Origin of the sequence: Micromonospora sp. NPDC048839 (assembly GCF_040649915.1) — a bacterium.
Taxonomy (GTDB): domain Bacteria; phylum Actinomycetota; class Actinomycetes; order Mycobacteriales; family Micromonosporaceae; genus Micromonospora.
The window spans coordinates 56,642-111,256 of record NZ_JBEZGL010000009.1 but is presented as its reverse complement, the minus strand read 5'-3'; the positions used below and the strand labels follow the sequence as shown (position 1 = coordinate 111,256).

General features: G+C 72.3%; 59 protein-coding genes and 2 pseudogenes (1 of these 61 running past the window's edge). 24 read left to right on the top strand and 37 right to left on the bottom strand.

Going from position 1 to position 54,615, the window contains the following annotated elements; all coding sequences use genetic code 11:
• Nucleotides 1-1,714, bottom strand: partial view of a PP2C family protein-serine/threonine phosphatase gene (locus AB0C25_RS18810; RefSeq protein ID WP_357374709.1) — the 5' portion only. The gene continues 77 nt to the left of window position 1, outside the view; 1,714 of the gene's 1,791 nt are visible here — the first part of the coding sequence; its start codon is at nt 1,712-1,714; its stop codon lies beyond the left edge, outside the window.
• Between the two features lie 210 nt (nt 1,715-1,924).
• Between AB0C25_RS18810 and AB0C25_RS18805 the strand changes: the two genes are divergently transcribed.
• A complete protein-coding gene (locus tag AB0C25_RS18805; RefSeq protein ID WP_357374706.1) occupies nt 1,925-2,257 on the top strand; it encodes an STAS domain-containing protein in 333 nt (110 codons plus the stop codon).
• A gap of 73 nt (nt 2,258-2,330) precedes the next feature.
• Here the strand turns inward: AB0C25_RS18805 and AB0C25_RS18800 are convergent, their stop codons facing one another.
• The gene (locus tag AB0C25_RS18800; protein ID WP_357374704.1) at nt 2,331-2,645 is read right to left on the bottom strand and encodes a hypothetical protein; all 315 of its coding nucleotides are present in this window, start codon (nt 2,643-2,645) and stop codon (nt 2,331-2,333) included.
• A 201-nt stretch (nt 2,646-2,846) separates the two neighbouring features.
• Here AB0C25_RS18800 and AB0C25_RS18795 point away from each other — a divergent pair, with 201 nt between their 5' ends.
• From AB0C25_RS18795 to AB0C25_RS18785, 3 genes are all read left to right on the top strand, one after another.
• On the top strand, nt 2,847-3,824 hold the full coding sequence (locus tag AB0C25_RS18795; protein ID WP_357374701.1) for a DUF2267 domain-containing protein: 978 nt from the start codon (nt 2,847-2,849) through the stop codon (nt 3,822-3,824).
• A gap of 115 nt (nt 3,825-3,939) precedes the next feature.
• Nucleotides 3,940-4,728, top strand: coding sequence for a fused MFS/spermidine synthase (locus AB0C25_RS18790; RefSeq protein ID WP_357374699.1), 789 nt, complete (start codon nt 3,940-3,942; stop codon nt 4,726-4,728).
• An 86-nt stretch (nt 4,729-4,814) separates the two neighbouring features.
• Nucleotides 4,815-5,909 (top strand): AI-2E family transporter, encoded by a 1,095-nt coding sequence (locus AB0C25_RS18785; RefSeq protein ID WP_357374697.1) that lies wholly within the window; start codon nt 4,815-4,817, stop codon nt 5,907-5,909.
• A gap of 24 nt (nt 5,910-5,933) precedes the next feature.
• On the opposite strand, the gene AB0C25_RS18780 is transcribed toward AB0C25_RS18785, so the two are convergent.
• From AB0C25_RS18780 to AB0C25_RS18725, 12 genes are all read right to left on the bottom strand, one after another.
• On the bottom strand, nt 5,934-7,235 hold the full coding sequence (locus AB0C25_RS18780) for an NAD(P)/FAD-dependent oxidoreductase (RefSeq protein WP_357239129.1): 1,302 nt from the start codon (nt 7,233-7,235) through the stop codon (nt 5,934-5,936).
• Between the two features lie 73 nt (nt 7,236-7,308).
• Entirely contained in the window at nt 7,309-7,638 is a 330-nt protein-coding gene (locus AB0C25_RS18775) for a CU044_2847 family protein (RefSeq protein WP_357374695.1), read from the bottom strand.
• Between the two features lie 16 nt (nt 7,639-7,654).
• Complete coding sequence (locus AB0C25_RS18770) at nt 7,655-9,097, bottom strand: extracellular solute-binding protein (protein WP_357374693.1); 1,443 nt, start codon at nt 9,095-9,097, stop codon at nt 7,655-7,657.
• A gap of 2 nt (nt 9,098-9,099) precedes the next feature.
• The gene (locus AB0C25_RS18765; protein ID WP_357374691.1) at nt 9,100-10,215 is read right to left on the bottom strand and encodes a hypothetical protein; all 1,116 of its coding nucleotides are present in this window, start codon (nt 10,213-10,215) and stop codon (nt 9,100-9,102) included.
• Entirely contained in the window at nt 10,212-11,639 is a 1,428-nt protein-coding gene (locus AB0C25_RS18760; protein WP_357374689.1) for a vWA domain-containing protein, read from the bottom strand. The genes AB0C25_RS18765 and AB0C25_RS18760 overlap by 4 nt, the downstream gene beginning before the upstream one ends.
• A gap of 26 nt (nt 11,640-11,665) precedes the next feature.
• Nucleotides 11,666-13,939 (bottom strand): tetratricopeptide repeat protein, encoded by a 2,274-nt coding sequence (locus AB0C25_RS18755; protein WP_357374687.1) that lies wholly within the window; start codon nt 13,937-13,939, stop codon nt 11,666-11,668.
• Nucleotides 13,936-15,621 carry a serine protease gene (locus AB0C25_RS18750; RefSeq protein WP_357375032.1) on the bottom strand — a complete coding sequence of 562 codons (1,686 nt, stop codon included), beginning with the start codon at nt 15,619-15,621 and terminating at the stop codon, nt 13,936-13,938. Before AB0C25_RS18750 ends, AB0C25_RS18755 begins: the two co-directional genes overlap by 4 nt.
• 109 nt (nt 15,622-15,730) lie before the next feature.
• Nucleotides 15,731-16,279: a GNAT family protein gene (locus tag AB0C25_RS18745; RefSeq protein ID WP_357374685.1), complete on the bottom strand. Its 549-nt coding sequence runs from the start codon at nt 16,277-16,279 to the stop codon at nt 15,731-15,733.
• Nucleotides 16,276-16,404, bottom strand: coding sequence for a hypothetical protein (locus AB0C25_RS18740; RefSeq protein WP_357375030.1), 129 nt, complete (start codon nt 16,402-16,404; stop codon nt 16,276-16,278). The genes AB0C25_RS18745 and AB0C25_RS18740 overlap by 4 nt, the downstream gene beginning before the upstream one ends.
• 57 nt (nt 16,405-16,461) lie before the next feature.
• A complete protein-coding gene (locus tag AB0C25_RS18735; RefSeq protein WP_357374682.1) occupies nt 16,462-17,187 on the bottom strand; it encodes a VOC family protein in 726 nt (241 codons plus the stop codon).
• Between the two features lie 137 nt (nt 17,188-17,324).
• On the bottom strand, nt 17,325-17,456 hold the full coding sequence (locus tag AB0C25_RS18730; RefSeq protein ID WP_357374680.1) for a hypothetical protein: 132 nt from the start codon (nt 17,454-17,456) through the stop codon (nt 17,325-17,327).
• A gap of 73 nt (nt 17,457-17,529) precedes the next feature.
• Nucleotides 17,530-18,096, bottom strand: a complete 567-nt coding sequence (locus AB0C25_RS18725) for a WHG domain-containing protein (protein ID WP_357374678.1) — start codon at nt 18,094-18,096, stop codon at nt 17,530-17,532.
• A gap of 110 nt (nt 18,097-18,206) precedes the next feature.
• Between AB0C25_RS18725 and AB0C25_RS18720 the strand changes: the two genes are divergently transcribed.
• Nucleotides 18,207-18,923, top strand: coding sequence for an MBL fold metallo-hydrolase (locus AB0C25_RS18720; RefSeq protein WP_357374676.1), 717 nt, complete (start codon nt 18,207-18,209; stop codon nt 18,921-18,923).
• Nucleotides 18,924-19,049: 126 nt separating this feature from the next.
• On the opposite strand, the gene AB0C25_RS18715 is transcribed toward AB0C25_RS18720, so the two are convergent.
• From AB0C25_RS18715 to AB0C25_RS18695, 5 genes are all read right to left on the bottom strand, one after another.
• Entirely contained in the window at nt 19,050-19,343 is a 294-nt protein-coding gene (locus tag AB0C25_RS18715) for a DUF6510 family protein (protein WP_357374673.1), read from the bottom strand.
• Between the two features lie 35 nt (nt 19,344-19,378).
• Nucleotides 19,379-20,143, bottom strand: a complete 765-nt coding sequence (locus AB0C25_RS18710) for a ferredoxin reductase (RefSeq protein ID WP_357375028.1) — start codon at nt 20,141-20,143, stop codon at nt 19,379-19,381.
• Between the two features lie 7 nt (nt 20,144-20,150).
• The gene (locus AB0C25_RS18705; protein ID WP_357374671.1) at nt 20,151-20,750 is read right to left on the bottom strand and encodes a sulfite oxidase-like oxidoreductase; all 600 of its coding nucleotides are present in this window, start codon (nt 20,748-20,750) and stop codon (nt 20,151-20,153) included.
• Nucleotides 20,751-20,826: 76 nt separating this feature from the next.
• The gene (locus AB0C25_RS18700; RefSeq protein WP_357374669.1) at nt 20,827-21,852 is read right to left on the bottom strand and encodes a TerC family protein; all 1,026 of its coding nucleotides are present in this window, start codon (nt 21,850-21,852) and stop codon (nt 20,827-20,829) included.
• 204 nt (nt 21,853-22,056) lie between these two features.
• Complete coding sequence (locus tag AB0C25_RS18695; RefSeq protein WP_357374667.1) at nt 22,057-22,467, bottom strand: DUF2267 domain-containing protein; 411 nt, start codon at nt 22,465-22,467, stop codon at nt 22,057-22,059.
• 157 nt (nt 22,468-22,624) lie between these two features.
• Here AB0C25_RS18695 and AB0C25_RS18690 point away from each other — a divergent pair, with 157 nt between their 5' ends.
• Nucleotides 22,625-22,897 (top strand): DUF2795 domain-containing protein, encoded by a 273-nt coding sequence (locus AB0C25_RS18690; RefSeq protein WP_328654669.1) that lies wholly within the window; start codon nt 22,625-22,627, stop codon nt 22,895-22,897.
• Between the two features lie 42 nt (nt 22,898-22,939).
• A complete protein-coding gene (locus AB0C25_RS18685; RefSeq protein WP_357374665.1) occupies nt 22,940-23,620 on the top strand; it encodes a DUF1345 domain-containing protein in 681 nt (226 codons plus the stop codon).
• Between the two features lie 269 nt (nt 23,621-23,889).
• Here AB0C25_RS18685 and AB0C25_RS18680 read toward each other — a convergent pair.
• The 4 genes and pseudogenes from AB0C25_RS18680 to AB0C25_RS18665 form a co-directional block, all read right to left on the bottom strand.
• Nucleotides 23,890-24,146, bottom strand: a pseudogene (locus tag AB0C25_RS18680) (hypothetical protein); the annotation flags it as partial.
• A gap of 69 nt (nt 24,147-24,215) precedes the next feature.
• Nucleotides 24,216-25,190, bottom strand: coding sequence for a pirin family protein (locus AB0C25_RS18675; RefSeq protein ID WP_357239198.1), 975 nt, complete (start codon nt 25,188-25,190; stop codon nt 24,216-24,218).
• Nucleotides 25,191-25,616: 426 nt separating this feature from the next.
• Nucleotides 25,617-26,177, bottom strand: a complete 561-nt coding sequence (locus AB0C25_RS18670; RefSeq protein ID WP_357374663.1) for a hypothetical protein — start codon at nt 26,175-26,177, stop codon at nt 25,617-25,619.
• Between the two features lie 710 nt (nt 26,178-26,887).
• Nucleotides 26,888-27,199: a MazG-like family protein gene (locus AB0C25_RS18665; protein ID WP_357239204.1), complete on the bottom strand. Its 312-nt coding sequence runs from the start codon at nt 27,197-27,199 to the stop codon at nt 26,888-26,890.
• Nucleotides 27,200-27,414: 215 nt separating this feature from the next.
• Here AB0C25_RS18665 and AB0C25_RS18660 point away from each other — a divergent pair, with 215 nt between their 5' ends.
• Nucleotides 27,415-28,785, top strand: a complete 1,371-nt coding sequence (locus AB0C25_RS18660; RefSeq protein ID WP_357374661.1) for a hypothetical protein — start codon at nt 27,415-27,417, stop codon at nt 28,783-28,785.
• Nucleotides 28,786-28,837: 52 nt separating this feature from the next.
• Here the strand turns inward: AB0C25_RS18660 and AB0C25_RS18655 are convergent, their stop codons facing one another.
• From AB0C25_RS18655 to AB0C25_RS18645, 3 genes are all read right to left on the bottom strand, one after another.
• On the bottom strand, nt 28,838-29,557 hold the full coding sequence (locus AB0C25_RS18655) for a hypothetical protein (RefSeq protein WP_357374659.1): 720 nt from the start codon (nt 29,555-29,557) through the stop codon (nt 28,838-28,840).
• Between the two features lie 292 nt (nt 29,558-29,849).
• Complete coding sequence (locus tag AB0C25_RS18650; protein ID WP_357374657.1) at nt 29,850-30,965, bottom strand: DUF3626 domain-containing protein; 1,116 nt, start codon at nt 30,963-30,965, stop codon at nt 29,850-29,852.
• Nucleotides 30,949-31,404, bottom strand: a complete 456-nt coding sequence (locus tag AB0C25_RS18645; protein WP_357374655.1) for a VOC family protein — start codon at nt 31,402-31,404, stop codon at nt 30,949-30,951. Before AB0C25_RS18645 ends, AB0C25_RS18650 begins: the two co-directional genes overlap by 17 nt.
• 58 nt (nt 31,405-31,462) lie before the next feature.
• Between AB0C25_RS18645 and tsaA the strand changes: the two genes are divergently transcribed.
• Nucleotides 31,463-31,891, top strand: a complete 429-nt coding sequence (gene tsaA / locus AB0C25_RS18640) for a tRNA (N6-threonylcarbamoyladenosine(37)-N6)-methyltransferase TrmO (protein ID WP_357374653.1) — start codon at nt 31,463-31,465, stop codon at nt 31,889-31,891.
• A gap of 27 nt (nt 31,892-31,918) precedes the next feature.
• On the opposite strand, the gene AB0C25_RS18635 is transcribed toward tsaA, so the two are convergent.
• Nucleotides 31,919-32,548, bottom strand: coding sequence for an MBL fold metallo-hydrolase (locus AB0C25_RS18635; RefSeq protein WP_357374651.1), 630 nt, complete (start codon nt 32,546-32,548; stop codon nt 31,919-31,921).
• A complete protein-coding gene (locus AB0C25_RS18630) occupies nt 32,548-33,633 on the bottom strand; it encodes an S-(hydroxymethyl)mycothiol dehydrogenase (RefSeq protein WP_357374649.1) in 1,086 nt (361 codons plus the stop codon). The genes AB0C25_RS18635 and AB0C25_RS18630 overlap by 1 nt, the downstream gene beginning before the upstream one ends.
• A 185-nt stretch (nt 33,634-33,818) precedes the next feature.
• Between AB0C25_RS18630 and AB0C25_RS18625 the strand changes: the two genes are divergently transcribed.
• Nucleotides 33,819-34,238 carry a hypothetical protein gene (locus tag AB0C25_RS18625; protein WP_357374647.1) on the top strand — a complete coding sequence of 140 codons (420 nt, stop codon included), beginning with the start codon at nt 33,819-33,821 and terminating at the stop codon, nt 34,236-34,238.
• A gap of 25 nt (nt 34,239-34,263) precedes the next feature.
• A complete protein-coding gene (locus AB0C25_RS18620; protein ID WP_357374645.1) occupies nt 34,264-35,442 on the top strand; it encodes a low temperature requirement protein A in 1,179 nt (392 codons plus the stop codon).
• A 181-nt stretch (nt 35,443-35,623) separates the two neighbouring features.
• Here AB0C25_RS18620 and AB0C25_RS18615 read toward each other — a convergent pair.
• From AB0C25_RS18615 to AB0C25_RS18600, 4 genes and pseudogenes are all read right to left on the bottom strand, one after another.
• A pseudogene (locus AB0C25_RS18615) lies at nt 35,624-35,833 on the bottom strand (SDR family NAD(P)-dependent oxidoreductase); the annotation flags it as partial.
• Between the two features lie 23 nt (nt 35,834-35,856).
• Nucleotides 35,857-37,359 (bottom strand): NAD(P)/FAD-dependent oxidoreductase, encoded by a 1,503-nt coding sequence (locus tag AB0C25_RS18610; RefSeq protein ID WP_357374643.1) that lies wholly within the window; start codon nt 37,357-37,359, stop codon nt 35,857-35,859.
• A 275-nt stretch (nt 37,360-37,634) separates the two neighbouring features.
• On the bottom strand, nt 37,635-38,096 hold the full coding sequence (locus tag AB0C25_RS18605) for a hypothetical protein (RefSeq protein ID WP_357374641.1): 462 nt from the start codon (nt 38,094-38,096) through the stop codon (nt 37,635-37,637).
• Entirely contained in the window at nt 38,096-38,575 is a 480-nt protein-coding gene (locus AB0C25_RS18600) for a hypothetical protein (protein WP_357374639.1), read from the bottom strand. The genes AB0C25_RS18605 and AB0C25_RS18600 overlap by 1 nt, the downstream gene beginning before the upstream one ends.
• 44 nt (nt 38,576-38,619) lie before the next feature.
• Here AB0C25_RS18600 and AB0C25_RS18595 point away from each other — a divergent pair, with 44 nt between their 5' ends.
• The 3 genes from AB0C25_RS18595 to AB0C25_RS18585 are packed head-to-tail and all read left to right on the top strand — an operon-like array spanning nt 38,620 to nt 41,709.
• Complete coding sequence (locus AB0C25_RS18595) at nt 38,620-39,627, top strand: WYL domain-containing protein (RefSeq protein WP_357374637.1); 1,008 nt, start codon at nt 38,620-38,622, stop codon at nt 39,625-39,627.
• A 46-nt stretch (nt 39,628-39,673) separates the two neighbouring features.
• Nucleotides 39,674-40,291, top strand: coding sequence for an ABC transporter ATP-binding protein (locus AB0C25_RS18590; protein ID WP_357374635.1), 618 nt, complete (start codon nt 39,674-39,676; stop codon nt 40,289-40,291).
• Nucleotides 40,288-41,709, top strand: a complete 1,422-nt coding sequence (locus AB0C25_RS18585) for a DUF6297 family protein (RefSeq protein ID WP_357374633.1) — start codon at nt 40,288-40,290, stop codon at nt 41,707-41,709. Before AB0C25_RS18590 ends, AB0C25_RS18585 begins: the two co-directional genes overlap by 4 nt.
• 24 nt (nt 41,710-41,733) lie before the next feature.
• Here AB0C25_RS18585 and AB0C25_RS18580 read toward each other — a convergent pair whose 3' ends face one another.
• Nucleotides 41,734-43,218, bottom strand: coding sequence for a PLP-dependent aminotransferase family protein (locus AB0C25_RS18580; RefSeq protein WP_357374631.1), 1,485 nt, complete (start codon nt 43,216-43,218; stop codon nt 41,734-41,736).
• Nucleotides 43,219-43,281: 63 nt separating this feature from the next.
• Here AB0C25_RS18580 and AB0C25_RS18575 point away from each other — a divergent pair, with 63 nt between their 5' ends.
• Both AB0C25_RS18575 and AB0C25_RS18570 read left to right on the top strand, forming a co-directional pair.
• A complete protein-coding gene (locus AB0C25_RS18575; RefSeq protein ID WP_357374629.1) occupies nt 43,282-43,893 on the top strand; it encodes a LysE family translocator in 612 nt (203 codons plus the stop codon).
• A gap of 7 nt (nt 43,894-43,900) precedes the next feature.
• Nucleotides 43,901-44,641 (top strand): phenylalanine--tRNA ligase beta subunit-related protein, encoded by a 741-nt coding sequence (locus tag AB0C25_RS18570; RefSeq protein WP_357374626.1) that lies wholly within the window; start codon nt 43,901-43,903, stop codon nt 44,639-44,641.
• Here AB0C25_RS18570 and AB0C25_RS18565 read toward each other — a convergent pair.
• Nucleotides 44,614-45,216 carry an MBL fold metallo-hydrolase gene (locus tag AB0C25_RS18565; RefSeq protein WP_357374624.1) on the bottom strand — a complete coding sequence of 201 codons (603 nt, stop codon included), beginning with the start codon at nt 45,214-45,216 and terminating at the stop codon, nt 44,614-44,616. The two genes, AB0C25_RS18570 and AB0C25_RS18565, sit on opposite strands and share 28 nt — an antisense overlap.
• 81 nt (nt 45,217-45,297) lie before the next feature.
• Nucleotides 45,298-45,906, bottom strand: coding sequence for a hypothetical protein (locus AB0C25_RS18560; RefSeq protein ID WP_357374622.1), 609 nt, complete (start codon nt 45,904-45,906; stop codon nt 45,298-45,300).
• 180 nt (nt 45,907-46,086) lie between these two features.
• Between AB0C25_RS18560 and AB0C25_RS18555 the strand changes: the two genes are divergently transcribed.
• From AB0C25_RS18555 to AB0C25_RS18545, 3 genes are all read left to right on the top strand, one after another.
• A complete protein-coding gene (locus AB0C25_RS18555; protein ID WP_357374620.1) occupies nt 46,087-47,184 on the top strand; it encodes a DUF5919 domain-containing protein in 1,098 nt (365 codons plus the stop codon).
• Nucleotides 47,185-47,256: 72 nt separating this feature from the next.
• A complete protein-coding gene (locus tag AB0C25_RS18550; RefSeq protein WP_357374618.1) occupies nt 47,257-48,144 on the top strand; it encodes a pentapeptide repeat-containing protein in 888 nt (295 codons plus the stop codon).
• 72 nt (nt 48,145-48,216) lie between these two features.
• Nucleotides 48,217-48,453 carry a preprotein translocase YidC gene (locus AB0C25_RS18545; protein ID WP_357374616.1) on the top strand — a complete coding sequence of 79 codons (237 nt, stop codon included), beginning with the start codon at nt 48,217-48,219 and terminating at the stop codon, nt 48,451-48,453.
• Nucleotides 48,454-48,460: 7 nt separating this feature from the next.
• Here the strand turns inward: AB0C25_RS18545 and rnhA are convergent, their stop codons facing one another.
• Together rnhA and AB0C25_RS18535 are read right to left on the bottom strand one after the other, a co-directional pair.
• Complete coding sequence (rnhA, locus tag AB0C25_RS18540; protein WP_030491933.1) at nt 48,461-48,934, bottom strand: ribonuclease HI; 474 nt, start codon at nt 48,932-48,934, stop codon at nt 48,461-48,463.
• A gap of 10 nt (nt 48,935-48,944) precedes the next feature.
• Complete coding sequence (locus AB0C25_RS18535; RefSeq protein WP_357374614.1) at nt 48,945-50,225, bottom strand: lycopene cyclase family protein; 1,281 nt, start codon at nt 50,223-50,225, stop codon at nt 48,945-48,947.
• A gap of 191 nt (nt 50,226-50,416) precedes the next feature.
• On the opposite strand from AB0C25_RS18535, the gene AB0C25_RS18530 reads away from it, so the two are divergent.
• The 5 genes from AB0C25_RS18530 (at nt 50,417) to AB0C25_RS18510 (ending at nt 54,562) form a co-directional block, all read left to right on the top strand.
• On the top strand, nt 50,417-51,244 hold the full coding sequence (locus AB0C25_RS18530; protein WP_357374611.1) for a metalloregulator ArsR/SmtB family transcription factor: 828 nt from the start codon (nt 50,417-50,419) through the stop codon (nt 51,242-51,244).
• 300 nt (nt 51,245-51,544) lie between these two features.
• On the top strand, nt 51,545-52,030 hold the full coding sequence (locus AB0C25_RS18525; protein ID WP_357239305.1) for a hypothetical protein: 486 nt from the start codon (nt 51,545-51,547) through the stop codon (nt 52,028-52,030).
• A gap of 116 nt (nt 52,031-52,146) precedes the next feature.
• Nucleotides 52,147-52,731 carry a class F sortase gene (locus AB0C25_RS18520; protein ID WP_357374609.1) on the top strand — a complete coding sequence of 195 codons (585 nt, stop codon included), beginning with the start codon at nt 52,147-52,149 and terminating at the stop codon, nt 52,729-52,731.
• A gap of 109 nt (nt 52,732-52,840) precedes the next feature.
• A complete protein-coding gene (locus AB0C25_RS18515) occupies nt 52,841-53,941 on the top strand; it encodes a magnesium and cobalt transport protein CorA (protein ID WP_357374607.1) in 1,101 nt (366 codons plus the stop codon).
• 186 nt (nt 53,942-54,127) lie between these two features.
• Entirely contained in the window at nt 54,128-54,562 is a 435-nt protein-coding gene (locus tag AB0C25_RS18510) for a YchJ family metal-binding protein (protein WP_357374605.1), read from the top strand.
• Nucleotides 54,563-54,615: the final 53 nt, after the last annotated feature.

Here is a 54,615-nt window from a genome sequence, read left to right as displayed (position 1 = left end):
CCGGGCCGGCCGCCCGCAGCGCCAGCACCGCGATGTCGTCGTGATCGCCCTGCGCCAACCAGTCGCAGGTGACCTGCTCGACCCGCTCGGCCAGGGCCGGCGCCGGCATCCGTTGGCAGCCGGTCACCGTGGCCACCAGTCGTTCGGTGCCGAACTGCTCGTCGCCACGGCGGCCACCGCGGGCCTCGGTCACCCCGTCGCTGTAGAGCAGGCAGGTCTCGCCCGGTGCCAGCCGGACGGTCACCTCGCCGACCCGCGGGTCGGGCACGACCCCGATCAGCATGCCGCGCAGCGGCACCGCCTCCACCTCGCCGGAGGCGCGCAGCACCAGCGGCGGCAGATGCCCACCGCCGGCCATGGTCAGGGTGAGGCCACCGTCGCGGTGGGGACGGGCCACGCCGAGCACGATCGTGGCGAAGCGGCCCTGACCGTGCGCCTGGGTCGTCTCCAGCAACGCGTCGTTGAGCAGCCGCAGCAACCGGCCGGGCTGCGACTCCAGGCGGTGCAGCGCCTGGAGGCACTGGCGTAGCTGGCCGGTGAAGACGGCCGCCTCGACCCCCTTGCCCGACACGTCGCCGAGGAAGAACACCGAGCCGCCGTCGGCGAGCCGGTGCGAGCCGTAGAAGTCGCCACCGATGCGCAGCCCCGCCTGCGCGGGCCGGTACGCGGCGCCCCACTGCACGCCCGCGGCCTCGGCCGGCTCGACCGGCAACAGGCTGGCCTGGAGGGTGTCGGCGACCTCCGTCTGGTCGCGGTAGAGCAGCGCGGTGGTCATCGCCGCGCCGGCGCGGGCCGCGAACGCGCGGATCAGCTCCGCGTCGGCCTCGTCGTACGAGTCGGGGGCGCGACGGGCGACCAGCAACACACCGACAGGCGCGTCCCGACCCGGCAGCGGGACGACCCGCGCTGCGGTCGCGACGCCGGCGAACTCGGGCAGCCAGCCGGCGTCGACCGCCTGCTCGACCAACCAGTCCAGGGCGTGCGGCTCGACCCCGGTCAGCCCGTCGGCGATGGCGGCGGGCAGCTCGCCGGCAGCCAGCACTCCGTTGTCCACCGACGCCTGCTCGTCGAGACTGACCGCGGCCCGCCACCAGCCGGCCCGACCGGCGCGCGGTGCGAGAACCAGCACAGCAACCTCGGCCAGGGTCGGCACGGCGAGCCGGACGATCGCGGCGGCGGCCCGGGCGGGGTGCAGCGGGTTGCCCAGCTTGTCACCGACCACGGCCAGGAAGGTCGAGCGGGCCCGCTCGGCGAGCAGCGCGTCGGCGCGGCCGAGGCGGTCGGTGACGTCCTCGACGTACCAGCAGCAGTGGCCGCCGGAGAGGGGCACCTGGCGGGCGGTCAGTCGACGTCCATGATGGGTGAAGCCGCCGGGGTCGCCCTCGCTCAGGCCGGGCACACCGGCCGCGCTGAGCGGCTCGCCGAGCGTCACACCGGGCAGCAACCGCTCGGCCACCGGGCTGACGTACCGCACGACGCCGTCGACGTCGCAGACCACCAGGCCCTCGCGGAGGTGCTCGGCGACCTCTAACCAGTCGGACGCGGCGCCATCGCGGTCGAGGGCCGTCGGCGGTAGGCCCGGGGCGGAGCGGGGCGACGGGGCTGCGGCGGGCCGGGGCGACATGTCGGCGCTCCACGCCGGAGACTGTGTCGTGCTCGGCGTGAAGATCCGTCCGTCGCCCGGGTCCCAGTCCCTGACGTCGGATGCAGTCACCAGCTGAGCCTCACTCCTTGTCGTCCACCTGACCCCGTACCGGAACCGGCGTCCATGGTCCAAACTCTCCGGCCCACCCTACGCCGGGACGCGCGAAGCGGCATCTCAGCGCGGCTGGCGGGGTGCCGCCACCAGCGGCTGGGCAAGCGCGAGCGGGCGTGCCGCCGGCCCCCGATTTGCATTCGCCCACCCGGCTGGGAACATGGTGGGATGTCCGACCAGCTGTTGATCATCGAGACCACCCGGCTCGACGCCGGGCACGTCCGACTGCGGCTGACTGGCGAGCTCGACTACGCCTCCGCGCCCGAGCTGATCGCCGTCGCCGCCGACCTGCGCGACGACCAGCAGGTGCTGATCGACCTGACCGGGGTGAGCCTCTGCGACTCCTCCGGGCTCAGCGCGCTGCTGGTGGTGCACCACGCCGCCGGGGCGATCCGGCTGACCGGGGCCGGCCCGCAACTGCAACGGATGCTGGACCGCACCGGTCTGACCGAGTTGCTGACCGTGGAGCACGCCACCGACGACCTGCGGGCCATCGGCTGATCCGCGGCCGCCTCCGGGCAGCCGGGGTGGCCCCCGACCCTGGGACCTGGGGTCGGGGGCCGGAGGAATGTCTCTAGGGTGTCGTCATCGGCTGGAGTCGAGGCCCGTTCTCGCGCAGCTCGCCCGTCGGGGCCGGATCGACGTCCTCGGGCTCTCCCGAATCGGGCGTCTGGTACAGGTAGCGGACGAACTGCCCACCCGCCTCGTTGTCGTCCGCGCCAGGCCACTGGCCGATGCAGTCCATCCCGATGACCTCACGGCCGGTCCCGTCGGCCTCCTCCAGCAGCGCCCACAGGCTCACCGGGTAACACCTGGTGACCTCGGGTGTGAGCTGCCAGCGGGCGTACCAGCCGCGTCGGGCGGGGACGATCTCGACGATCTGCTTCATGACGACCTTCCTTCCGCGTACCTCGGAAGAACTCCGGTCCTGACCCGATCGTGCGCGCCGAGCGGGTGAGCACCCCTCACCCCCGCCGGATGAAGCGTCGCGGACACCGGGCCGACCCGCCCGGCGGCGTCCGTTTCGGCTCCCGGGACGGCGGGAAGGCGGCTGACACAGCCCACGATCCCCAGCGGAAGGGGTGCCACCATGCGTAAGCAGATGGAGGGCGACAACCAGCGGCGTCGGGCGCTGGCCCGGCAGGCCCGCGAACAGGGTCGCCAGCCCAGCGAGATCGGTGCCAGCCTGAGCGCTTCCAAGCAACTCACGAGCCTGGACCAGAGCAGGCGATCCGGCCCAGCGGCGGCCGGACCGCACAAGCCGGACAGTACGCGGGGCGGGCCGGCTCCGCCGCCGGTCGGCAGCGCCGACAATCCGAGGCCGCAGCCGTCCCCGCCGACCGGAGCGGCCGGGGTCAGCAGCATGGGCTACCACGACCTGGTCGACGAGGTCCGGCGTCGGGCCGGGGTCGACTTCAAGACGGCGAAGGTGGGCACCGAGGCGACCGTGCTCGTCCTCGCCTTCGCCCTGGAGGCCGCCGAGCGGCAACGCCTGCTCGCGGCGGTGCCGGCGTCGCTGCACGACGTGCTGCCCGTCGACGGCATCGAGCGACACCGTGACCTGCCCGGCTTTCTCGCCGAGGTGGGCCGGATCAGTGGCAACACCCCCGAGCAGGCCCGATACCAGGCGGAGGCGACGATCGCCGCGCTCGCCGAGCAGGATGGCGACCTCGTCGAGTCGTTGCACGTACCCGACGGGTTGCGTGACCTGCTGAACCCACCGGAGGCTGGCGGCGGCCTGGTGGGCGCCTCCACCACCACGCCCACCCTGGACCCGGACGCGGTCGACGCGGCGCTGGACGACCTGCCCTACTGGGCCGGCGACACCCAGGCTCTGCACCGGGTGGTCGCGTTGCCGCCGGACAACCTGGACCGGGTGCTCGACCGGCTCGACCGGATGCGCCAGGACACCGGGCGCGGACCGAGCATCGGACGTCCGGGCGACACCGCCGCCGTCCTGACCGTGCGCACCAGTCAGGCCAACGGGGTGACCGCGCTCGACGTGGACCTCGCCCACCGGATCGACGACGCGATCGACGAGGTGGGGGCCGGGATGGCCGGCGGCTGACCGGCTACGGCGGCACCGACGGGCCGGTGGACGCGGGACCTCCCGCTCCGCCGGCCCGTCGGCCGTGCCGGGCCGCGCGCCGGCTGGATCGGCGGCCTGAGCTAGCGTGCCCGTCATGAACCGCGCCGCCGACCGGCTGGAGCTGGTCGCCGACCCGGTCCGGCGGACCGGGCGGATCCTGCTGTCCGCCGGGGTCGAGCAGTCGTACGTGGATGTCGAGGATCCCCGGCACCTGCACTTCGAGTACGTGCGACGGATCGCCGCCGCGGTCGAGCTGGCCGCCCCGACGGGCACCCCGCTGAGCGTGCTGCACCTGGGTGGTGGCGCGTTGACGTTGCCCCGCTGGCTGGCCGCCACCCGCCCCGGCTCCCCGCAACGCGTCGTCGAGCGGGACCCGGCCGTGGTCGAGCTGGTGGCCCGGGAGTTGCCGCCGCTGCCACCGCAGGTACGGGTGGAGGTCGCCGACGCCCGGGACGCGCTCACCGCCACCCCGGCCGGTTCCCACGACCTGGTGATCGCCGACATCTACCGGGCGGCCCGGATGCCCCCGCACGTACGCACCGTCGAGTTCGCCGTCGAGGTGGCCCGCGTCCTGCGCCCCGACGGCCTGTTCCTGGTCAACGTCACGGACCTGCCGCCGCTCGTCGCCACCCGGGTGCAGGTGGCCACCCTGCGGGCGGTCTTCGCCGACGTGTGCGTACTTGGCGACCGGCGGATGCTGCGCGGTCGTCGGTACGGCAACCTGGTGTTGGCCGCGACGTCCCGACCCGCCGGGCTGCCGGTCGGCCGGCTGGCGGTGGCGGCCCTGCGGGACGCGGTGCCGGGCGGGCTGCTGCACGCCGCCGCGCTCGACACGTTCGTCGCCGGTGCGCACCCGCTCACCGACGCCGACGAGCGCGGCTGAGCGGCTGGCCTGCACGGAAGGACCAGAGCGGCCGTTCCGTCCGCAATGCCGGGTTTCTGTCGGCGAGTGCGGGGAAGGCGCGGCGGATGAGCACCGCCGACGACCGGGCGACCGCCCGCCGGACCTTGATCGTGATCGGTCTGCTGCTCGCGACCGCGCTCGCGTTGGTCCTCGTGTACGCGACCCGCCGGGTGCTGGTCTGGGCGGTGGTCGCCGCGTTCTTCGCCGTGGCGCTCAAACCCCTCGTCGACCGCGTGCAACGCCGTCTCGTGCGGCGGCGCTCGCTGGCCACGCTGCTGGTGTTCCTCGTCGCGTTCGTGCTGCTGGCGATCCTGGCCGCGCTGATCCTGGTGCCGTTGTCCGGGGAACTGGCCCGGTTCGCCGACCGGGCGCCCGAGCTGCTGCACGACGCTCGCGCCGGTCGTGGCCCGCTCGGGCAACTGCTGGAGCGCACCGGAGTGCGGCGTTACGTCAACGAGCACTCCGACCAGCTCCGCGACCTCGGCACCCGACTGCGGCAACCCGCGGTGGGCGTGCTGCGCGGCGTCGTCGAGACGGTCGCCGGGATGGTCACGGTCATCGTGCTGGCGTACCTCATGGTCCTGGAGGCCCCGCGAATCACCCGCGGCCTGCTCGCGGCGGCCGGGGACGGTCAGGGTGAGCGGCTGCGCCGGGTGGGCCGGGAGGTGTCGCGCACCGTCACCGGCTACCTCACCGGCAACCTGCTGATCAGCGTCATCTGCGGGGTGTTGACCTACGTCGTGCTGGCCCTCACCGGCGTGCCGTTCGCGGCCGTGATCGCCCTGCTGGTGGCGGTGGCCGACCTGATACCACTTGTCGGCGCCACGCTCGGCGCGGTGATCGCGGCCGGGGCCGGTTTCCTGCACTCCCCCACCGCCGGGGTGGTGGTGCTCGTCTTCTTCGTCGTCTACCAGCAGGTGGAGAACCACCTGCTCCAGCCGCTCATCCTGTCCCGGGCGGTCCGGCTCAACCCGTTGACCGTGCTGGTCAGCGTGCTGCTCGCCGCGGAGCTGGCCGGTCTGCTCGGCGCGCTGCTGGCCATCCCCGCCGCCGGCATCATCCAGGCTCTGCTGCGCGAGTACGGCCCGCGCCGGCTGCGACCCGCCGCACCGGCCGGTCCCGGCGCGCGGCGACCGGCCGGTCCCGCCCCAAGGGGCTGACCGGCCGGCGCGTGGGCTCCCCGCTCAGCGAGCCCGGGACGCGACCTCGGGTGTGGTGCTCTCCAACGGCACCGCGTTCGCCGGGACCAGCCCCAACTGGACCGCCGAACGGGTCAGCGCGGCGTCGAGCACCCAGTCGGCGCTGACCCGCGTGCGGTTGCCCGGCATCGCCATCAGGTGGTACGCCCGGGTGACCGTCTTCGCCGGCAACCCGCCCAGGTTGACCTGCAACGGGTTCGCCGCCGCGTCCTTGCCCCCCAGGTCGACGACCCAACCCAGGTCGTGGTGCTTGTACGGCTTGCGCTTGCCGAAGCCGTACGACGCGGCGATGTTGTGCGCCGCGCGCTTGCCCTGCCGCTGCGCGTGCTGAGCCGTCATCCCGCAGATCTTCCCCGGGTTCACCAGGTCGGGCACCGCGGCGGCGTCGCCGCAGGCGAACACCTCCGGGTAGCCGGGGACGTTGAGGAACTCGTCGACCACCAGCCGCCCCCGGTCGGTGCGCAAGCCCAACTCGTTGACGAACGGGTCGGGGCGCACCCCCACACACCACACCAGGGTGCAGGTCGGCACGTACTCGCCGTCGGTGAGCTTCACCCCGTCGCAGGTCGCCTCCGCCACGGAGGTGCCCAGCCGCACGTCCACACCCCGGCGGTTGAGCACCCGGTGCGAGGTGTTCGACATCCGCTCGTCCATCTCGGGCAGCACCCGCGGGGCCACGTCGAGCAACATCCACCGCGGCCGGACCGTGAGCCGGGGCCGCTGGGCGTGCAGCGCGTCGGTGAACAACTGCCCGTGCGCGGCGACCTCGGTGCCGGTGTAACCCGCCCCGACCACCACGAAGGTGGAGCGGGCCTGCTGCTCGGCCGGGTCCTCGGCCTGCTCGGCCAGTTCGACCTGCCGGACGATGTGATCATGCAGGTAGACGGCCTCGGGCAGACCGCGGAAGCCGTGCGCGTACTCGGTCACCCCCGGGATGGGCAGCAGCTTGTTGACGCTGCCCACGGCGAGGATCAGCCGGTCGTACGCCAGCCGGTTCTTCTCCCCCTCCGCCTGGGTGAAGCCGACCCACCGGTTCTGCAGGTCGACGTGGTCCGCCTCGCCGACCACCACGCGTACGCCCTTGAGCGTCCCGGTCAGCGGCACCGCGATCCGTTTGGGCTCGACCACCCCGGCCGCCACCTCGGGCAGCAACGGGAGGTAGAGGAAGTAGTCGGTGGAGTTCAGTACCACGATCTCGGCCCGATCACGGGCGATCCGGCTCAACGTCTTCGCCGCGTGGTAACCGGCGAACCCGGCCCCCACGATCACCACACGAGGTTTCGTCATTGCGGGCCGTTTCCCGTCGAAGCCCAGGACAAACGTCGCCGAACCAGGCCAGCTCGTCCGGCGAAGGGGTGCCCTACGGAGTTGGCGGCTGCGGGCGCTGCCAGCGCACGGTCACCGTCAACTGACCCTGGACGCCGGTGCGGGCGATCACCGCGCCGGCCTCCGCGGTCAACTGCACCCCGAAGGAGATCTCGACCTCGTCCGGACGGTGGGCCATCGACTGGAACTGCCCGAGCGCGGCGGAGGCGGCATCGCGGACCTCCGACAGCGCCCGGTCGAACGTCGCCCGTGCCTCACGGACCACCTTTGCGGCGTTGCCGGCCGGTGCCACGCCAGCCCGGCCGTCGACCTCGACCACCACCGAGCCGCCACCGTCGAGGTCGAATCTGCGCAATTCCGTCATCGTTCACGTCCTTTTCTCACGCGGGCGGCACGCACTTGAGATCCATCCACTCGGTACTGGGCGGCAGCCGGAATGCCTCGAGTTCGGCCAGCAGACCGTTCAGGCGTTCCGGCGCTTCGAGGTAGACCAGGACCGCCCGCTCGAAGGCCGTGGCCATCGCCGCCGGCATCAGGTCCGACCCGTCCCAGCACAGGGTGCCGGTGCGCAGCCGTTGCCCGACCGCCGCCAGGACCTGGTCCGGGTATTCGGGCGCTTCGCCACGTCGGCTGAAGGCCACGTCATCGGTGTGCTTGCGCCAGACCGCCTGCGCTTCGGCGGAGGCGAGGTACGTCATCAGTTTGTTGGCGCGCTCGGTGGCCTTGTCGTCAGTGGTGTCCTTGGTGCTGGGGCGGAACATGACCGCGACGTCGTCGGAGACCTCCCGAAGTGACGTGGTGTCCGTCGTTCCGAACTGCGGCGTCGGAAAGAAGGCCAATGGTGGGGCGGCCGAATCGGTGGCCGCCGCGCTCGGCTCCGCGGATGGCTCCGCGGATGGCTTCGGGGATGGCTTCGGCCGGTAGGTGCGGATCGCGAAGGAGCCCTGGTGGTCCAGGTGACACCGCCGTGCGGCGGGCTCCGCAGCCGGGGACGCGGACGGCTCCGCCGCCGGCTTGGGTGACAGCAGGCCCTTCGCCGCGGTGTCGTAGGTGGTGTAGAGGCTGGCTCGGGACGTCTCCTTCGAGGAGACTCCCAGCAGGGCCCCCCACTCTTCCCAGGCGGCCTTGACCTGCGGGGAATTCCAGGCGAGGTCACCGCGCGTCCACTGCTCGTAGACGGTCTGGCCGGACTGGTGCAGCAGGATGTCCTCGATCCAGTCGGTGCCCGGCCAGCCGGAGACCGACTGGGAACTCATGGCGAGGCACCAACGCACCTGCTCTTCGCCGATCTTGCTCTTGGTCAACTCGACCAGCTCGTCCCACGTCCTCGGCGGAGCGTTCGCCACATCCGTCAGCTCGGTCGGGTCGTACCAGACCACGCTCTTCAGGTTTGTGGTGATCGCGACCGCGTAGGCGAGTTCGGCGCCCGGCCCGGTCTTGGGGGCAAGCTTGATCAGCTGCGGTGCGGCGCCCGGATCGGTCGTTACGTCGCCCTTCAGCGGCGCCAACTGGCCGGCATTGACGTACCGTTGCAGGTCGTTGACGCGGGGCAGGACCGCGACGTCGGGCGGCCGGTCGCGATCGATCGCCACCTGGAGCACCTGGCTGACGTCCCGGTGCCCCTGGTAGTCGGTGGGAACATCGGACTGCTCCTCGAAGGCCTCCAGCACCGCCTCGAACGCGTCCGCCTCGCCGTCGGTCCACGAGCCCAAGACGGTCAACTCGTCAGCGGGCTCGGCAGAGCACCCGTTCAGCGCGACACCGGCAAGCAGCACCGTGACCATCGCCAGTGCCGTCCGAGCCACCCGTCCGCTGTGCTTCATGGTCACCGCCTTACATATTCGGCCAGGCGGGGCTGGAAGCCCAAAAGGACCAGCCCCGCGATGACGAGCGCGAGCACGGGCAGCAGAACTTCGCCGCGACGGCTGTTGGCCGCGTCGTCGGCAACGTTCGTGAGGGCGTCATTGGCCGCGACTTCGGCGTCGTTCGTGCCGCCGGCGACGGCCCCCGGCGTCGGAGGCGGGGACGGGAACGAGCGGCGCAGCGCCGCTGTGGTGTCGACGCAGGCCACCTTGCCACACTGCTTCTCCACCTGATCGGCGAGGCCGTAAGCGGCACGGGAGCCGACGTCCACGGCCTGGCGCTCCCTGCTGCCGTCAACACGACGCACGCCCGCTTGAGCCTCGTCCAGCTTGTCCGCCGACAGGTTGCTCAGCCCGGTGAGGCCCATCATCCCCACCACCGCGGCCGTGGCCAGCAGCAGGGGGACGTTCGCCGTCCGGCGGAAGCGGCGAGTCAGATATGCCTGTGTCCACACCAACAACACGCCGAGCGTGACCATCGGCAGCAACCAGACGACAGTGGTCCGTTCGTTGGTCCACAGGTTGTCCGCCTGGGCGTCCAGGGCGTCCCGTTGCTTGTCCCGCAGATCCTGCAGCCGGTCCAGAATATCGTTCAACAGGCTCGCCGCCTCCCGGAGCGCGGCCACCCCGAGCGCCCCCAGTTCGGCATCTCGAAAGCGCGCGTCGGCCTGGCCGATCAGCCCGGTGTACGTGACCAGCAGCGCCTCGATCGTCTGGATGTCCCGGGTGCCTTTGTCCCTGGCCGCGTTGTTCTCCGCCACCAGGGTGAGGAACTGACCGGCGGCAGCGATTTGACGTTGGTATTCCACCCCGGGCCCGCCGAGGACGACACCACCCCTGCTGAGATTGTCCACCGCCGCGAGGTGCGCGTTGCGCAGTGCGTCCTGTGCGTCGTAACTGGCGAGGATCGCCGGCACGGAACGCTCCGCGGCGATGTCGGCGTTGCCGGCGACACCGAGGAAGACCGTCAGACCTGTCGCCAGGGTGACGGCGGTGACCCCGAGCAGCCACCCGCGCAGGCGCACCAGGGTCTGCCGGGTGGTGCTGCCCCACGGCGGCCTACGCGCGTCCGCCGTCATGCCGACACTCCCGCCTTCGGTTCGTCAGTGAACGGGGCGCCACAGTTCTCGCAGATTTCCGAGCCCGCCGGCGAACTCTCCAGACAGGTGCCGCAGATCTTCTCCGCGATCGCGGGCCCCCGTGGCGCGGGTGGGTGGGTGGGGTTGCGCACCGAGCCGACGATGCTGACCTTGATGTCGGTCTGGCTCAGATCTCCCTTGAGCCGGACGAGGCCACCGGGCTCGATGTCCACCAGATGCCGCAGTTGCTCCAGGGCGGCCTCGTCCCGTGCCGCGGAAGCCAGCGCCACCGCCTGGGCCCACTGCGCGTGTGCCTCGACCCGGTCACCGCGGTCATACGCGTCACAGCCGGCGTTGATCGCCTGCCGGACGTCCTCCTGCCCGGTCAACTGGGAGACGCTGAGGTCGATTCGGGCCGACTTGGCCATGTCGACGGTCCAGTTCACGAGGACTGTCGCGGCAGCGGCCCGCAGGTCCCCGTCGACCACCAGGTCGACCCGGGCGGCCAACCGGTCCTGCTCCAGGATGTCGTCGGGCGCCCCGACCCGCAGGCAGAGGTGGAAGTCGCGGCGCTCGGCACCCCACGAGCCGGTGGCGAACTCCCACGTCCGCTCGTCGACCCGGTCGGCGTACCCGGTGAGATCCTGGATGGTGGGGCTGCTCTGTTTGAAGAAGACCAACTCCGCGTACAGCATGGTCCGCAACCGGATCCGGACGTCCGGCAGCAGCTTGGTCAGCGCGGCGAGAACGGACTCCTGGAAGCTGGCGGCCAGGTCGCCGGGCCGCCGTACCGCCTCGGCGGTGCCGTGCAGCGCGGCGGCGATCCGGAGCAGGTCCGCGGGGTGCCAACCCTCTCCGATGCCGCGCGGGTCGCAGACGAACCGACCTGCGCAGTCGCGCAGGACGCGCGTCAGCTCCTCCTCGGTCTCGTGCTCGTTGATGCCGTCGGTGAGCAACAGCACGTGGTTGATCGTCGACGCGGAGGCCGGGATCAGGTCCCGGGCGGCCGCGAGCCAACTGCCCATCGCCGTCCCGCCGCTGGCGCCGAGGCGTGCGACCACGGCACGGGCCTCCTTCCGGGTGGCCGGCGAGGCGGTCGCGAGCGTCCCGGTCGACGGGTAGACCACAGTGGCCTCGTGGGTCCCCTGGATCACCGCGAACCGGACACCGTCCGGCAGGACGTTGACGGCCGCGGCGGCGGCCTGCTGCGCGGCGGCCATCTTGGTCGGTGGGTCGGCCATCGATCCCGAACAGTCGATCACCAGCACCTCGACCAGCCGGGACGGATCCGTTCCGACGGGCGGGTCGTCCCCGGCCGCCGCTTCCTGTCCGGCCACCGACAGGACCGCGTGCATCTCCCGACCGCCCACGGGCAGAAATTTGTTCTGGTTGACTTCCAGGTCGAACTTCATCGCAGTATCCACCCGTTCACGCTCCGTTCCGGGTCGGGTCACCATCGGGTGCGGGGTCGGACGGCGTTCGCCCGGTCGACGAGCAGGTCGTGGGCAGCGCGCCGGGCGTCGATGCGACGCGCCCGGCGAAATCGGCCCGAGCGCGCCACCACCGGGTCGGGGAGTTCGGCGTTCTGCGCCTGCTGACCCAGGGACCGGTAGGACCTCTCCAGCAACTCACGGATGGCGCGTTCGGTCGGCGGTGTACCCAGCACCGGGCCGTCGGCCAGGTCGGTGGCGTCTCCGGAACAGGCCAGGTCGAGTGCCATCTCCCGGATCGCCGTGGTCAGCCGGTCCCGCGACTCGCCGTCGATGTTCAGCGCGGCCAGCCGGCGGACGGCCAGGTTGAGTTCAGCGGCGCTGGGTGGGCCGCCGGGCAGCCGGGACGACAGCACCCGCACCGCGGCGACCCGCGCGGCGTCGTGGTGCCGGGAGAGCGCCGGCACCTCGTCGAGGACGGCCACCGCCCCGGCCCGGTCGGCCACCGCCAGCCGAAGCCGCGCCAACCCGAACGCGGCGCTGGCCTGGAAGGGATCGCGCAGCCAGACGGCCGCGTAGTAGCGTGCCGCCCTCGCCTCGTCACCGGCCCGCTCGGCGCAGTAGCCGAGCGCCAGCTTCGGCGCGATCTCTCCCGCGATGTCGCTGTAGACCGCGTCGAACTGCTGCCCCGCCTCGTCGATCCGGTCGGCGGCGAGCGCGAGCAGCCCGCGGTGCCAGGCGATCCGCCAGTCGACGTCGGCTCGCGTGCCGGTCAGTGTCTCGGCGCCGGCCAGCCTCGCGGCTGCCGCGTCGGGGTCGGCCAGCGCGAGGTGCGCCCGGCACCTGCTCAGCTCGATCTCCACCGACGTCTGCTCGACCATCGACAGCTCACCCAGCAGGGCCTGGGCGTCCGACGCGTCGACAGTGCGGAGCACGTCGACGGCCGGGTCGTCCGGGTCGGGTCGGGGCACCGCCAGACCGAGGGCCACGTTGACGGCGGCGGGCAGGCCGTCGCCCAGGAGCGTGCCGTCGCCCGCGCCGATCCAGGTACGCAGGGGCAGGACCAGCCCCAGGCCCGCGTCCAACAGCTGCGCGGACGGTTGAAAGAGTGAGATCGGTTCGGGCTGACGCCGGTCCGGCTGGCCCGCCAGGATCTCCCGCAACACCCCGAGAAGCTGCTCGGACATCTCGGCGGCGGAGGCGAACCGCCGGTCCCAGTCCGGGCGGACCGCGCGGGCGACGAGCCGGTTGAACGACTCGATGCCGAGGGCGTCCGGGGCCGCGCCCGGAGTGTCCGGGCCGGACGTGCGGGACCGGTACAACTCCTCGAGCGTGCGACCGACGGAGAACAGGTCGGAGCGCTCGGTCGGCCCCCGGGTCTGGAATTCGGTCCTGCTGACCGAGAAGTCGACGGAGTGGACGATCCCCTCGGTGCCGCTGCCGGCCTTGCGGACCCCGCCCAGGTCGATCACCTTGATCCGGTCGGCGGTGCGCATCACGTTGTCGGGCTTCATGTCGGTGTAGAGCAGCCCTCGCCGGTGCAGGTAGTCGAGTGCGGCGAGGATCTCGTGACCGTAGGCGAGGATGTGGTCGATCGGCAGCGAGACATCGGGCTGTCGCGGGTCCTTCGCGGCAGCCTGCAACCTACGCAGCGACATGCCGTCGAGGTAGTCCATCACGATGTAGCCGGTGGGGCCGGCGACCGGGTCGTCGTGGGTGGCGAAGTCGATGCTCCGGACGATGTTGGGGTGGTCCAGCGCGTTGAGGAACCATCGCTCCTCGACCGCGGCCTTGAGGGAGGCCTCGTCGGCGGCGTGCAGCACACCCTTGAGCGCGACGTCGACGTGGTCGTTGTGGGTGTCGTGGGCGAGGTAGACCCACCCCTGCCCGCCCCGGGCCACACAGCGGACCACCTGGTAGCGGTCGGCGACGACATCGTTGGCGCGCAGACCGGGGAGGAAGTTGAACGGCGTCGGAATCGGACAGTAGGGGCAGAAGCCTCGGTCCCGACCCGGTCGACCGCCCCGGCTCCGACCGACCGGGTGACCCTTGGGGCAGAAGCGGAACTCGTCAGGCACCCGCAACGGTTGGGTGCTCGTGCCGTCGGGCGAGAAGGTCAGCACCGGAAGGGAGACGAGGCTGGCCACCGTCCAGATGTCGCGGGCGGTCGACCGGGACGGAGTCGCGGCCGGCTCGGCGCTGCCGGTGGTGAGCGGTGCCAGGCCGCAGACGTCACAGAACCCGGTCTCGTCGACGGTGCCGGCGCAGCCTGGCCAGTCGCATGATGTGGTCACGGCCCGTCCCCTCCACTGCGCCCGTCAGCTCGGTGCGAGACCGCCTCGGTGTACTGGCGTACCGCCGCCTCGGCGGCCACCAGATCGCACGGCGCGGACAGCAGCAGCTCGTGCGCGCGGCGGTACGACGTGCCGAGCGCGGGATCCTCGGCCAGCCGGTGCTGCACGGCCTTCGCGCGATAGGCGCCCAGCCGGCCGTGCAGCTCGGACCAGAGATCCTCCCGGGCCGCGATCTCCCGGCGGACCGATTCGGCCGCGCCAAGCGCCCGGTCGGTGGCCCGCTCGGTCGAGGCGAGCAGGGCGGCCAGGGTGTCGCCGTCGGTGGTGGTGGCGGCGGTGGTGGCGGCTCGCAGCTTGGTCAGTTGGATGCGCAGCTCGGTGGCCCTGGGCTGGAGCCGCGGCACGTCGGCGACCAGGGCTGCCGCCCTGCGGTACGCGCGGCGGGCGGCGTCCTCGGTGGCCTGGAGACTGGCGACGCGCCTCGCCAACAACGTGGTGCGCAGCGGGATCGACTCACCGCGGAAGGTCAGCAGCATCCGCAGATCCCGGGCGGGCGCCTGGTCGACGAGCGGAAGCACCACCTCGGACAGCAGCGTCTCGGGCTCGGCGGCCTCGTCGATGTTGTTGATGATGATGGAGCGCGGCGTCGCCTCGGCGGCCCGGTCGTGGCCCGGAGCCGTGCTCGCGGCGTCCGCTTCGCCGGCCCAGTCGGCGATCCGGCGGGACACGTCCTTCGTGCCCCGGTCCGTCGCGTCCACCGCGAGGTCGATGCTGCCGATCGGCGGAGCGTCCGGGAACTCGTCCGGGTCGATCGATGGCCGCAGCTCCCGACTGGAGAGCACGGCGGCCCGCCGCACCGCCGCCGCGACGTCGGACTCGCGGTGGTCGACGACGATGACGAGCACGTTGTCGGACGAGAGGCGACCGAAGAAGTCCGCGAGCTGACGCAGAACCCCCGGGTTCGCCGGCGTGTCCTCCGTGGAACGGAAGCGTGGGTCGACCGAGGATTCGCCGGGCACCTGGGCGCGGAGCCGCGGGAGACGGCCCAGGATCGTCTCGACCGGGATCATCCAGGACAGGCCGCTGCCCGGGTCGGTGGCGCCGGCCACGTCCGGGTTGCGGCCGCCGTCAAGGTACGTGCTGACCACCATCCCGACGACGTGCCCGGTCTGCGCGTCGACCGCCGCCGAGCCGCTGAAACCGGGGCTGACCTGGGGACCGGTGGTCGACGAGAGCATCTGGACGCGTTCCCGTCCCGCCCCGGACCGACCGGTGAGCCGCGCCTCGACGTAGACGCCGTGTTCCAGAGTTTCCGGAAAGCCGTACATGATGACGCGGCGGTCCCAGGTGCCCCGCATGCGGCGCAACGGCGCGAACGGGCCCTGCGGCGCGGGGTCTGCCAGCTCAAGCAGCGCGATGTCGTCCCGTCCGTCGCTTGTGGGCGGCCACCAGCAGCCGGGTACGACCCGGGCCGGGACTGTTTGGCTGTCCGGTTGGCCGACCAGGTCGACCAGGACCGTCCACGCCGGCTCGGTGCCGGGGAGGTCGGTATCGCCGGCCGCGCCGACGACGTGGGCGCAGGTCAGGACGTGGCGGTCATCAAGTGCCATCCCGGCGCCCAGCACCTCACCGTGCTCGGCACGGACACGGACCGGCCAGGGCTCATTGCCGGGACTGACCATCACCTCGCCGAGGGTAATCGAGCCAGACCATCTCCGTTGATCCTCGTCGTTGCTTATGTTCTATTTTATACCGTTTTGCAGGCACCTATTGTCAATCATGTGACGTGGCTCAGCCGCCATCCGGCGGCCCTCCGGACCCGCTCGGCGCGGTGATCGCCCAGCGTTCGTGGTCGCGCCAGGCGCCATCGACGAACAGGTAGTCCGGCGAGAAGCCCTCCAGCCGGAAACCCAGCTTGCGGGCGACCCGGCGTGACGGTTCGTTGCCCGGTTGGATGTTCGCCTCCAGGCGGTGCAGTCCGACCGTGTGGAACGCGTGGTCGATCACCAGCGCCACGCCCGCCGAGGCGTGCCCGGTCCCGCTGTACGGCTGGAACGCCGCGTATCCCAGGTAACCTCCGCGCAGCGCACCCAGCACGATCCCGCTGATGTTCACGTAGCCGGCGATCGCACCGCTGGCCCGGTCACAGATCAGGTAACCGACGCTGTCGCGGCGGCGGATCCGCCTCAGGTAGTCGTCGTACTCCTGCGGGCTGGACGGCGCGACCAACCACGGGTGGTGCAGGTCCCGACTGCGCCGGGCGGCGGCGACGAACTCGTCGGAGTCGGTGGGCCGGGGCCGCCGGATCGCGGCGGGGCCACCGGTACGCAGATATCTCACGGCCGACCACTCGGACCGGTCGATGCCGCTCGTGTCGACGCCTCCCGAGCGTCGAGCAGGGCGGGGAGGTGATCCTTGCTCCAGGCCCGTGCCGCCTCGATCAGGGTCAACAGCGTGCGCCCCAGGTCGGTGAGTTCGTACTCGACGCGCGGCGGATTTCCGGGTACGCGGTGCGCACCACGTTAGCGTGCCGTCCGGAGCCAGAACTCGCCGCCGTCCGGGTCGGCCATCAACACCCGCCCGCCAATATCGCCGCGGTCGGCGTCGACGACTGTCGCGCCGAGCGACAGCAGACGGTCGATCTCCGCCGGCCGGTCGGTGTCGACGCCCGGGGCGACGTCGAATCGGACCCGGTCCCGGCCCCCGTTCGGCATGTACGGCGGACCGCCCCAGGAGATCTTCGTGCCTCCGTGGGGAGACTGGATCGCCGTCTCCTCGTCCTGGTCCCAGACCAGTGGCCACCCCAGCGCGGCGCTCCAGAAGTAGCCGACCTGCGGCGATCCGTCGCAGGCGAGTGCGCCGATCGGCGCGGTGTCGGCGAGGAACTTGTTGCCCGGCCCGATCAGGTCGAACTCGTTGCCCTCGGGGTCGGCGAGGACCACGTGATCGTCGTTCGGGTCCTGGCCGATGTCGATGTGTCGTCCGCCGAGCTCCAGGGCCCTGGCCACCGACCGCTGCTGGTCCTCCAGCGAGCTGCTCGTCAGGTCGAAGTGCATCCGGTTCTGGACGACCTTGGGCTGCTGGTGCTGGGTGAAGCGGATCCGGAAGTCGGGGTCGCCGGCGGGCAGCAGCAGGACGCCGTCACGTGGATCGTCGACGATCTCCCGGCCGAGGAGCCCGGACCAGAACTGCGCGAGTCGCAGCGGCTCGCGTGCGTCGAAGCAGATCGCGAACAGGTGTGCAGTCATCGCCTCGCCCATCTCCCCTGCGACCGGGCGCCGCGCCGGCCGATGGGGCGGAAGCCTAAGGGGTGGGCCGGGTCACCCGCACCCGACTTTCCGTGCCGCGGCTGGGACGCCGAGCGTCCGATCAGCCGAGCGCCCGTTCACCGGACGGGACACGTCGCGGCGGTGAAGGCGTGCGGGGCGATCTCGGCCGACTGTTCCAGTTGGTCGCGCCGGGTGCCGGCTGCCGCGTGCACGGCGTGAGCCCTCGGTGACGACGCGTCCGCGCGCATGATCCACACGGTTTCTTGATCTGGGGGGTAACCAGGACGCCCGGACACCCCGAGATCAATGAACCCGAGTGGATCACGGGCGATCCGGGCGGGCCAGCGCGTCGGCGAGACGGGCGATGCCGTACTCGTATGCCGTGTCGACGTCGCCGCCCAGCTTGAAGGCGCCGGCCAGTTCCATGCTGACGAATCCGTTCGCCCACGCGGTGAGCGTCCGTGCGGCGTCCAGGGCGTGGTCCTCGCCGGCGAGCTTCGCGGTCACCCGCAGCACGGGTTCGACGGCGTGGGTGAGGACGATGCTGGGTCCGGCGAGGTCGGATCGCGGTGCGAAGATCAGCTGGTAGCCCCGCGGTCGGGCGTGCGCGAACGCGCGGAAGGCGCGGGCCAGCTCGGCCAGCTCGCGGCGCGGGTCGGTGCCGGCACCGATCGCGGCGAGCCGTTCGCCGAGGTCGCGGATGGTGGCTTCGGTGATGAGGCGCACCAGGTCGTCGCGGTTTCGCACCCGCTTGTACAGCGACGGTGCGCGCACGCCGACCCGGTCGGCGACGGCCTGCATGGTCAGGCCGGCGATACCCGCTGATTCCAGGATGTCCTGCCCGGCGCGAACGATGGCGTCGACGGAGGTCCGATCGGGTGTCGGCATTCCGCTTTCCTCCGGCTCGGGGGTCAGGTGCGATGGCTATTGACCATAACCATGATGGCTACGTACCATAGCCACATGCTGACGATAGCAATCCCGACACGGGTGCGGCGATGAGGCTCGCCCCGCACCTGCGCCGCATCGGCAACGACATCGTGGCCGTCTACCTCGTCGACACGGACGAGGGTGTGACAGTCATCGACGCGGGCCTGGCCGGGCACTGGCGCGAACTGCGGGCCGAACTGTCGGACCTGGGCCGCTCGGTGGACGACATCCGCGGCGTCGTCCTCACCCACGGCGACACCGACCACCTCGGGTTCGCCGAACGGCTCCGGCGAGACCACGGTGTCCCGATCTACGTGCACGAGGCGGACGCCGCCCGCGCGCGAGGCGAGGTCAAGGCCGACACGTCGTGGGGCACGATGAAGCTCGGCGCGACGGCCGGCTTCTTCTGGTACGCGATGCGCAAGGGCGGACTTCGCACCACTCACCTCACCGAGGTCGTCGCCGTGCACGACGGCCAGGTGCTCGACCTGCCCGGCGCGCCACGCGTCATCGCGGTCCCCGGGCACTCGGCGGGCAGCATCGCCATCCACGTGCCGATCGCCGACGCCGTCTTCGTCGGCGACGCCCTGACCACCCGGCACGTGCTGACCGGCCAGCGGGGTCCGCAACCCGCGCCCTTCACCGACGACCCCCACCAGGCGCTGGCGTCACTGCGCCACCTCGAGGGCGTCCAGGCGACGTGGGTCCTACCGGGGCACGGCACCCCGTGGTCCGGTGGCGTCGCCGAGGCGGTACACGCGATCAGGACCGTCGCCGACGCCTGACCCGGCCAGCCGGCGTTCACCCCGCAAGGTCAACTCGGCTTCACTGATGTCGGGGCATCCGGGACATCCGGAAACCGCGAGTTCAATGAACCCGAGTCGATCATGCTGCGCGGGCGCGAGGGTCGTTCAGAGCGGGCCGGTAACCGTCTGTTCCATCGGCATCGGCACCTGGAGGTACGTGGTGCCGCGCAGGTCCAGCCAGGCCCGGTCCGGTCCACGGACCAGTCGCACCATCACCTCCTCGCAGGAGGGGCAGCGGGCGACCAGACCCGGGGCGTGCGAGTAGACGTGCAGGCTGGCCATCGAGCCGGTCGTCCCGCAGTTCTCACAACGGCCCATCGCGGTGCTCAGGTCCACGGTGAACAGCTCACGCATCGGGCCGTCGAGCATGTTGCCGTCCAGGTACGACATCTCGGTCATCGGATCTCCTCGGCGTTACGGGAGCGGTCGGGCGGTCAGCCGGTGGGGCCGAAGCGTTCGGTCTTGACCCGCCGCGACGGATGACCCAGCCCCACCAGCAGGTCGGCCACGGTCTCCACGAACGCGGTCGGACCGCACACGTAGGTGAGCGGTTCCAGGTCCGGCGGCCAGCCATGCGTGTTGACGTCGGCCAACCCGATCCGGTGCGGCTCGCCGCGCCAGCCCTCGGGCGCCTCGCGGGTGTAGACGTACGCGATGTCCAGGCCGAAGTCGTCGCGGACCCGGCGGCGCAGCTCGTCGGCGTAGATCACGTCGCCCGGGGTGCGCACCGAGTAGATCAGCCGGAACGGCGCCTTGCTGCCGGTCGCCCGCCGCGCCCGGATCATCGCCATCAACGGCACGATGCCGGACCCACCGGCGACCAGCTGCACCGGCGCGGTCTCCTCGGGCCGCCAGATGAACCAGCCACCGAGCGGTCCGCGAACCTCCACCGGGTCGCCGTCGGCAAAGACATCGATGAGGTACGGCGACACCTCACCGTCGTGCACCCGCTGCACGGTCACCTCGATGCGCGGGCCACCCGGGCCGTCCACCACCGGCCCGGCGATCGAGTACGACCGGGCGGCCTGGTAGCCGTCCGGGGCGGTGAGCCGCAGGTCGACGTGCTGCCCCGGCAGGTGCCCCGGCCAGTCCGGCACCTCCAGCACCAGGGTCTGCGCGCTCGGTGTCTCCACCCGGCGCTCCACCAGCCGGCCGACCTGCCACCGGTTGGGCGTACGGCGCTGGGTACTCGTCGCCACGGCGCGCTCAGTCACCCTGGTACCGCTGTTCGCGCCACGGGTCGCCGTAGTCGTGATAGCCGGCGGTCTCCCAGAACCCCGGCTCGTCCATCGTCTTGAGCCGGAGGCCGCGCACCCACTTGGCGGACTTCCAGAAGTACAGGTGCGGCACCAGCAGCCGGGCCGGCCCGCCGTGCTCGGCGGGCAGCGGCGCGCCGTCGAAGGTGTGCACCACCCAGGCCTGACCGCCGCGCAGGTCGTCCAGCGGCAGGTTCGTGGTGTACCCGCCGTAGGAGTGCGCCAGCGCGAAGTGCGCGCCGGTGTCGACGTCGGCGAGCAGCGTGTCCAGGGAGACGCCCTGCCACGTGGTGCCGAGTTTGGACCACCGGGTGACGCAGTGGATGTCCACCTGTGGCGTCTCCTGCGGCAGGGCCATCAACTCCTGCCACGACCACCGGTGTTCGCTGCCGTTCTCGGCGGAGATGACGAACTCCCAGGTGTCCAGGGACACCCGGGGCGTCGGGCCGGCCGAGAGCACCGGGAAGTCCTCGGTCAGGTACTGGCCGGGTGGCAGGGCCGGCTCCTGCGTTCGGGGTCGACCCTGAAAGCCCGGTGACACGATTCCCATTGCACAGTCGTACCACCCGCGCCGGCCCGGCCGGGAGCTTTCCCGCGTACCTCCTGGTCGTGCCGGCGCGGTGCGGTCAGTGCCGCTCCGCGACGACCTCGCGCTCCTCGGGCACGTCGCCGCCCCGGGTGGCGCGCAGGCTGGTCAGGGTGACCACCGCCAGCACGCCGATGATCACGCCGAGCGAGATCTCGGTGGGGATCTCCCACACGCTGTCCCAGATGCCGTGCGCCCAGTGCAGACCGAGCTTGAGGCCGATGAACGCCAGGATGATGGCCAGGCCGTAGCTGAGGTGCACCAGCCGGCTCAGCGCCGCGTGCAGGACGAAGTAGAGCGCCCGCAGGCCGAGCAGGGCGAACGCGTTGGTGGCGAAGACCAGGTACGGGTCCTCGGTGATGCCGTAGACCGCCGGCACCGAGTCGACCGCGAAGACGATGTCGGTGGCCAGCACCGCCACCACCACCAGGGCGAACGGGGTGAGCGCCCGCTTCGCGCCCTGCCGGACGGTCATCTTCGTGCCGTGGTACTCGTCGACCACCGGCATGACCTTGCGCAGCAGCTTCACCGAGCGCATCTTGTTGATGTCGACTTCCTGCTGATGCCCGGACATCGCGTCGCGCAACAGCTTCACCGCCGTGGCGATGAGGATGATCGCGAAGAGCAGAAAGGCGAAGTCGAGGGTCTGCAACGCCGCCGCGCCGAGAGCGATGAAGATGGCCCGCAGCACCAGTGCGCCGGCGATGCCGTAGAGCAGCACCCGCTGGGCGAGCACCGCCGGCACCGCGAACGCGGCCAGCAGCAGCATGAAGACGAAGAGGTTGTCGACCGAGAGCGACTTTTCCACCAGGTAACCGGTCAGGTACTGCACACCCTGGTCGGAGCCGTACCGGGACCAGATCCAACCGCCGAACGCGAGCGGCAGCGCGACGTAGAACGCCGACCAGCCGATCGCCTCCCGCATGGACACCTCGTGCGGGCGGCGCGTGACCAGGAAATCGAGTACCAGCAGCAGGATGACGCCGATGATGGTCACCGCCCACAGCATGGGCGTGCCCACCGACGACAGGTCGCTGGCGGCGGACAAATAAGACACTTCGGTCATGGCTCTCCTCGAACACCGTCATGTTCGAGGTCTCCTTCACCCATCACCTGATGGGCAACCACCCGAGGCACGCCGGGCGTGCCGTACTGACCGGAATGGTTCGTGGGAAGTACTCCCCTCGCACGACAAGGTTAGGCCCTGCGGAATCTCCGCGCCAAGCGGGACATCAATGGTTGCCCTGGTAAACAGCTGTGTGTGCCGTGGTCAGGCGCGGCGCAGCGTCGCCCCCGGAGCCATCGCCTGCTCCACCAGGCCCCGATAGTCGCGCGGCAACTGAGTGACGACGTCATCGAACTCGCCACCGGTGATCGCCTCCCGCAGGGTGGTGAAGACCGCCCGCGCGGCGTCCCGGGCGGCCGGCTCCTGCACTCCCGCGCGCAACGCCACCCGGGCGACGAACTCGGCCGCCCCGAACCGGTCCGCCTGCTCGGTACTCGGGCTCGGCTTGAGCACCAGTTGCAACGGCTGCGGCAGCTGGGCGGCCAGGTCCAGGACCTCACCGCCGGTCAGCCGCTCGGCGAACGTCTCCAGGACGGCGCGGGTCAGCTCGACCGCCCGCTGCGAGGACGTCGCGGTGCGGTGGGAAACCTGGTCGATGAAGGTGTCGTAGTTCATCGCGTACTCCCTTGGGCTCGCGTCGGCGTTTGCGGGTACCCGCGGCGGCGGGGCGGAAACGGTGCCGGGATTCCTGCGCCGGTCGGGCGTGACCGGCCGGCGGGTGGGTAACCGCCGCCGGTCGTGACCACATCGATGCCCCGAGGGAGCCCACGCCATGGCGAGCTACGCCGACGTCCTGCAGTACCTGTCGAGCCTGGACTACCCGGCCGAGAAGGACGACGTGGTCCGCGAGGCCGAACGGGAGGGCGCGCCGCCGGACGTGCTGAAGGCGTTGCGGGCCCTGCCGCCGGTGGACTACGCCAACGGCACCGAGGTGGCCCGCTCGGCCGGCATCGAGGCAGCACCCGAGGTGGGTCCCGCGCAGCGCGCCGAACAGGCCCGGGACAAGACACACAACCGGGTCTCGCAGCATCTGCGCGGCATCTGACCCGGCGGTGGCGACCGCGGCTCCGACACCGGGGCGTCGCCGATGACCCACACCGGACCCGCATCCCGACCGCGGTCCCGCCCGCCGGACGCGCGCTTTCCGGCCGCGCTGCAACTCGCCGTGGTGGCCGTGGTCGGTGTCATCGCCGGCTGCCTCTTCGCGCTGCTGCTACCCCTACCGCTCGCCGCGCTCGCGGGCTGGGACGTGGGCGCGCTGAGCTGGCTCGCCCTGGTCTGGCACAAGCTCTGGCCGATGGACGCCGAGCGGACCGCCCGGCTGGCCGTACACGAGGACCCGAACCGGGCGATCCGCGACGCGCTGCTGCTCGTCGCCTGCCTGGCCAGCCTGCTGGCCGTGGGACTGGTGGTGGCCAGCGCCCAGAGCGCGCCACCAGGGCTCGGCCGGGAGGCGCACGGCGCCCTCGGCGTCCTCAGCGTGCTGCTGTCCTGGTTCGTGGTGCACACCGTGTTCGCCGCCCGGTACGCCCGGATCTACTACACCGGCCCGGACGGTGGGGTGAACTTCAACCAGTCCGAGCCGCCGCGCTACTCCGACTTCGCGTACGTCGCGTTCACCATCGGGACGACGTTCCAGATCTCCGACACCAACCTCACCAGCAACGAGATGCGTCGCACGGTGCTGCGGCACTCGATGGTGTCGTACCTGTTCGGTGCCTTCATCATCGCCGTGACCGTGAATCTGCTGGCCGGCCTGGCCAACTGAGCGGGTGCGACGGAGGGGCTCGCGCTGGCCCCGGAGGTGGCACGGAGCGGCGCTCAACGAGGGCCGGGACAGGCGGGCGCCCCTGGTCACGAACCGCGACCCAGGGCGCCACGCAAGCCTGCCCAGGCGGTGAACCGCGTCCGAACCGGTCGCGGGTCACCAAGCGGTGGATGCCCGCCCGAACCGAGCGGTCAGCACTGCCGGGACCAACCATACGACAGAACATCCTCCGTTTGGTCAGATTTTGGCGAAGTGTGGTCCAGGGCACGTCACGGCCGACCAGCAACCTCCGCGTACCGGTGCTCCAGGTCGACCCGGGCCAGCGCCCCCACCAGCCAGGCCAGCTGCTCCGACTCGCCGCTGGCAAGGCCGGCCAGGTCGTCCGCCGACCTGCCCAGGCCGGGCGGGCCGCCGACAAGGCCCGGCGGTCGGCGACCGGCGCCACCTCCCGCCACAGCGCCTGCGCCTCACGGAGAAACAACTCGACGACCTGACCATCCACGCCCGGAAGCTCGGTGAGGAGTGATCAGGGTGGTCGGCATGCCGGCGACTACCCGAGCGACCCTCGGTCACACCCGGCCCGCGTCGGGCCGCGTCAGCTGTGCAGGCCGCCGGTGCGGTCGCGCGCCTTGAGGCGGGTCGTGGGCAGGGCGGGGGCCGGCAGCGGAGGCGCCGAATCGTCGGCGACCACGCCGAACCGTCCGTCCCCGGCCATCCAGTCCGCCCGGGCTGCCGCGATCTCCTCGTGCGAGCGGCCGACGAAGTTCCACCACATGACCAGCGGCTCCTCGAACGGCGCACCGCCCAACAACAGCAAGCGGGCCCCGGCCCCGCCGCGCACGGTCAGCTCGCGGCGACCGGAGCCCAGGTACAGCAACTCCCCCGGCTCGAAGCCCACCTCGGCGGCCTCGGCGGCGCCGGACATCGCCAGCAGGGCGTACTCGAAGTCGGGCCGCAGCGTCAACGTCGTCGGCGCCTCACCACTCAACTCCAGCTGCACGCCGACCAGCGGGGTGTGCACCACCGCCGGTGACCGCTGCCCGGCGAACTCGCCAACCAGCAGGGTGAGATCCAGATCGCCGTCGCGCCACCGCGGCAGGTCGGCGTGGTGCGCGAAGTCGGCCGCGCCGGCCCGCGCCGGGTCCGGCAGCGCCACCCAGAGCTGCACGCCGTGCATCACCGGCGGGTGGACAGCCGGCGACCGCTCGGAGTGGGCGATGCCGTTACCCGAGGTCATCACATTCAGTTGACCGGGCCGGATCGGCTGGACGTTGCCGAGGCTGTCGCGGTGCAGGATCTCACCGTCGAGGAGCCACGTCACCGTCTGCAGACCGGTGTGCGGGTGCGGCGGCACCTCCATGCCGGGCCGCTGCGCCACATCGTCCGGGCCGAAATGGTCCACGAAACACCAGGCGCCGACCATCCGACGGACCCGCTGCGGCAACAGCCGCCGCACGGTGGTGTACCGGCCCAACGGCACGTCGTGGCCGGGCAACAGCACACTGCCGGGATCCACGTCGGCCACGCCAGGTGGCCGGGTCTGCGCCAGCATCGACTCGGTACGCTCCACCGCCCGACTGTACGCTCACGCCCTCGGGCCGTCGCGGCGCTTCCTGGTCAAGGGCTCACCGAGAGCCGGGCGACAGTTCCCGCCCCGCCCCAGGTCAAGGTCGCGCCGGCAGGTACGCATCCGCAGGACGACCGAATCACTCGGTGCCAATCAGGCATGCCCACCGCTGCCGGCGTTGCCAATTTCGCACTCCCACCGCCGCCGGGCGGAGATCTTGGACAGTTTCCGTCTCGCGCGAACGGAAACTGTCCAAGATCTGCGGGCAACCGCCGATCCGGCCGGGGCAAATCGGCTCCCGGCGTGCCGCGCACCCGATCCGCCGCCGCCGACCCAGGCGGCGGAGACGCCGCTGGCCGGCACCCGGGTTGCGGGTGCCGGCCAGCGGTCGGTGCGTGCGGGTGGTGCGGTTGTGCGGTGGTGCTGGTGTCAGCTGTTCCAGTACTGGCCGACCAGGTCGGTGGCCTGCTGCTCCCACTGGGCGTAGGCGTCCGGGTAGGCGGAGACCTGGACGGTCTGCGCGGCTTCGGTCAGCGGCATGTCCTGCCACCCGTCGACCTGCTTGAGGCCCTTGAGGAACGCGGTGGTCGAGTAGGCCGGGTCGGTGATCTGCTCCGGCGTGCCCCAACCGCTGGACGGGCGCTGCTGGAACAGGCCCAGCGAGTCGTGGTCGTTGGCGTCGCCGAGGTGGCCCAGGTTGTCCAGCTTCGACTCCTGCAGACTCGTCGCGATCGAGATCACCGCGGCCCGCTCCGGCAGGCCAGCCTTCTTCGTCGCGGCGATGATCGCCTTGACGTTGGCCGTCTTCTCACCGGTGAGGTCGATGTGCGACTGCTCGCCCTGCGGCTTCGGCGCCGCGGTCTGCACGGCGGCCGCGACCGGCTTCGCATCGACCGGGTTGGCGTGGGCGGCGATCGGACCGGCGAACACACCACCGGCGAACGCCAGACCAGCAACAGACAACACACTCTTACGCATGATCGTGTTCATGGGGGTAGCTCCTTCGGGGGTAGAACACCCAACCGCCAACAGGGGGAACGGCAGCAGGGTGTGAGCACCTCGTCCGGCGCTGCACAAACAAGGGGAAAAGTTTGGGGGGTGACGCCCGGTCGGGCGTCGGGGTCGGCGACCTGCCGAGCGAGGGCTCGTGGCGCCGGATCCAGGTGTAACGACCGAGGGCCCAGGGTCATTCCGGGGGCGGCCCATCCACCTCGGCACCCACCTGAAGGCAGTGGCCGGGCGGTCGTTCGCGGGGACTGCAACGACCGGACCGGGTCCCGCATTCCCACCCCGTGGCCGGGGCCGGCGGGCCGGTGGTCCTGCGATCGTCAGGGTATGTAACGACCCCGCCCCGGCCACGATTCCGGCCCACGGAGGGATCCGGTCACAGCCACAACCACCCTGACCGGATAAAACACCCAAATCATCGCGCGTCCACGACCTTGAGCCACCAAACGAGCACGATCCACTCGACTTCAAGAAAATCGGGCTATCCCGGACCCTCAGTCACCCCGATATCAAGAAAACCGAGTCGATCATGCCCGCCTTGGGCAGGCACGGACTCCGACACGCCCCGCGCGGGTGCGCACACCTGCGACCACGCCGCGCGCGGGCGCGCACGACCTCCGACCACGCCGCGCGGGCGCGCACGACCTGCGACCACGCCCCGCGCGGCGTACGGGGCCTCGGCCGGGGCGGCTTCACCCGGCGAGGCGGGAGCGCACCTTCGCGGCGCAGGCGTCCAGGACGGTCTGCGCGTCCAACCCCAGGCTCTCGATGGCCACCAACGCCGTGAAGGCGACGTCCGCCAACTCCGCCGCGACGTCCTCGCGGGTGTGGGTGACACCCTTGCGAGGATTCTGCCCGAGCAGACCGATCCAGGCGGCGGACGCCTCCCCCGCCTCCTCGGTCAGCTTGAGGATGCGGCAGGTCAGTTCGGTCTGCCCGGTGCCGTTCGCCGTGTCCAGCCACGTGCGCGACGCTCGGGCCGCCTCCCAGATCAACTCGTCCACGCCGACAAGTCAACCCGACCGGCCCACCCTTACCGACAACCGGGTACGTCCGGCCGACCATCCACCACCACGCGGCGCATACCGCTTGACCAGCCGATCAGCACAGCCATTGACACGTGTCGACGGCGGTCCTAGGTTCAGGACGCTACCGGCCGGTAGGCAACCGTCCCGCCTGGTCGCCCCCAGAGGCGACATCCGTCCGATGGGGAGCATCGATGCTGTCCGCACCCGTTCGTACCCTCCGCCGGCTGCTCGCCGCCACCGTGACGCTGACCCTGGCGGTCGGGTTGGCCGGTGCCACGCCGGCCAGCGCCACCGGTCGGGACCCGGGTGGCGGCCAACCGCTGCCCGGCTACACCATCGACAACCCGCCGTTGGCTCCGCTGGTCGTGGGCGGCAGCCCGACGACGGTACGCCAGGGCGTGCACCGCCACGCCGGCTACATCATCGAGGTCCCCGCCCGGTGGAACGGCAACCTGGTGCTGTGGGCGCACGGTTACCGAGGCCAGGGCACGGTGCTCTCGCCCGAGCCGCCCGCCTTCGGGTTGCGCGAACGTCTCCTGGAGCAGGGGTACGCCTGGGCGTCGTCGTCGTACGACCGCAACGGCTTCGACATCCGCTCCGGCGTGCTGGGCACCAGGGATCTCGCCGACCACTTCGGACGGACGGTTCGCCGACCGCACCACACCTACCTGGCGGGGGTGTCGATGGGCGGCTACGTCATCGGTCGCTCGCTGGAGCAGTACCCGGGCTACTACGACGGAGCGCTGCCGATGTGCGGGGTGCTCGGCGATCAGACGCTGCTCGACTTCTACCTGGACTACAACCTGGTGGCGCAGGCGCTCGCCGAGGTGCCGGCCCATCCCGCCCCGGCCGACTACCTGACCAACGCGGTGCCCCGCATCCAGGCGGCGCTCGGCCTGACGGGGTTGACTCCGACCGGGCCGGACACCACCACCGAGCGGGGCAGGCAACTGCGGGCGATCACGGTCAACCGTTCGGGCGGGCCTCGTCCGGGAGCTGACGCCGCGTTCGCGGTCTGGAAGGACTTCCTCTTCTCGATCAGCGTGCCCACCAGCAGCGGCAACTCCCCCGCCCAGCGACCCGGTCAGCTGTCCACGAACCTGCTCACTCGGTACACCCCGAACAGCCCGGTGAACGTCAACGCCACCGTGCGGCGGGTCCCCCCGGAGAACGTCGTGCAGCGGCTCCTGCCGACGCTGACCGAGGTGCCGCGGATCGCCGGTCGGCCCACCGCGCCGGTGCTCAGCCTGCACGGCCTCGGTGACCTGTTCGTCCCGTTCAGCATGGAGCAGGCGTACGCCAGCGACGTGGCGCGCAACGGTCGCGGCAGGCTGGTGGTGCAGCGGGCCATCCGGGCCACGCAGCACTGCGAGTTCACCCCGGCCGAGGCCGGCGCCGCCTGGGACGACCTGGTGTCGTGGGTACGCACCGGCAGGCGCCCGGCCGGCGACACCGTGACGGATCCGGCCGTGGTGGCGCGGCCCGACTACGGCTGCCGGTTCAGCGACCGGGACGCGTACGCCGCCGGGGTTGGCACCCGCCGCCTCTACCCGGCCTGTTGAACAGAACCGGCCGGCTCCCATCGAAGGGAGCCGGCCGGCGGTTGTCGGGGTGTCACCACATCTGCTGGACGATGTCCGCCGCCTGCTCCTCCCACTGCGCGTACGCGTAGGGGAAGGCGGAGACCTGGACGGTCTGCGCGGCTGCGGTCAGCGGCAGGTCCTGCCAGCCGCCGACGTTACGGAGTGCGGTGAAGAACGCCGTGGCGGCGTACTCCGGGTCGGTGATCTGCTCGGGCGTGCCCCAACCGGACGACGGGCGCTGCTGGAACAGGCCCTGCGAGTCGTGGTCGTTGTACGCACCGAGGTGGCCGAGGTTGTAGAGCTTCGACTCCTGCAACGAGGTGGCGACGCCGATCACCGCGCCACGGTCGCCGACGCCGGTCTTCTTGGCCGCGTCCACGATCTTGCGGGCGTTGTCGAGCTGCGCGTCGTCGAGCGGGATGCGCGACTGCGCGCCCTCGATGCCGTGCGGAATGAGCTGGTCGCGGCTGGGCTTGCCGGCCGGCGGCTTACCGGTGGCGGAGCCGGTGGTCAGCCCCGACTCGACGGGCTGCTCCTCCTGGCGGGCGGGGGCAGCGGCCTTGGCCTTGCCGGTGGCCAGGTCGATGGCGGCCACGGCGCCCTCGTGGGGCCCGGAGGTGACCGGGGCGGCGGCCGCGGTCGGCGCTAGTGCCAGACCGCCGAGGGCAGCCACACCCGCCACGCTCAGCGCGGTCTTGCGGTACGAGTCCTTGGCGATGGCGGGGAGCCATCGAGTGAAGTCGGCCTTCACGATGGTTCCTTTCGATCGTCGGAACGCTCCGGGGTGAACGCTCCTCGGGAGATGACCGCGGAAGAGGGTTTGGTGCTCCGGCGGTACGGGGACACAACCGGGTTCACCTGTCGGGCATTCCGGAAATGCCCGGAGGTCGGCGCGGCGTGGCACCGGTCACGACCCAGATTCGGACATGGTGGCTCTGCTTACATCGGTCAGACAGCGGTGACGGAGAGCGGTTCGCGGAACTCCGGGGCACTGTCCGGACGCCAGCCTTTGCTCTGCGTGAGGTGTGCGGGGCGGCTTGTCGCTACTGTCGGTGCGCCGGCTCTCCGTACCGGACGAGGACGTGCCAGAGTTGTTTGAGGTGCTGGAGCGTCTCGTCGACCGGACCCCGGTCCGCCCACCGCTCCGGCTCGGTGACCACCGACGCCGCTGCCCGACCGATCAGCGCCGCGTCCACCGGGGCGCCCGGTCCGGCGAACTCACGGTGCAGACGCGCCGCCAACACCGGGATCGCGGGGCCCCGGAACTCGGCGTCGACCCGGTCGACGGCCAACGCGAAGCCGGGGTGCCACTGCAGCGGAAAACCGTACCGCTGGGCGATCGATTCCAGCCTCGCCCCGGTCGGCGTACCGGTGAAGGACGGGTCCACCACCAGTGCCTCGACGTCGTGCGCGAGGTCGAGCGGGCCGTGGATCTGGGCCTCCACGTAGGCGTCGAGCGCGCGACCGACCGCGCCCGGGGTGGTCGGCGGGCCCAACAGCGTCCGCGCCAGGGTGGCGGTGTCCGTTCCGGCCCGGCCCAGGCACTCGCCCGTGCTGGCGACGCCGGCCAGCAGCCCGGCGAGCACCGCCTCGAAGGCGTCGGCCGCGCCGACCACCGTCGGGCTGAGGTGGCTGTCGCCGAGGCAGAAGGTCGCCCGGGCCAGCACCGCCGGGCGCAGCCGCAGATGGCAGGAGCCGAAGCGTGGGCAGGCACCGTCCGCGTGGCCGAGCAGGTTCAGGCCGCCGTACGTGGGCCGCTGCGCCGGTGTCACGCCGGGTCGCTGGTACGCGCCGTCGAACATCCGGTGCTCCCAGCGGTCCCGGTCGCCACCGGGGTACGCGGTGAGCCCACCGTTGGAGATCCCGGTGACGAACTGGCTGCGGTACACCCCGTCCTCGGCCAGGGCGTCGGCGACGGTTCGGCCGTCGGCACACAGCCGGTCAGGGTGGAAGTTGACGGTCAGCTGCCCGGACCGGATGGCCGCCAGCAGGTGCTCCGGTCGGCGGCCGACGTCCGCGGCGGCGAGGTGCCGGACGATGGTGGCCAGCGCGGCGGGGCGCTCGACCACGGCCACCGACCGTACGTACGCGACAGCAGCCGCCTGCGCCGGGGTGAGAGCAGCGGCGCGCAGGCCGCCCCGCTCAGACGTCGCCGTCACGTCCAGGGCCGTCGTCGTCGGACCCGGTGCGCAGCTCCTGGAAGATGGTGATGTGCAGATCGGCCGGGGCGTCGAGGCGCGAGTTGAGCGACTGCCACGGCGTGCGGGTGGGCGGAGCGACCTCGCTCGCCCCGGCGGCGACCAACCGGGCCGTGGTCGCCTCGGCGTCGTCCACCTCGAAGGCCACCCGGAGGCGGGGCGCCACCTGTCGACCCACCTCGACCTCGTCGATCATGCGCTTCTGCGCCGGGTTGGCGATCTCCAGGGTGGCGCGGCCGGCGTCCAGGATCACCACCCGGGCGTCGTCGTCGCCGCTGAACGCCGCCTCCTCCGGCAGGCCGAGCGCGTCGCGGAAGAACGCCACGGCCGCGTCGTGGTCGGCGGCCTCCACCACGAGTCGCAGCTGGCGGACAACGGGGGCGGGCGGGTCGGCGGCCATGTCCGGGATCCTAGCGCCACGCAGGGTTTAGGTTGGGAGCGTCCAGAGGGGAGCGACAGTGGTCGAGGCGGCGAGCGACGACGCGTACCTGCTGCACCCGGTCGGGCGGGTCGCCTCGCCGCTGACCGACGCGGCGAGCGCGCCACGGCAGGGCGACGAGGGCGCGCCGGACGCCTGGCTGGTCTTCGACGCGCACGTCGCGCCGGCGCTGCGCGACCTGCGTGCCGGCGCGGAACTGGTGGTGCTGACCTGGTTGGACCGTGCCCGCCGCGACGTGTTGGCGGTGCACCCGCGGGGCGACGAGAGCCGGCCCGAGACCGGTGTGTTCAGCACCCGATCCCCGCACCGACCCAATCCGATCGGGCTGCACCGGGTGCGGGTCCTGACGGTGGACGGCCTGCGAGTCCAGGTGGCCGACCTGGAGGCCCTCGACGGCACCCCGGTCCTGGACGTCAAGCCGGTGCTGGGCGCGGTCGACGAGCGCTGAGCCGTCGACCGCGCCGCACACCGGGTCTCAGTGGCCCCGGGCCAGCCATTCGTCAAGGTGTGGCGCCTCCGCGCCGATCGTCGTGTCGTCACCGTGTCCGGTGTGCACGACCGTCTCCGCCGGCAGGGTGAGCAGACGGGTTCGGATCGACTCGACGATGGTGTCGAAGTCGCTGTACGAGCGGCCGGTCGCGCCCGGACCGCCGGCGAAGAGCGTGTCCCCGGTGAACACCGCACCCAGCTCGGGGGCGTGGAAGCTGCACGCGCCGGGGCTGTGCCCGGGGGTGTGCAGCACCCGCAGCGTGGTGCCGGCCACCTCGATGCCCTGCCCGTCGTGCAGCTCGCCGTGCGGCGGCAGGTGCGGGTGGACCATGTCCCAGAGGACCCGGTCGGCGGCGTGCAGCAGCACCGGCGCGCCGGTCGCCTCGGCCAGCTCGGGCGCCACCCGTACGTGGTCGTCGTGGGCGTGGGTGGCCAGGATCGCCCGAACCCGCCGGTCACCCACCAGGGCGAGGATCGCGGCCACGTCGTGCGGCGCGTCCAGGACGACACACTCGCTCTCGTCACCGATCACCCAGACGTTGTTGTCCACGTCGAACGTCTGCCCGTCCAGGGAGAACGTGCCGGCGGTGACCGCGTGGTCGACGCGGGCGGTCATCAGAACACCACCACCGAGCGCAGCACGTCGCCCTGGTGCATCCGGGCGAAGGCGGTCTCGACCTGGTCCAGCGCGATCTCCTCGGTGACGAACGCGTCCAGGTCGAGGCGGCCCTGCAGGTACAGCTCGGTGAGCATCGGGAAGTCCCGACTGGGCAGGCAGTCGCCGTACCAGCTGGACTTCAGCGCACCGCCGCGCCCGAAGACGTCCAGCAGCGGCAGCTCGATCTGCATCCGCGGGGTCGGTACGCCGACCAGCACCACCGTGCCGGCCAGGTCCCGGGCGTAGAACGCCTGCTTCCACGTCTCCGGTCGGCCCACCGCGTCGATCACCACGTCGGCACCGAACCCGCCCGTGGCGGCCCGGATCGCCTCGACCGGGTCGGTCTCGGAGGCGTTGACGGTGTGCGTGGCACCGAACTTGCGGGCCCAGTCCAGTTTGCGACTGTCGGTGTCCACCGCGACGATCGTCGTGGCGCCGGCGAGGACCGCGCCGGCGACCGCCGCGTCTCCGACGCCGCCGCAGCCGATCACCGCGACCGAGTCGCCCCGGGTGACGTTGCCGGTGTTCATCGCCGCGCCCAGCCCGGCCATCACCCCGCAGCCGAGCAGGCCCACGGCGGCCGGTCGGGCGGCCGGGTCGACCTTCGTGCACTGCCCGGCGTGCACCAGGGTCTTCTCGGCGAACGCGCCGATGCCCAGCGCCGGTGCCAGTTCGGTGCCGTCGGTCAGGGTCATCCGCTGCTTCGCGTTGTGAGTGTTGAAGCAGTACCAGGGGCGACCCCGGCGGCAGGCGCGGCACACCCCGCAGACCGCACGCCAGTTGAGGACCACGAAATCACCGGGGGCCACGTCGGTGACGCCGTCGCCCACCTGCTCGACGACGCCCGCCGCCTCGTGGCCGAGCAGGAACGGGTAGTCGTCGTTGATGCCACCCTCGCGGTAGTGCAGGTCGGTGTGGCAGACACCGCAGGACTGGATCCGGACGATCGCCTCGCCGGGGCCGGGATCGGGCACCACGATGGTGGTCACCTCGACCGGCGCGCCCTTGCTGCGGGAGATGACTCCCCGGACTTCCTGGCTCACTTCGCCTCCTGCTGGTGGTGTGCGGCAGGGCCGGGCGCCGGGTGGGCGGGTGTGCCACGGGCTCGGCGATGGGCCCCCGGCGAACCTACCGCGACCACCACGGCCAGCCCAGCCGGCCGGACGGGTTATCGCGGGCGGTCCGGGGTACGCCTGCCGCATTCGACCACGGCCAACGGGGAGTGATCATGAAGCTCGCGCACCTGCCGCTTCGAGTCAGCATCGGCGCGTACTTTCTCAACTCGGGTCTGGGCAAGCGGACCCTGGAGGGCGCCGCCGCGGAGGGCATCCACGGGATGGCGGTCGCCGCCATGCCGCAACTCGGTCAGTTCGACCCACCGCGCTTCGCGAAGCTGCTGTCGTACTCGGAGATCGCCCTGGGGGCCGCGCTGCTCGCGCCGTTCGTCCCGACCCCCCTGGTCGGCCTCGGTCTGACCGCGTTCGGCGCGGGTCTGGTGCAGCTGTACCTGAAGACGCCGGGGATGCGCGAGCCCGGCAGCATCCGACCGACCCAGCAGGGCGCGGGGTTGGCCAAGGACGTCTGGCTGGTCGGCGCGGGGCTGACCCTGGTGATGGAAGGGCTGACCCACGGCCGTCGGCGCGGGTGACCGGCGGGCGGCCTGAGGCGCTGCGGTGAGCCAGCCTCGGTCGGTGCGGCCGTTCTACCGGCCCATGCGGCCACGTCGTCGTGACGAGCCGCACCGCACGGCCACGCCGCTGGAACTCTTCTTCGACCTGTGCTTCGTGGTGGCCGTGTCGCAGGCCGCCACCAACCTGCACCACGCCGTCTCCGAGGATCAGCTCGTCCACGCGCTGACCAGGTACCTGCTGGTCTTCTTCGCGATCTGGTGGTCGTGGATGAACTTCACCTGGTTCGCCTCGGCCTACGACACGGACGACGACCTCTACCGGATCGCCACGCTGGTTCAGATCGCCGGAGCGTTGATCATCGCCGCCGGAGTGCCCCGGGCATTCACCGACGGCGATTTCAGCGTCATCACGTACGGCTACGTGGTAATGCGGATCGCGCTCGTGGTCCAGTGGTGCCGGGCCGCCGCCGGTGACCCGGCGCACCGCCGGGCGGCCCGGCGGTACGCGATCGGCGTCACCATCGTCCAGCTCGGTTGGCTGCTCCGGCTGGTCCTGCCGCCGGGTTGGGGTACCGCGGCGTTGCTGCTGCTGATCGTGGCCGACCTGCTGGTGCCCGCGGTGGCCGAGCGGCCGGGGATGACTCCCTGGCATCCGCGCCACATCACGGAACGGTACGGGTTGTTCACCCTGATCGTGCTCGGTGACGTGGTGCTGGCCACGTCGGTGACCATCCAGACCGGGGTGGATGCCGGCGACCATCACCTCTGGTCGCTGGCGGCAGCGGCCACCGTGATCGTGTTCGCTCTCTGGTGGCTCTACTTCGACCGTCCCATCGACGCGCCCGACCGGATGCCGTACACGCTGGTGTGGGGCTACGGCCACTATCTGATCTTCGCGGCGGTCGCCGCGATCGGCGCCGGCCTGGCGGTGTCGGTGGACGTCGAGCGGCACCTCGCGCACGTCTCCGGGGGCACCGCAGGGTACGCGGTGGCCATCCCGATCGCCGTCTTCCTGCTCACGGTCTGGGTGCTGCACGTACGCCGGCAGCAGCACGGCGCGGTGGTCGTCGCCTTCCCCGTCGTCGCGCTGCTGGCACTGCTCGCGCCGCTCGGCCCGGCCCCGGTGTACGTGCTCGCGGCGCTGCTCGTCGCCCTCGTGACGCTGACCGTGCTGGTGCGCGCCCGCGACGTCGGGCCGAGCCCCGGGGTGGCCCCGTCCTGACTCGTCGGCGGACATCTCGGTGCCCGACTCCCGGTGCGGCACCGGGCGCGACGGCCCGAAGGTAGGCAGAATTGCGGCATGCCTGTGCCATCCGCACTCCCGGGCGGCGCTGCGCTTAGCCCGGTCGGTGCCGGGCCTGACCGTGCTGCCACCGCGCGGCTTCATCACCAGCCAGACCGACTTCGCCGAGGTCCACCAGGTACGTGTGCACCTGACGGTCCGGGTGGTCGGCGCGGATCACGGCGGCGACCCCGTCCAGCCGCTCGGCGTCGCGGTCCACCAGGACCAGGTCGGTGCCCCGGTCGGCCAGCGCGTGCGCCAACGCCGCGCCGATGCCACTGGCCGCCCCGGTGACCACGGCTGTCGCGCCGGTGAAGTCGAATCTCCGCACGGTCGGTGCTCCTCCGCTGACGGTTACCGGCGAGCAGCCGGACGGGACGGCACAGGACGGTGGGTGGGCGCGGTGGCGCGGGAGAACCGCACCCCCTCGTCGGTGAGCCGACCGTGGCGCATCAACAGCACGTCGCGTGCGTAGTTCTGGTGCAGCCGCCAGGGTGCGCGCACACCCTGGCGGGGCAGCGCGTCGACACCGCGCAGCACGTAGGAGGAGCGCAGGTCGATCAACGGCACGCGCCCGTCGTCCGTGGGTGGCAGCGGCGTGACGACCTGCTGACCGGTGCGGTCCAGGTGGCGCAGCAGCCGGCAGACGTACCCGGCGACCAGGTCGGCCTTGAGCGTCCACGACGCGTTGGTGTAGCCGAGGGTCAGCGCGAAGTTCGGCACCCCGGACAGCATCATGCCCTTGTAGGCCACGGTGCTGGCGAGGTCGACCTCGGTGCCGTCCACCCCCAGGGTCAGGCCACCGAGGGCGAGCAGGTTGAGCCCGGTAGCGGTGACCACGATGTCGGCGGGCAACTCCGCACCGGAGGTCAACCGGACACCCTGCGCGGTAAAGGACTCGATGGTGTCCGTCACCACCGACGCCCTGCCCTCGCGCACGGCCGTGAACAGGTCACCGTCGGGCGCCACGCAGAGCCGCTGGTCCCACGGGTCGTACCGGGGCGAGAAGTGCCGGTCGACGTCGTACCCCACCGGCAGCAGAGCGGTCGCGGTCCGCCGCAGCGCCCGCCTCACCAGGCCGGGGGCGCGCCGGCTGAGCTGGAAGGTGGCGGTGGACAGCAGCACGTTCTTCCAGCGCACCACCGGGTACGCGACGCTCGCCGGCAACCGCCGCCGCAACGCGTCGGCCAGCCGGTCGCGCGAGGGCCGGGCCAGGACGTACGTCGGTGAGCGCTGGAGCATGGTCACGTGGGCGGCCCGCTCCGCCAGGGCCGGCACCAGGGTGACCGCGGTCGCGCCGCTGCCGATCACCACCACCCGACGGCCGGCGTGGTCGAGGTCGTCGGGCCAGTGCTGCGGGTGCACCAGCCGCCCGGCGTACGCGTCGACGCCCGGCAGGGCCGGGGTGTATCCCTCGTCGTAGCGGTAGTAGCCGGTGCAGGCGAACAGGAACGAGCAGGTCAGCACGACGGTCTCGGCGGTGTCGGTGCGTTGCGCGTGCACCGTCCAACGGGCGGCGTCGCTGTCCCAGTCGGCGCGCACCACCCGGTGCCGGAAGCGGATGTGCCGCCGCACGTCGTACTCGTGGGCGGTCTCCCGCACGTACTCCCGGATGGTGGCACCGTCGGCGATGGCCTTCGGGGCGGTCCACGGTTTGAACGAGTAGCCGAGGGTGAACATGTCCGAGTCGGAGCGGATACCCGGGTAGCGGAACAGGTCCCAGGTGCCGCCGACGGCGTCGCGCGCCTCCAGCACCGCGTACGTCTTGTCGGGGCAGTCCCGGCGCAGGTGGCAGGCAGCGCCGATGCCGGAGAGGCCGGCGCCGATGATCACCACGTCGACGTGGTCGGAGGCCATCGAATTCCTCCATCCGGGGCGGTGGACGGACATTAACACCGCACCCGGATGGCCGAAGGTCAGCACGAGCGCGGGGCGCAGCAGACGGGGCTGCGGGCGCAGCGAAGGGTGGCTGGACCTGGCCCGCCACGTCGATGTCCCGTTCAGCGGTATACCTCACAGGCATATTCATACCTCTGAGGTATACCGCTCACTACCGCATCCGCCCCGACGGAGGTGACCGACGGTCACCTCCGTCCGCCGGCTGCGCCCACCACCCCAGCCTCGATGAGGACTTACTCGTCTAGGACTCGAGTGAAGATCATGACCCAGTTGGTCTCCCAGGTCTGCTCGCCGTCGACGGAGAACGCCTGCTCCCAACGGGCCGTGGTCGCGCTGATGTCCGACCAGATGAACCGGCACCGCACCGGTCGGCCCTCGTGCTGGTCGTCGGCGTAGAAGTGCCCCACCCCGTCGACGAAGCGGCCCACCATCGGCGGCAGCCCCAGCACCCCGTCGACACTGCTCACCCAGTAGATCGACCACTCCTGCCGGGCCGGGTCGAAGACCCGGACGGTGGCGCCCGCGGAACCCTTGGTCGGGAAGGTGATCTCGTCGAAGTGGCCGCCGCCGCCGAAGAAGCCGTGCGCGACGGACACCCCGGGAAACTCCTCCCACTCGTCGGAGCCCACCAAGCGCTTGCGCAGCCGCCGGTTCACCACGTTCCAGGTGCCCACAAAGAAGTCGAAGTCGCCCATCAGCGGCCCACCGGCCCTTCTGCTCGCGTGTCGTTGAGATATCCAGTCAGGTCGGGGGCCTCCGGCGCAAGCACGTGCCGAACCCAGGCGGCCCGCTCGTGTTCCAGCACCGCCAACTCCCACACGCACCCGATCGCGGGTCGACGGACCTGCACGAAGTGGGTCGGGTCCTCGTCCGGGCAGTCCAGCGCCGGCTGCCCGGCCGCGGCGACCCGGACCTCCACCGCGTTGTCCCACACCCAGGAGTACGCCAGCAGGTAGGCGCCGCTGTCCGCGCCCCGGTGCAGCACCACCCAGCCGGCGGCCGGGGTGCCGTCGTCGACGAGGTCGACGAGCAGCAACGGCATCTGCTCGTACGCGGCCTTCTCCACCTCCGGTTCGATCGGCTGCTCCGGCTGGTCGATGTGGTAGCGCTTGAAGTGTCTGCCGCCCACGATCACCGGTCCGGGCGTGCGAAGTTCCTTGTCGCGAAATGCCATGCCGGGACGGTAGGACCGGTCCCCTGACAACTAGTGTCAGTGAAGTGCGGGCTTCTCGACTTCTCTCGTTGCTCCTGCTGCTCCAGCAACACGGCAGGCTGACCGCCGCACAGCTCGCCGAGCGGCTGACCGTCTCCCCCCGCACGATCTACCGGGACGTGGACTCGCTGCACGCCGCCGGCATCCCGCTCTACGGAGAGGCCGGGCACGCCGGCGGCTACCAACTGGTCGACGGCTGGCGGACCCGGTTGACCGGTCTCACCGCCGAGGAGGCCGACCGGTTGTTCCTGGCCGGGTTGCCCGGTCCGGCCGACGAGCTGGGCTACGGCGACGTGGTGGACGCACTGCGACTGAAGCTGCACGCCGCGCTTCCCGCTCCCCTGCGCGACCGGGCGACCCAACTCCAACAACGCTTCCACCTCGACACGCCCGGCTGGTACGCCGACGGCGACGCCTCCCCCGAGCTGACCCGCACGGCCGAGGCGGTCTGGCAGCAGCACCGCGTCGAGGTGCGCTACCGCGGGTGGAACGGCGAGGTGACCCGGGTGCTGGAGCCGTACGGCCTGGTGCTCAAGGGCGGCCGGTGGTACGTGGTGGCCGACCAGCCCGGCCGAGGCGCTCCGGCGACCTACCGGGTCAACCAGATCCTCGCGCTGACCCCGCTGCCGCAGGAGTTCGTCCGACCGGCCGACTTCGACCTGCCGGCCTGGTGGCAGGCGCACGTGGTGCAGTTCCGGGCCCGCCTGCACCGCGACGAGGCCACCGTCCGGCTCTCCCCCGCCGGCCGGCAACGGCTGCGCGAGATCGGCAGCGATCCGGTGGTGACCGCGATGGACGCCACCGCCCAGCCGTCGGACGCGCGGGGCTGGGTGACCGCGGTGCTGCCGATCGAGTCGCTCACCCACGCCCACGGCGAGTTGCTCCGCCTCGGCGCCGACGTCGAGGTGCTGACCCCGGTCGCGCTGCGCGAACGCCTGGCGGCCACCGCCGCCGGGCTCGCCGCCCTCTACGACACTCGCCCGATGGACGACCCCGCCAACGGCGTGACGTAGGTCGCTCGCGTTGGTTGCTGGCACCGGTCTGGGAGACTCTGGCATCGTGGATGCGCTCTCGGTACGGGGACTTAGCCGCAACTTCGGCGACCTGGTCGTGCTCGACGACGTGAGCTTCACGCTCCCGGCGGGTCGGATCGCGGTGGTGCTGGGGCCCAACGGCAGCGGCAAGACCACCCTGCTGCGCTGTGTGGTGGGCGCGGACCGGCCGGACGCGGGCGAGGTGCTGGTGCAGGGCCGCCGGGCCGACGAGACCGACCCGCAGGTGCGGGCGCTGGTGGCGGCCGCCCTGGACGACATCGACTTCTTCCCCGACCTGTCCGTGGCCGAGCACCTGGAGCTGGTCGCGTACGCCCACGGGAGCAACGCCGAGCCGGTCGAGGAGGTCCTGGCCGAGTTGGGTCTGGAGCCGGCCCGCGACCAACTGCCGGTGACCCTGTCCAGCGGGCAGCGCCGCCGGTTGGCGCTGGCGTCCTGTTTCGTCCGGCCACGCCGGGTGCTGATCCTCGACGAGCCGGAACAGCGCCTCGACGTACGCGGGCGACAGTGGCTCGCCGACCGACTGCTCAGGGAACGGGCGGCGGGCACCGCGGTGCTGCTGGCCTCGCACGACCCGGAGCTGATCGACGCGGTGGTCGACGAGCGCATCGAGATCGGCCGGTGAGCGCCCCACCGGCCACCATCGCCGACACGCCGACCGGGATTCCCACTGCCCGGCAACTGCGTACCCACCTGCGCCGGGCGCGCAGCCGACACCACGATCACTCCTTCGGCGACGTGCTGGGCGACGCGTACGTCATCGTCCTGTTCACCGGCATGTACGGCTGGTTCGCGATCAGCGCCAGCCGCGACCTGCTGGATTCCCCGACCGTGGGGCAGGCGGAGCCGGGGGTGCGCTGGTGGCTGGCGCTCGCCGCGCTGCTGGCCGGTGCCGGCCTGGCCTGGCGTGGCCTGCGCGCCCTCGGCCCGCTGCTGGTCACCCCGGCCACGCAGAGCTGGGCGACGAGCGCGCCGGTCGACCGGCGGGCGTGGCTGGCGCCGCGGTTCGTCCTCCTGCTGGTGGGCGCCGCGGTGGGTACGGCGGCGCTCGGGCTGGCCGTGGCGGCACTCGGCGGGGTCAGCGACCTGGCGGCGCTGGGCTGGGCGGCCGGGGCCGGCGCGGGGTGGGGCGCGGCGGCGCTGGCGCTCAGCGTCGTCGCCCAGAGCAGCCGGGCGGGTCGGCGGTGGCCGGCGGTGGCCGGCGCGGCGCCGATGGTGGCGGCCGCCGTCCTCACCGCCGCGGTGGTGCTCCTCGGTCACCTCGGCGACGGCCTGCCCCGGCCGGCGGCGACGCCGACCGTCGCGCTGTTCGCCCTCGCGCTGCCCCTCGCCGGGCTGGGCACGATCCGCGCGGTCCGCGCGCTGCCCCGGGTCGACCGGGCCACGCTGACCACCGGCGCGCAGTTCGCCAACGCCGCCGCCACGGCGACGATCCTGCTCGATCCGAGCCTGCTCACCGGCCTGGTGGAGAGCCGGCGGTGGCGTCGGATCGGCCGGATCCGCAGCCGCCGGTTCCTGCCCGGCCCCGGCTGGTGGGCGTTCCTGCAGGCCGACGTACGTCGGTTGCGCCGCCACCCGAGCGCCCTGCTGATCTGGGCAACGCTGATCGGCGTGCAGTATGCTGCCGCGCTCGCCCTGCCCGGGTTGGCCGGGGCCGCGCAGGTGGTGTTCGCCTACCTCGCCGCCAACCGGTTGACCGGTGGCCTGCGGTCGATCAGCCGGTCACCCGGACTGCGCCGGGCGCTGGGCGGCAGCGACAACCTGCTGCGCGGGGTCCACCTGGTGGTGCCGGCCGTCGGCGCGGGCCTGTGGTGGTTGCTGACCCTGCCGACCGTTGAGCCGGGGCCGTCCTGGCTGGCGCCGACGCTGGCGCTGGGAGTGGTGGCCGCCGCGTTCCGGGCCGGCACCCGCCCGCCGATCAACTACGGTGGCGCGACGGTCAACACGCCGTTCGGCATGATCCCGGTCGACCTGATGCGTCAGGGGTCACGGGGGCCGGCGCTGCTCGCCGTGCTGGTGCTGGTGCAGCTGTTCCTGGGCTGACCACCTGTCGTCCGGGTGCCGTGCTCAGCCGGATCGCCCACGGCGGCTGAGCACGGCGGCGATCGCGGCGACGCCCTCCTCGATCTCGGTCGTCGTACGGGCCGCGTAGCCGAGCACGAGACCCGGCCGGTAGGGACGCTGGCAGTGCCAGGACAGCGGTTGCACCTTGACCCCCCGCGCCAGCGTCGCCGCCGCCAGGTCGGTGTCGACCACGTCGTCGTCCAGCGTGATCATCAGGTGCAGGCCGGCGGCCGCGCCGTGCACCGTCGCCGACGGCAACTCGCGGGCCAGCGCGGCGATCATGGCGTCCCGCCGGCGGATGTGTCGGCGGCGTAGCAGCCGCAGATGCCGCTCGAAGGCGCCAGAGGTCAACAACTCCGCCAACACCAGCTGTGGGAGCACCGCGTTGCCCAGGTCGGCGTTGCGTTTGGCGGCCACCACCGCCTCGCGCAGTCGCGGTGGCACCAGCAGCCAACCGACCCGCAGGGCGGGGGCGAGCAGTTTGGAGACGCTGCCGGCGTAGCAGACCTGCTCGGGCAGCAGGCCCCGCAGCGCCGGCACCGGCGGACGGTCGTAACGGTGCTCGGCGTCGTAGTCGTCCTCGATGATCAGACCGCCGGCCCGCGCCCAGGCGACCAGGTGGCGGCGGCGGTCACCGTCGAGCACGACACCGGTCGGGAACTGGTGTGCGGGGGTGAGCATCACGGCCGACACACCGCTGGCGGCCAACTCGTCGACGCGCAGCCCGGCGTCGTCGACGGTGATCGGCGGGGTGCCCATCCGCCAGTTGTTCAGGTGCTGACGTACGCCGAGCGAACCCGGGTCCTCGACCGCGATCCGGTCGACGCCGGCTGCGGTGAGTGCCTGGGCGAGGAGCCCGAGCGCCTGGGAGACGCCCGCCACGATGATCACCTCGGTGGGGTCGGCGCTGATACCGCGGTTGCGGGCCAACCAGGCGGCGACGGCCTGTCGCAGCGTCGGCGCGCCGCACGGGTCGCCGTAGCCGAGGTCGGACGCGGCGAGGCGGCGCAGCACGGTCCGCTCGGCGCGTAGCCAGTCGGTGCGGGGAAAGGCGGCCAGGTCGGGTACGCCGGGCGTCAGGTCGATCGTCGCGCTCGCCGCGCGTACCGCGTCGAAGATGTCGCTGCCCGGTGCCGGCGGGAACAGTGCTGCCGGGGGCGGCACGGCGGCCGGGGCGGTCACCGGCGCGGCGGGCACGGCGACGACGACCGTGCCGGCCCGGCCCCGGCCGGCCACGTGACCCTCCTCGGTCAACCGCTGGTACGCCTCGGTGACCACGCCCCGGGAGACGCCGAGGTCGGCGGCGAGCACCCGGGTCGGGGGCAGCCGCTCACCGGCCGGCACCCGCCCGTCGGCGATGGCCTGACGCAACCGGTTGGTCAACCAGTCGGCCCGCCCGCCCGGCGGCGCGTCGGCGATGGCCAGGTGCAGAAAGTCCGACCCGGCCGTTATGGACCTGTCGGATGCCCTCGGTTTGGCTCTGCTCACCGGACCATCTTGGCAGCAGAGTGGAGACGGGACCCGCCCCACCGAACCCACCGGAGGACGACCGTGAGCATTGCCTTCCTGGTCGCCACGCTGGTCGTGGTGGTCACCCCGGGCACCGGGGTGTTCTTCACCCTCTCCGCCGGGCTGTCCCGGGGCGCCCGAGCCGGCGTGCTGGCCGCGTTCGCCTGCACGCTGGGCACGCTGCCGCACCTGCTGGCGGCGATGACCGGGCTGGCCGCGCTGATGCAGACCAGCGCCGTGGCGTTCGACGTCGTCCGGTACCTCGGCGTCGGGTACCTGCTCTATCTGGCCTGGTCCACCGCACGCGACCGCGACGCCTTCACGGCGAAGACCGACGCCGCGCCCCGCTCGGCGACCCGGGTGATCATCTCCGGCGTGGTGGTCAACCTGCTCAACCCGAAGCCGACGCTGTTCTTCGTCGCGTTCCTGCCCCAGTTCGTCGACACCGCCACAGTCGACTCGACCCGGGCGATGCTCGCCTGCGGCGCGGTGTTCATGCTGTTCACCTTCGTGGTGTTCAGCGGCTACGGCATCTTCGCGGCCCGGGTGCGGGACCGGGTGCTCACCCGCCCCCGCGTCACCGACTGGCTGCGTCGATCCGTCGCCGGCACGTTCGTCGCGCTCGGCGTGACCCTCGCCCTCACCCAACGATAGGAGTGCCGTGCGGTTCGAGCATTCGGCGCAGCTGCGCGCCGCGTACCCCGATCTGGTCGCCGGCGTGGTCCACGCCACCGGCATCACCGCGACGGCCGACGTGGCGCGGCGGACGGCCGGCTACCTGGCCGTCGCCCGCACTCGGCTGGCCGACGGACCGGAGAGCGGCTTCCCGGAGATCCAGGCGTGGCGGCGGGCGTACGCGGCGATGGGGTTGCCACCCACCCGCTACCGGTGCGCGGCGGAGGCGCTGCTGCGTCGGCTGCGCCTGGACGGCGAACTGCCCCGGGTGCACCCGCTCGTCGATCTCTGCAACGCCGTCTCGGCCGCGTACGCCATCCCGATCGCCGCGCTCGACCTGGACCGGATCGACGGTGACCTGATGGTCCGACCCGCGCACGGCGACGAGGAGTACCAGACCTTCGCCGGCGACACCGAGCATCCCGACCCGGGTGAGGTGACCTTCGTCGACACCGCCGGACGGGCACACGCCCGGCGCTGGACGAACCGGCAGAGCGGTTGGTCCGCCGTGCGGGCCGACACGTCGTCGGTGCTGATCGTCGCCGAGGCGCTGCACGCCGAGGCCGAACCGACCCTGACCCGCCTGGTCGCCGCGCTGGTCAGCGAGGTGACCGACGGGTGGTCCACGCCGACGGCCAGCGCGGTGCTGACCGCCGCCGCGCCCCGCTTCACCGCCACGACCTCCGGTGGCGATCTCGGTCAGGCGGTGTCGCCGGGGACGAGGTGACGGTAGCCGGGGATCGTCTCGCCGAACCAGCCGGCGACGCTGGCCAGGCCGCGCTCGTTGAGCTGCGCGTCGTGAATCGGGTACGCGGCGGCGGCGCCCACCGCGCCGGCGAACCGGATCGCCTCGTCGAGGCGCAACCAGGACCCCTGGGCCGGGACGAGCAGGGTGTGCACCGGCTCGTCGGGCACGTGCAGCGCGTCGCCGGGATGGTAGAGCCCGCCGCCGATCAGGTAGCCGAGGTTGGGGCAGTCCGGTTGACCCCCGTGGATGGCGGCGTGCCGGCCGCCGTGGGCGCTGACCTCGATGCCGGCCGCCGTGAAGCGTTGCCCCGCGCGGACCCGGGTCACCGGCAGCGGGACGAGATCCGGCAGTCGGGCGCCCTCCGGGGCGTACACGGGGACGCCCAGGCCGGCCAGGCGCAGCACGTCCACGTGGTCGGTGTGTTCGTGGGTGACCAGGACGGCGTCCGCGCCGACCAGGGCGCGCGGCTCGCTCCACGTCCCCGGGTCGACGACGAGCACCCCACCGTCGTGTTCCACGCGTACGCACGAGTGGGTGAATCGCGTGATCCGCATCCCGGCGACGGTACGCGCTCGGCAGACAGGTCACGGTCCCGTGGTGGTTGGGTCGGCCCTGCCGGGGTGGTGCGGGCGTCGTCAGCGCATCGGCGCGGCCGACGCCCGGACGATGTACGCGAACTGCACACCGAACGCCACCACCGCGACCAGCACCCCGACCAGGACCGTCACCTCGCCCCCGGCCCCGACGGTCGCGGCTGCCAGCGCGATGCCGAGCCCGCCCAGCACGGCGTTGACCGCCCCCACGAGCGCGGCGGTGGTCAGCAGGAACTCCCACCGCCCCGGTCGCGTGCCGACCAGGTTCCAGGCCGTGCTCATGGCATCGTCGGCCACCACCGCGTCGGCGAAGAAGTCGTGCTCGCCGGCGAGCTTGTGCTGGTAGTAGGCCCGGATGCGTTGGATCCGCCGCAGGTCCAACGAGTTCTCCACGGTGGTCTCCACCAGCCGCAGAAACGTCAACACCCCGATGATGACCAGGGTCGGCAGCACCGCGGCCAGGTACGGCCGGACCAGCTTGTCGTTGCTGGCGACGAAGCCGAGGCCGATCAGCGCCGCCGACAGGACGGACAGGAAGATCGTGGCGCGGCCGGTGGCCTCGGCGATGGTGCCGGCGCGGGACGTCTGCAACGCGTAGTGCTCGGTGGTCAGGACGGTGAGCAGCGCCTGCTCGCGTTCACTCTCGTCCACCCGCCACCCTCCGTGGTCGCACGACTCCGTTACCGTCACCCTATGAGCGGCGGGGCGGGTCCGAACGGCGAACCGACCGCTCGGCGAAGGGGCCAGCGCCCAGCACAGCGGGCACGTATCCTCCGAATTCCGGTGATCAGCAAGCGGCGGTGGGGCCGAGCGACGGCGGAAGGGGACCGGATGCCCGAGTGGGCTGGTCGGGGCGGGCGGCAACGACGCGCCTTCGTCGTCGGTGGGGCACTGCTCGGTGTCGCGGTCGTCATGCTGGTGGGCGCCTGGCGCAGCACCGGCTTCCTGAGCGACCTGCTGCTCAACCTCGGTGCCAGCGTCGTGCTCGCGGCCATCTCGTACGTCATCTTCGACCCGCTGTTCGAGGAGGCCCGCAAGGCGCGGGTACAGGAGCACCTGAGCTTCGACCAGCAGGCGTTCGTGACCCGGCTGCACCGCTCCGGCCGCCGGGTGCGCATCCTCGACACCTGGACGATCCTGCTGGAACAGCGGCACCGCGAGGAGACACTGGACGCGATCCGGGCGGCGCTCGCCAACGGCGCCCAGGTGCAGTTGCTCCTGCTCGACCCGGACTGCACCGCCGCGCAGCAACGCTCCGAGGAGTTGGAGCGGCAGCGGGTGGACGTACCCCGGCAGATCCGCACCAACCTGCGCCACCTGGCCGTCTTCACCGACGCCCTCGACGCCCGGCTACGACAGCGCCTGCAGGTCCGGCTCTACGACGCGTCCCCGTCGATCCAGCTCTACCAGTGGGACGGGCGGGCGTTGATCTCGTTCTTCCCGATCGGGAAGCTGTCGTTCAACGTCCCCCAGCTCGAGGTGGACATGGACAGCCCGTGGGGCGGGTTCGTGCACGCCCGCTTCGAGGAGTTGTGGGAGCACGAACAGGCCACCCTCGACCTGGAGCGGTACTGGTCGGTCATGGTCACCCTGCTGCACGACGACTCGGACGTGGTCGAGGTGCGCGTGCCGTACGTGACGGTGGACGGGCAGCACTACGTCGACTGCCGTGGGTTCCGGGTGACCGGGCAGCTGACCGCGCGCGCCATGCTGCCGCCTCGCGCGCCCGGGGCGTCCCCCGCGGTGTTCGCGCTGGCGGCGCCCGCCGACGGGGACCACACACCTGCCGACACGGTGAAACGGCACTTCGACCAGAAGTACGGGCACGACGACGGGGATCGGGCGATCTACCGGTTGGTGCCGCCACCGGGCGCCTCCCGTCCCCCGGCGCCCCGCCCGGCGGCGGCCGGCGACACCCACGGACGGTGACCCCGGCCCGACCGGTCCGTTCGGCGCGCGAAACAATGGTGGTCTCGCCCGAACGCCCGGAGGACCCGCCACGTGTCGCCCAGCACCGCACCGCCGCCCGGGTCGGCGCAGCTACGCGCCGACTGCGGACGCTGCTTCGGCCTGTGCTGCGTGGTGCCCGCGTTCGCCCGGTCGGCGGACTTCGCCATCGACAAACCGGCCGGGCGGGCCTGCCCCAACCTGGGTCCGGACCACCGCTGCGGCATCCACACCGAGCTGCGCCAACGCGGGTTTCCCGGCTGCACGGTGTTCGACTGTTTCGGGGCCGGGCAGCAGGTCTCCCAGGTCACCTTCGGTGGGCGGGACTGGCGGGACGCGCCGGAGACGCTGCCGGCGATGGCGGAGGCGTTCGCCGTGCTGCGTCCCCTGCACGAACTGCTCTGGTACGTCACCGAGGCGCTGGCGCTGCACCCGCCGGCCGACCTGCGCGACGAGCTGACCCGCGCCCGCGCCGAGACGACAGCCCTCACCGAGGGTGACCCCACGCACCTGCGGACGGTGGACGTCGCCGCGCACCGGGACCGGGTCAACCCGCTGCTGTCCCGGGCCAGCGACGCGGCCCGCTCCCCCGGGGGCGCGGACCACCGGGGCGCGCACCTGCCCGGCGTCGACCTGCGCCGGGCCAACCTGCGCCGGGCCAACCTGCGCGGGGCGCTGCTGATCGGCGCCGACCTGCGCGGCGTCGACCTGGGCCTGGCCGACGTCACCGGCGCGGACCTGCGCGGGGCCGACCTGCGCGGAGCCGACCTGCGGAGCACCGTCTTCCTGCACCAGTCCCAGCTCGACGCCGCCCGCGGCGACGTCCGCACCGGCCTGCCGGCGACCCGCACCCGACCGGCGCACTGGACGGCGCTGCCGCTCACCCCGGTCCGCCGGTCGTCCGCGTCCACCGCCTCCACCGGCCGCCGCCGACGGCGCTGAGCGCGAGGTTTCGGCCGGGACGACGCCGGGTAGCCAGCGCCGACGCGGACCGGCATCGACGGGGGGCACGGCGTGGGCTACCGAAAGCGCGACGGTGAGTTGCCGGGCGACCCGCAGCACAGCGAGGACGAGGCCGGTCAGGTGCCGCTGGTGCAGGTCGAGGCGGACACCGAGGTCCCCGCGCCGGCGGACACCGACGTCCGACCGGACATCGTGACCGAGCCCGACAACTCAGGTGTCGCCGGCGGCTCGTCCGGCAGCAGCGGCGGCGGGTCGAGCATGCCTGGGCACCCCGACGCGAGCCGCTGACCCCGACTCAGCGACTGGTCAGCGCGGCCCGCGCCTCGGTCATGCCCTTGTTGGCCAGCCCGTCGGCCCGCTCGTTCTCCGGGTGACCGTTGTGCCCCTTGACCCACAGCCAGGTGACCTCGTGCCGTTCACAGGCCGCCTCCAGCCGCTGCCACAGGTCGGCGTTCTTCACCGGCTGCTTCGCCGCCGTCCGCCACCCGTTGCGCTTCCAGGACGCCAGCCAACTGGTGATGCCGTTGCGCACGTACGTGCTGTCGGTGTGCAGCTCGACGGTGACCGGCCGGTTCAGGCTCTCCAACGCCTGGATGGCCGCCATCAGCTCCATCCGGTTGTTGGTGGTCGGCGTGGCCTCGCCCCCGCACAGCTCCCGCTCGTGGTCGCCGTAGCGCAACAGGGCGCCCCAACCGCCCGGTCCGGGGTTGCCACTGCACGCCCCGTCGGTCCAGATCTGCACGCCCCTGCCGGCCGCCGCGTCCACCATGCCCGGCAACCTACCGGCAGCGCACGTCGTCCTCCCCGCTCGGGGGGCCGGCGCGCCGCGCCGTGGGCGCCGCACCCACCACCGCGGGTGGGACGGCCGGTGCGGGCCGGGTGGGGCGCAGCCGGTCACGGACGCGGTGCGCCGCGTCGCCGGCGGTGGCGGCGATCATCGGCAGCAGCCGGGTCGAGTTCATGATCGCGACCTCCTCGGCCGGGGTGGTGACCCCGTCGAGGAAACGCAGCACCCGCTCGGCCGGGTTGCGGTCGAAGAGCCGGTCGAAGAAGTCCGGGCCGCCGACCCCGCCCCGGTCCAGCGCCCGCAGGGCCACCGCGTCCATCCACCGGTGCCGACGCGGGTACGCCGCCCGCGGCACCGGCGCTCGTCCCGCCGCGAGGGCACGGGCCACCTGGTCGGCCTGGCGGTACATGGCGGAGAAGGTGAAGCCGGTGGAGGGTCTGGTCGCGCCGCCGGCCGTACCGAGCCGGACCACCCGGGGTGAGGGCCGGGCCGAAAACGGCGCGTCGGTCATCGGGATCACCCCGTTCTCCACCTCGCGCACCCGCAGTCCGGCCGGGTCCAGGCCGAGCAGGTCCCGGTAGCCGGCCAGCGCCGCGTCGTACCCGGCGTCGGTGAGCAGGTCGGGCGAGAACTCGGTGTACTCGACCAGGGCGTACCTGTCACTGACCGGCAGCAGGTACCCGAACGAGACGCCCCGGGGCGGCTGCGGGGTGCGGAAATCCATCAGCACCGCGCGCGCCGGGTCGAAGACGGGCCGATCGGCCTCCAACCACCAGCCACGGAAGTGCTGCAACCAGGTGGTCCGCCCCGCTCGCGCCGGCGGGCGGGGGCGGGAGTCGAGCACCCAGCCGGCCCGTACGGTCTGCCCGTCACCGGTGCGCACCTGCACCCGCGTGCCCTCGTCGGTCACCGTCTCGGCGGGCGCGACGATCCGGGTGGCGTCCAGCCGGCGTTCGGCCGCGGCAGCCCGGTCGTAGACCGGGCCGGAGCGGAGCATGGCGTACCGCAGCGGGGTCAGGTCCAGGACGCGGCGTCGGGCCGTCGTGGCCACCTCGACCTGCTGCCAGCTCGCGCTGAGCAGCGGGTCCAGGTCGGTCCCGGGCTGGCCCCAGAACGCCCAGGTGCGGTCCTGACCGCGCCGGCGGACCGGGTCGACGACGGCGATGCGCAGGCCCCGGACGCCGTGCCGGTCCAGTGCGGCGAGCAGCAACGACGCCGCGCCACCACCGCCGAGCAGCGCGAGGTCGACGTCGAACGGCGCGGAATCGGTCACCCGCACCACGCTGCCACACCGCCGCCCACCACCACCGATGGGGCGCATCGGCGCTCAGGCCACCGGGGCGGGCGACTCGACCGGGGGCGGGTCGGTGGACGCGCGAAGTGACCGCCGCCAGCTTGACAGGCAACCTATCGGTTGCCTATGTTGACTGGCAACCGGTTGGTTGCCGGTCACGGGGAGGGTGAATGGACGACGCGTTTCGGGCGCTGGCAGATGCCAGCCGGCGTCGACTGCTGGACCGGCTCAACGAGCGCAACGGCCAGACCCTGCGGGAGCTGTGCGACGGGCTGGCCACCACCCGACAGGCCGTCAGCAAGCACCTGTCGGTGCTGGAGGCGGCCGATCTCGTCACCACCGTCCGGCGCGGCCGGGAGAAGCTGCACTACCTCAACGCCGCCCCGATCAACGCCATCGCCGACCGGTGGCTCAGCCGCTACGACCGCGAGCGCGCTGCCACCCTCGCCGACCTGACCACCGCATTGGAGCGACAACCCATGGAGAGCCCGACCTTCGTCTACACGACCTACGTCACCACCACCGCGCAGCGACTGTGGTCCGCGCTCACCGAACCGGCGTTCACCCGTCGCTACTGGGGTGGAGTCGCGCTGGTGTCGGACTGGCAGGTCGGGTCACCCGTGCTGTGGCAGGACGCGCCGGAAGGCGAGCCGCGCGACCTCGGCCAGCGGGTGCTCGTCGCCGAGCCGTACCGTCGTCTCTCCTACAGCTGGCACGGCTTCCAACCCGAGCACGCCGAGCACTTCGGCTGGTCCGCCGAGGAGCTGGCCGCCCGGCTCGGCGAGCGCCGGTCGACGGTGACCTTCGAGATCGAGCCGCACAGCGGGTCGACCGTCCGGCTGACGGTCATCCACGACGACTTCTCCCCGGACAGCGAGATGCACCGGGCGATCAGCGGCCAGCTCGACGGCAGCGGAGGCTGGCCGGAGCTGCTGGCCAGCCTCAAGACCCTGCTGGAGACCGGCGAGCCGATGCCCGACCCGTCCCCGGCCCGCTGACCCTGACCCACCGGCCAGGGGTGCATTTCCGCCGTGGCCGGCAATACCTCGCCATCGACCCAGCGACGACAGCCCGGCCGCAGCGGACATCGATCGGAGCACCGGTGCCGGTCGGGCCGTCCGGGCCTTTGCGCAGCTCTCCCCGCCTTCGGGTGGACACGTGACGGCAACGAGGAATTCTCATTTTCACCTGATCGTGGGGCCAACCCACCTAGTGTTGGGCACACCGGTGCTAGTCGGAGTTGGCCACCCGAACGACGTCCCACGCAGTCAGCGGACGAAAAGTGAGGGAAGACGCGTATGAAGGTCTCAACAGCACTCTGCTCGGCGGCGCTCGGCGTGGGCCTCGGCACGCTCCTGCTGCCAGGCGCCGCACTGGCCGACACCACGGTGTCACCGGCCACCACCCCGGTCGGTGGGACCGTCGTGCTCACCGCGACGACCTGCAACCCGAAGTCGGGTGACGCCCTCTTCCGGGTCACCGGCCCCAACCGCGACCAGAACGTCCGATCCACCACTGCCGCCGCCGGCGGCGGGCTGAGCGCCGAACTCTTCACCGCCGGATTCACCCTGGGCACGTACACGGTGGCGGCGACCTGCGGCGACGGCAGCTCGGCCGGCACCACGACGTTCACCGTCACCCCGATCGGCGGCGCACCGGCCGGCTCCGGTGGTGACAGCCGCGACACCGGCGCTCTGGCCGCTGGTGGCACCCTGCTCGGCACCGCCCTCGCCGGCGCGGTGGTCCTGATCCGCCGGCGACGTCCGGTGTCCACTGTCGCCTGATCGGCGACTGCTCCATCCCTGAGGACGGGTGCCCGCACCGGTGACACCGGCGCGGGCACCCCGACGATGCCCTACGGAGGTGTGCCCACGTGTGGTGGCGGCGGACCCTACCGGCCGTGGTGGCCCTGCTCGGCGTGACCGGGCTCGGGCTGATCACCGTCGGCCTCACCGCCGACCCGACGCGGCCACCACGACCGCCGGCCGACGCGCCGAGGCGCACCCATCCCGCACCGGACCTGGCGCCGCTGCCCCGCGCCGCGCCGGTCCGGGTGCGGATCCCCACCATCGACGTACGCGCCGAGGTCGTCCCGGTCGGCGCGGACGCCGCCGGGGTGCTGGAGGTGCCACCACTGGACAGGCCCACCCTCGCCGGCTGGTACCGGCACGGGGTCAGCCCCGGCGAGACCGGCAACGCCGTCCTGGTGGGACACGTCGACTCCCCCGCCGGACCGGCGGTCTTCTTCGACCTCGGTCGGCTGCGCAGCGGTGCCCAGATCGAAATCACCCGTGCCGACACGCAGGTCGCCACGTTCACCGTGGACGACGTCCGCGCGTACCCGAAGGAGGACTTTCCCACCACGCTCGTCTACGGCCCGGCGGACGCCGCCGGACTCCGCCTGATCACCTGCGGCGGCCGGTTCGACGCCACGACCGGCAACTACGTCGACAACGTCGTCGTCTTCGCCACCCGCACCGCCTGAGCACGGCCGCCCGCCTGTCGGACGCCGGACCCCGCTCGGCAGAATGCGGTGGCACCATCCCCAGCGGGCACCGTGACCGGGTGGTGCGCGGACGACGGGGAGGCACTCGGTGGATCAGCGACCGGTACGAGACCGGGCCGGTCGAGGCGTACGCGCCCTGGCCCGTCGACTGCTCGGCCGGGTCGAGGACGACTCCCCCACCCCGCGCCGGTCCAACCCGGACGCGGTCGTCGACTGCGCCGTCTACGTCGACGGCCGGCGCGAACCGGGACAGCCGCACTACGCCGACGCCTACTCCCGGGCACGGCACGGCCGCGACGCCTTCGTGTGGCTGGGCCTGCACGACCCGGGGCCGGCCGTGCTCGCCGCGGTCGGCCGGACCTTCGGCCTCGACGAGCTGACCGTCGAGCAGGCGCTCGCCGACGGGCACCGGCCCACCGTGCAGCGGCACGGGCCGGTCACCCTGCTGGTGTTGCGCACCGCCGGGTACGTGGAACACGACGAGCTGACCGACACCTCCGAGGTGATCGACACCGGGGACGTGATGGTGCTGCTCGGCGACCGGTTCGCCATCACCGTGCGGCACGGCGCCGCCGGGGCGCTGCGCAGCGTCCGCGCCGACATCGAGCGCCGTCCCACGCTGCTGGCCGCCGGCCCCTGGGCGGTGGCGTACGCGGTGTGCGCCCGGATGGTCGACTCCTACCTGGAGGTGGCCGGGCACGTGGAGCGGGACCTGGAACGGGTCGAGGAGGAGGTGTTCGCCCGCGACCGCAGCGCCGACATCCAGCACATCTACCAGCTCAAACGGGAGGTGGTGGAGTTCAAACGGGCGGTGCTGCCGTTGCAGGCGCCGATGCGGACGCTACTCGACCCGGACGGCCCTCCACGCGCCCTGCACCGCTGGTTCGTCGACGTGGACGGCCGGTTGAGCCGGGCCGTCGACCGGATCGCCGCGTACGACGATCTGCTCACCTCGATCGTGCAGTCCCGGCTGGCGCAGCTCGCCGTCGAACAGAACAACGACATGCGCAAGATCGCGGCGTGGGCGGCCATCGCGGCCACCCAGACCGGCATCGCCGGCATCTACGGCATGAACTTCGATCACATGCCCGAGCTGGCCTGGCGGTACGGCTACGCCGGAGCCGTGGCCCTGATGGCGGCGGCGGCCCTGTTCCTGTACCGCCTGTTCCGCCGCTCCGGCTGGCTCTGACCGCTCCGGCCGGCTCTGACCACCTCGGCCGGCTTGATCGACTCGGCCGGCTTGATCGACTCGGGTTCCTTGAAGTCGGGGTGTCGGACCCCTTCGGATACCGCGACTTTCAGGAAGTCGAGTCGATCAGCCAAGGATCGCGTGCCACAGCGACCGGCGGGAGCCGTCGCTGGTCGATGCCCGGCGATGGGGCAGGATGACGATGTGGGCAAGGGTGCGGGACGCCGACGGGCGAACACGACGACGGGACGGGCCTGCCCGTGCGGCTCCGGCCGGGCGTACGCGGACTGCTGCGCCCCGGCGCACGGCGGCGACGCCCCGGCGACGGCCGACGCGCTGATGCGCTCCCGGTTCAGTGCCTTCGCTCTCGGCGACACCGGCTACCTGCTGAGCACCTGGCACTCGTCGACCCGGCCCGCCTCCCTGGACCTCGACCCGGGGCAGCGGTGGACCCGGCTGGAGATCGTCGAGACCGAGCGGGGCGGCCTGCTCGACGCCGCCGGCACCGTGACGTTCCACGCCCACTACCGGGCTGCGGGACGGCCCGGCACACTGACCGAGCACAGCCGGTTCGTCCGCGAGGACGGCCGATGGGTCTACGTCGACGGTGACCAGACCTGACGGTCGAATTGGCGTAGGATCTCCTTGGCGCCGTCCTGCGCCGCACCTCCCTC

Coding starts and splice junctions, on each gene's coding strand:
- AB0C25_RS18805 (WP_357374706.1), top strand. CDS start 1,925: ATGTCCGACCAGCTGTTGATCATCGAGACCACCCGGCTCGACGCCGGG.
- AB0C25_RS18800 (WP_357374704.1), bottom strand. CDS start 2,645: ATGAAGCAGATCGTCGAGATCGTCCCCGCCCGACGCGGCTGGTACGCC.
- AB0C25_RS18795 (WP_357374701.1), top strand. CDS start 2,847: ATGCGTAAGCAGATGGAGGGCGACAACCAGCGGCGTCGGGCGCTGGCC.
- AB0C25_RS18790 (WP_357374699.1), top strand. CDS start 3,940: ATGAACCGCGCCGCCGACCGGCTGGAGCTGGTCGCCGACCCGGTCCGG.
- AB0C25_RS18785 (WP_357374697.1), top strand. CDS start 4,815: ATGAGCACCGCCGACGACCGGGCGACCGCCCGCCGGACCTTGATCGTG.
- AB0C25_RS18780 (WP_357239129.1), bottom strand. CDS start 7,235: ATGACGAAACCTCGTGTGGTGATCGTGGGGGCCGGGTTCGCCGGTTAC.
- AB0C25_RS18775 (WP_357374695.1), bottom strand. CDS start 7,638: ATGACGGAATTGCGCAGATTCGACCTCGACGGTGGCGGCTCGGTGGTG.
- AB0C25_RS18770 (WP_357374693.1), bottom strand. CDS start 9,097: ATGAAGCACAGCGGACGGGTGGCTCGGACGGCACTGGCGATGGTCACG.
- AB0C25_RS18765 (WP_357374691.1), bottom strand. CDS start 10,215: ATGACGGCGGACGCGCGTAGGCCGCCGTGGGGCAGCACCACCCGGCAG.
- AB0C25_RS18750 (WP_357375032.1), bottom strand. CDS start 15,621: ATGGTCAGTCCCGGCAATGAGCCCTGGCCGGTCCGTGTCCGTGCCGAG.
- AB0C25_RS18735 (WP_357374682.1), bottom strand. CDS start 17,187: ATGACTGCACACCTGTTCGCGATCTGCTTCGACGCACGCGAGCCGCTG.
- AB0C25_RS18730 (WP_357374680.1), bottom strand. CDS start 17,456: ATGCGCGCGGACGCGTCGTCACCGAGGGCTCACGCCGTGCACGCGGCA.
- AB0C25_RS18725 (WP_357374678.1), bottom strand. CDS start 18,096: ATGCCGACACCCGATCGGACCTCCGTCGACGCCATCGTTCGCGCCGGG.
- AB0C25_RS18720 (WP_357374676.1), top strand. CDS start 18,207: ATGAGGCTCGCCCCGCACCTGCGCCGCATCGGCAACGACATCGTGGCC.
- AB0C25_RS18715 (WP_357374673.1), bottom strand. CDS start 19,343: ATGACCGAGATGTCGTACCTGGACGGCAACATGCTCGACGGCCCGATG.
- AB0C25_RS18705 (WP_357374671.1), bottom strand. CDS start 20,750: ATGGGAATCGTGTCACCGGGCTTTCAGGGTCGACCCCGAACGCAGGAG.
- AB0C25_RS18700 (WP_357374669.1), bottom strand. CDS start 21,852: ATGACCGAAGTGTCTTATTTGTCCGCCGCCAGCGACCTGTCGTCGGTG.
- AB0C25_RS18695 (WP_357374667.1), bottom strand. CDS start 22,467: ATGAACTACGACACCTTCATCGACCAGGTTTCCCACCGCACCGCGACG.
- AB0C25_RS18690 (WP_328654669.1), top strand. CDS start 22,625: ATGGCGAGCTACGCCGACGTCCTGCAGTACCTGTCGAGCCTGGACTAC.
- AB0C25_RS18685 (WP_357374665.1), top strand. CDS start 22,940: ATGACCCACACCGGACCCGCATCCCGACCGCGGTCCCGCCCGCCGGAC.
- AB0C25_RS18670 (WP_357374663.1), bottom strand. CDS start 26,177: ATGAACACGATCATGCGTAAGAGTGTGTTGTCTGTTGCTGGTCTGGCG.
- AB0C25_RS18660 (WP_357374661.1), top strand. CDS start 27,415: ATGCTGTCCGCACCCGTTCGTACCCTCCGCCGGCTGCTCGCCGCCACC.
- AB0C25_RS18645 (WP_357374655.1), bottom strand. CDS start 31,404: ATGGCCGCCGACCCGCCCGCCCCCGTTGTCCGCCAGCTGCGACTCGTG.
- AB0C25_RS18635 (WP_357374651.1), bottom strand. CDS start 32,548: ATGACCGCCCGCGTCGACCACGCGGTCACCGCCGGCACGTTCTCCCTG.
- AB0C25_RS18625 (WP_357374647.1), top strand. CDS start 33,819: ATGAAGCTCGCGCACCTGCCGCTTCGAGTCAGCATCGGCGCGTACTTT.
- AB0C25_RS18610 (WP_357374643.1), bottom strand. CDS start 37,359: ATGGCCTCCGACCACGTCGACGTGGTGATCATCGGCGCCGGCCTCTCC.
- AB0C25_RS18605 (WP_357374641.1), bottom strand. CDS start 38,096: ATGGGCGACTTCGACTTCTTTGTGGGCACCTGGAACGTGGTGAACCGG.
- AB0C25_RS18600 (WP_357374639.1), bottom strand. CDS start 38,575: ATGGCATTTCGCGACAAGGAACTTCGCACGCCCGGACCGGTGATCGTG.
- AB0C25_RS18565 (WP_357374624.1), bottom strand. CDS start 45,216: ATGCGGATCACGCGATTCACCCACTCGTGCGTACGCGTGGAACACGAC.
- AB0C25_RS18555 (WP_357374620.1), top strand. CDS start 46,087: ATGCCCGAGTGGGCTGGTCGGGGCGGGCGGCAACGACGCGCCTTCGTC.
- rnhA (WP_030491933.1), bottom strand. CDS start 48,934: ATGGTGGACGCGGCGGCCGGCAGGGGCGTGCAGATCTGGACCGACGGG.
- AB0C25_RS18530 (WP_357374611.1), top strand. CDS start 50,417: ATGGACGACGCGTTTCGGGCGCTGGCAGATGCCAGCCGGCGTCGACTG.
- AB0C25_RS18525 (WP_357239305.1), top strand. CDS start 51,545: ATGAAGGTCTCAACAGCACTCTGCTCGGCGGCGCTCGGCGTGGGCCTC.
- AB0C25_RS18510 (WP_357374605.1), top strand. CDS start 54,128: ATGGGGCAGGATGACGATGTGGGCAAGGGTGCGGGACGCCGACGGGCG.